Here is a 57,671-nt window from a genome sequence, read left to right on the forward strand (position 1 = left end):
GCCGCAGGCTGCGATCTTTTGACTTTGATTTTCTAAAAAACCGGATCAAAAGATCGCAGCCTGCGGCAGCTCCTGCACAGGAAGATTAAATTCAGGAGTGTTGGTGTGACCGCCAAACCGCAAAGTACCCTGTTATCCCCGCTGCAAACCGCCCGCCAACTGGCCGCCGAGTTTGCCTTGACCGCCGTCGAACGCGACGAGCGCGGTGGCACGCCGAAAGCCGAGCGCGATGCTCTGCGTGACAGCGGCCTGCTGGCCCTGAGCATTCCCGCCCGCTACGGCGGCCTCGGCGCGACGTGGAGTGAAACCCTGCAGATCGTCCGCGAGTTCGCCAAGGTCGACAGCTCTATCGCTCACGTCTTCGGCTTTCATCATCTGATGCTCGCTACCGTGCGCCTGTTCTCGCGACCGGAACAATGGCAGCCGTGGTTCGAACAGACCGCGCGGCAGAACTGGTTCTGGGGCAACGCGCTGAACCCGCTCGACACCCGCACCGTGGTCAAAAACCTTGGTGGCTGGCGTGAGTTTTCCGGGAAGAAAAGCTTCTGCTCCGGCGCCAGCGATTCGCAGATGTTGATTGCTTCGGCAGTCGATGAAAGCGCGGGCGGCAAATTGCTGATCGCGGCGATTCCCAGCGGCCGCAGCGGCATCACTTTGCACAACGACTGGAACAATATCGGCCAGCGTCAGACCGACAGCGGCAGCGCCACATTCGAACGGGTGCGTGTCGAAGAGTCGGAGTTGCTGCTTGATCCGGGCCCGCTGAGCACGCCGTTCGCTTGCTTGCGACCACTGATCGCGCAGCTGACTTTCACGCATATGTTTCTCGGGATTGCCGAAGGTGCATTCGAAGAAGCGCGGCAGTACACCCTCAAGGAAACCCGGCTCTGGCACAAATCCTCGGCGCGCGAAGTCAGTGAAGACCCATATGTGCTCGCGCATTTCGGCGAGTTCTGGGTGGCCCTCGAAGGCATTCGTTTATTGGTCGAACGCGCGGCGGCGTTGCTGGATGAAGCGTGGGCGAAAGGCGCAAACCTCAGCGCCGAAGAACGCGGGCATGTCGCCACGGCGATTGCCACCGCCAAAGTCGCGGCCAGCCGTCAGGGTCTGGAGATTTGCAGCCGTCTGTTCGAAGTCACCGGCGCGCGCTCGACCCACGCCTCGCTGCGTCTCGACCGGCACTGGCGCAACTTGCGCACGCAAACCCTGCACGATCCGCTGGATTACAAACTCCATGAACTGGGCGACTGGGCGCTGAACCAGTCGCTGCCGGTGCCGACTTTCTATTCCTGACCTGTCTGCATTTGAACTAAAAAGAAGGACGAGCCCATGCAACTGCTGACCTTACCGCCCTCACCCGCGCTGGCCACGTCGATCCGTGCCACCGCGCAGGTGTTCGAAGATCCGAAGTCCCAAGCCCTGCTCGCGCATTTGCAACAGGTTGCACCGAGCGAGGCCAGCGTGCTGATCATCGGCGAGACCGGTACCGGCAAGGAGTTGGTGGCGCGGCATATTCATAACCTGAGCAACCGTCGCCATCGGCCGTTTATCGCGGTCAATTGTGGCGCGTTTTCCGAGTCGCTGGTCGAGGCCGAATTGTTTGGTCATGAAAAAGGCGCGTTCACCGGCGCCTTGAGCGCCAAGGCTGGCTGGTTCGAAGAGGCGGACGGCGGCACCTTGTTTCTCGATGAGATCGGCGATCTGCCGATGGCGATTCAGGTCAAGTTGTTGCGCGTGTTGCAGGAACGCGAAGTGGTGCGGCTCGGTTCGCGTAAAAGCATTCCGATCGATGTGCGGGTTTTGGCCGCGACCAACGTGCAACTGGAAAAAGCCATCAATGCCGGCAATTTCCGTGAGGATCTGTATTACCGCCTCAACGTGGTCAATCTGGAACTGAGTCCGTTGCGTGATCGCCCCGGCGACATCCTGCCGCTGACCCGGCATTTCATTGAGGCCTACAGTCAGCGTCTCGGTTACGGGCGAGTCAGCATCAGCCCCGGCGCCGAGCACAAACTGCGCGGCTACAGTTGGCCGGGCAACATCCGCGAACTGGAAAACGTCATCCATCACACCTTGTTGATCTGCCGTAACGGCGTAATTGAACGCGATGATTTGCGCCTGTCCAATCTGCGCATCGAACGCCCGGACGATCATCACAACAGCGCTGACGACTCACCGGAAGCGTTGCTGGAGCAGGCCTTCCAAAAACTCTTCGCGCAACAGGCCGGCGCCCTCCACGAAAAAGTCGAAGACGCGTTGCTGCGCGCGGCTTACCGCTTCTGCCACTACAACCAAGTGCACACCGCCGCCCTGCTCGGCCTGAGCCGCAACGTCACGCGCACACGGTTGATCAAGATCGGTGAGTTAGCAGTGAACAAGCGCCGTGCGCCGACCAATCTGCACGGCGAACGCCTGCTTCAACTGTCGATCTAGCCGACCAGATTGCAGTGCAGCGCATCGTCGTGACTGCGGGCGATGCTGCTTAGCACCTGAAAGGAATTGAAGGTGATGGTTTTCGCTTGATGCGTGTGGATCAACTGCCAGAAATCCTGCTCGCCGCTCTCGAAACTGCGTAACGCCGCCTCCCCCGCCTCGCGGGTCTGCCATTGCAGAAAACTCAATACGCGCCGGCCATCGTCGCTTGCCTGCACGCTGGCACTGACAAATCCCGCGTAGCGCTGGGCCAGACGTTCAGTCTGTACCGACAGCGCATTGACCAATGCCGGCTGCTGGCGTGGCTCGATCTCGAATTCGATCAACTGGGTGAAACTGCGATTTTTCGCTGTTGCTTGCATGAAAGTCCCCACTTGGCTGTAAGGCGAATCTTGCGACTCGAAGGCCTGCAGGGTAAAACCTCTAGTTAAGTCAAGGTCAAGAGCTGTTTTCAATGATCAGCAAAGAACAGGTGCACAAGCAGCTAACGGTTGGCGAAGTCGCGGCGCGCAGTGGCGTGGCGGTGACGGCGCTGCACTTCTATGAATCGAAGGGACTGATCAAGAGCCAGCGGAATGCCGGCAATCAGCGGCGCTATCCGCGTGGGGTGCTGCGGCGGGTGGCGTTGATCAAGGTTGCGCAACGGCTGGGGATTCCGTTGGCGGAAATTGGCGAAGCGCTGAAGATTTTGCCGGATGACCGCGCACCGACGGCGGCGGATTGGCGGGTGTTGTCCGAGCAGTGGCGGCGGGAACTGGATGAACGGATCGAGCAGTTGATGCTGCTGCGGGATCGGTTGAATGGCTGTATTGGTTGTGGTTGCCTTTCAATGGAGGCCTGCCCGCTGCGCAATCAGGGCGATGTGCTGGGTGAACAGGGCCCTGGCCCGCACTTCCCTAAAGACTGATGGAAAACCCTGTGGCGAGGGGATTTATCCCCGTTGGGCTGCGAAGCAGCCCCAAAACCTGCATCCCTATTCCCTCAGACATACCTCATTGACTGACTTAGGGTCTGCTTCGCAGCCCAACGGGGATAAATCCCCTCGCCACAAAGGCTGGTTTCCATCGCTCAATTTTGGTGCTGCTCGTCGGGCAAAAGTCTGGTGTGCGCGGACAGTTCTATAGTGATTCTTCACCTCGCAAAACAACAATCAGGGAGAAGGTCATGAGCGTCAAACCCATTCCCGAGGGGTATCACAGCATCACCCCCTACCTCGGCATTCACAAAGCCGCCGAGGCCATCGAGTTCTACAAAAAAGCGTTTGGTGCCACCGAAGTCATGCGCCTGTCCATGCCCGACGGCGGCATCGGCCACGCCGAACTGCGCATTGGTGACAGCGCGATCATGCTCGGTTCGCCGTGTGATCAAGGGCCGTTGAGCAGTCCGGATAACGCGGTGTCAGTCGGTTTGCATCTTTATGTGACGGATGTCGACAAGTCATTTCAGCGAGCGCTGGATGCCGGGGCGACATCGGTGTCGGAGGTCAAGGATCAGTTTTACGGCGATCGCAGCGGGACGTTGAAGGATCCGTATGGGCATCTGTGGTTTCTGGCCTCGCGCAAGGAGGATTTAACTGAGGAGCAGATCAGGCAAAGAGCGATGGAGATGTTTAGCCAGGGTTAGGTTTTGCAGTGTTTGCATAGGCGCTATCGCGAGCAGGCTCACTCCTACAGGGGGACTGCATTCCAATTGTAGGAGTGAGCCTGCTCGCGATGGGGCCGGTACTGACAAACAAATCACACTTCATGAACCCGCCCATCACGCTTTGCGCCTTGCCCCAAACCCCGGACGCTTTCAGGATGCAGGCCACAAGAACCCTGAAACAAGGATCAGCCCGATGTTTGCCGGATTCCTCAAAGACCAGCGCCACGTCAATGGCGTCGACATTGCCTACCGCGTCGGCGGCAGCGGGCCGGGCCTGTTGCTGTTGCACGGCCATCCGCAGACCCATGTGATCTGGCACAAGATTGCCGAACAACTCGCCGAACATTTCACCGTGGTCGCCGCCGACCTGCGCGGTTACGGCGACAGCAGTCGCCCCGACGCTGACGAGTTGCACCTCAGCTACTCGAAACGCGAAATGGCCCGCGACAACGTCGACTTAATGAAAGCGCTGGGCTTCGAGCAATTCTCGATCCTCGCCCACGACCGTGGCGCGCGCGTCGCTCATCGCCTCGCCCTCGACCACCCCGCCGCCGTGCAACGCATGATGCTGCTGGACATCGCCCCGACCCTGTCGATGTACACCCAAACCAACGAAGCCTTCGCCCGCGCCTACTGGCACTGGTTCTTCCTGATTCGCCCGGCGCCACTGCCGGAAACGCTGATCGAAGCCAACCCGGAAGGTTATCTGCGCAGCGTGATGGGCAGTCGCAGCGCCGGCCTCAAACCGTTCACCGACGAAGCCTTCAGCGAATACCGCCGCTGCCTGCAACAACCCGGCAGCGCACGCGGCATCTGCGAAGATTACCGCGCCAGCGCCGGCATCGATCTGGAACACGACCGCGCCGACATCGCCGCCCATCATCATTTGGGTTTGCCGCTGCGGGTGCTGTGGGGCGCCGAAGGCACCGTCGGCCGCTGTTTCGATCCGCTCAAGGAATGGCAGCAAGTGGCGACGAACGTCACCGGCCAGGCCCTGCCCGCCGGCCATTACATCGCCGAAGAAGTCCCCGGACTGTTGCTTGCAGAAGCGCTGGCCTTCCTGCGCTGAACAGAGCCTGTAAATCGCGGTGCTATGCTGGCGGCTTCTGCCGCCAGCGTGCGTTTTGACATGTCCCAGAAGAAAGACTCCGTGCCCCTGCCCGAAGACCTGCGTGTGCTGCTCACCGTGATCCGCAAAAACGGCTTTGCCGCCGCGGCCGATGAGTTGGGCCTGTCGCCCGCCTACGTCAGCAAACGCATCCAGATTCTCGAAACCACCCTTGGCACGCGCCTGCTGCATCGCACCAGTCGGCGCGTCTCGCTGACCGAGGATGGCGAGCGTGTGCAGCGCTGGGCGTTGCGCATTCTTGATGACTTCCAGCAACTGCACGACGAACTTTCCGACGCCCACGACAGCCCGCGTGGGCGTTTGCACATCTGCAGCAGTTTCGGTTTCGGTCGCAATCACGTGGCGCCAGCGGTGTCGTTGCTGGCCGAGCGCTACCCGGAACTGCAGATTCGTCTCGACCTGTTTGATCGGGTGGTGGACATCATCAACGAAGGTTTCGACCTGGAGATCCGCGTCGGCGACGACATTCCCGGGCAGCACATCGGTCGACGTCTGGTGAGCAATCGGCGCGTGCTGTGTGCAGCGCCGAATTATCTGCAACGACGTGGCACGCCGCTGACGCTGGAGGACTTGCAGCAATACGACTGTCTGGTGATCAAGGAACGCGACAACGCCTTCGGCATCTGGAATCTGGATCGCGAGGGCGGGCAGGAAAGTGTGCGGGTCAGCGGGCCGTTGTCGTCGAACAATGGCGAGATCGTTCTGCAATGGGCGCTGGATGGGCGTGGGGTGTTGCTGCGTTCACTGTGGGATGTGAAACCGTTGCTGGAGCAAGGGTTGCTGGTGCAGGTGCTGGAGGATTACGGGCAGAGCGCGAATGTCTGGGCGGTGTACCCGACGCGGTTGGCGAATTCTGGGAAGTTGAGGGCGTGTGTGGAATTCTTGCAAGAACACTTCAAAGAGTTGTCTGTTTAGAAGATCAAAAGATCGCAGCCTGCGGCAGCTCCTACAGGGCAATGTGTTCCATGTAGGAGCTGCCGCAGGCTGCGATCTTTTTGGTCAGGACAACCATGGATTACTGGCCAGGTGCTGGCGTTCGAACTCGTGGATCTGTTCGCGGCGTTGCAAGGTGCTGCCGATCGCATCCAGCCCCAGCAACAGCGAGGTTTTGCGCAGGGTATCGATCTGGAAATCGATCACACTGCCATCCGCCAAACCAATCTGCTGCGCTTGCAGATCAATGCTGATCCGCGCCGTTTCAGGCTGACCGACAAGCGCTCCGATCCGCTGCACCTGCGCCTCTTCCAGGGTGATCAACAACACCCCGTTACGCTGGCAGTTGTCATAAAAGATCCCGGCAAAACTGCTGCCGATCAACGCGCGAACGCCCAACTGCTGTAACCCCCACACCGCATGCTCACGGCTGGAACCGCAGCCAAAATTCGGCCCGACCACCAGAAAATTCGCGCCCTGCCACGCCGTTTGGTTGAGCACAAAATCAGGATTGGGCCTGCCATCGGCCAAAAACCGCAGATCGAAAAACACCCCGCGATCCAGCCCTTGGCGATCGATGCCCTTGAGAAACTGTTTCGGCATGATTACGTCGGTGTCGACGTTGGCCGCCAGAAACGGCGCGGCCTGACCGCTGACTTGAGTGAAGGGTTGCAGGCTCATGGGCGTTCTCCAAAGTGGCGGATGTCGGTGAGTCGACCGCTGATCGCAGCAGCGGCGACCATTGCCGGACTCATCAAATGCGTGCGTGCGCCGGCGCCCTGGCGGCCTTCGAAATTGCGGTTGGTGCTGGAGGCGCAGCGGTCGCCGGGGGCGAGCACGTCGTCGTTCATCGCCAGGCACATCGAGCAGCCGGACTGACGCCATTCAAAACCGGCGTCGAGAAAAATCTGCGCCAGCCCTTCCGCTTCGGCTTGCGCACGCACTTCGCTGGAGCCGGGCACGATCATCGCGCGTACGTGCTCGGAGACGCGTTGCCCGCGCACGACGCTGGCGGCATCCCGCAAATCTTCGATCCGCGCGTTGGTGCATGAACCGATGAAAGCGTGGCTGATGACGATGTCGCTGAGCGCCATGCCCGCTTCGAGGCCCATATAGTTGAGGGCGCGGCGCATGTCCTGACGCAGGATCGGATCGCTGATCGTTTGCGGATCCGGCACCCGCGCGCCGATGACTGCGGCCTGGTCCGGGCTGGTGCCCCAAGTGACCATCGGCTCCAGCCCACTGGCGTCGAGGTGTATTTCGCGATCGAACACCGCGTCGGGATCGCTGCGCAATTCGCGCCATTTTTCCACGCCGCGATCCCACAGCTCACCTTGGGGCGCGCGCGGTTTGCCTTTCAAGTAGCTGAAGACTTTCTCGTCCGGCGCCATAAAGGCCCCGCGCGCACCGGCCTCGACGGCCATGTTGCAAATGGTCATGCGCGCTTCGACGCTCAAGGCATCGATGGTCGAACCGCAGAATTCGATGGCGTAACCGGTGGCCCCGGACGCGCCGATCTGGCCAATCAGCGCCATGATCACATCCTTCGAGGTCAGGCCCGGCGCCAACTCGCCATCCACCGTCACGCGCAGGCTTTTCAGGCGTTTGTAGACCAGTGTCTGCGAGGCCAGCAGGTGCTCGATCTCGGAGGTGCCGATGCCGAATCCGAACGCGCCAAGTGCGCCATAAGTCGTGGTGTGGCTGTCGCCGGCTGCGATGACCATGCCCGGCAGGATGAAGCCTTGCTCGGGGGCGATTACGTGTTCGATGCCTTGGCGCTTGTCGAGGATATCCAGCAGTTCGATGCCGAAGTCCCGGCAGTTCTCCGCCAGATACGACACTTGCCGCGCACCGCCGGCATCGGGCATCGCGGCGATGCGCACCGGCGTGGTCGGGTTGACGTGATCGACCACCGCCAGCGCCGTGCCCGGCCGCCACACTTCGCGCCCAGCCGCGCGCAAGCCACTGAACGCTTGCGGGCTGGTGTATTCGTTGATCACCTGACGGTCGATATACAGCAGCACATGCCCCTGATCGTCGAGACGGCAGACCGTGTGGGAATCGATGTGTTTGTCGTAAAGGGCTCTGGGGCTCATCAGGGCATTCACTCAAGCAATCCAAGTGATTGCCATCATAGGCAGGCGCTGCCGCCCATCAATTGCCAGACAGTGATGGCGCAGATCATGAAACGTGTTCAATCCCCCCGCCCTACGCTTTTGTAGGAGTGAGCCTGCTCGCGATAGCGATATAACAGCCAATAAATTAATCGACTGACGCGACGCCATCGCGAGCAGGCTCACTCCTACAAGGGGCCGTGATAATTCGGCGGATTGCGAAACATTTGCTTTCATATCGCCTTTCGGGATTTGCGTCGCTCATTCGTCTTATAGAGATGCAGGCCGTTCGCGTAGGCAAAAGCCACGACCGGTCGTTCGGGGACTGCTGTGCTGCGAAGCCCGTGGTACCGCGCCCTTCCATCGAAATCAAGACGCGCAATCATGTCGAAGAAATCCCGCTCCAAACTGTGGTTCCTCGTTCATAGCTGGCTGGCGTTGCCGATCTGGTTCTTTGTGCTGATCGTCTGTGTCACCGGCACGCTGGCGGTGGTCAGCCAGGAAATCGTCTGGCTGGCCAACCCGCAAATGCGCGCCAGCCAACCGACCGACGACGCGCCGCTGCTCAGCTACGACCAGGTACTCGCGGCGATCAAAAAAGCCGAACCACGCACCGTGGTCGAGAGCATCAGCCGCCCGGATGAGTCGCATTTTGCCCTGGACGTGCAGGTCAGCTACCCGGACGGCCGCGAGCAGACCGTTTACGTCAACCCGTATACCGGGGTGATTCAGGGAGTCGCGCCCGACTTCAACTTCCAGGCCTTTACCCGCGCGCTGCATGGCTGGTGGCTGGTGCCGTTCACCAACGGTTTCAGTTGGGGCTGGTACCTGGTGTCGTTCCTCGGTCTGCCGTTGCTGGCTTCGCTGGTCACCGGGCTGGTGGTTTATAAACGCTTCTGGAAAGGATTCTTTAGTCCGACCCTGCGCTTTCGCCACGGCGCGCGAATCTTCTGGGGCGATTTCCACCGCCTTAGTGGCATCTGGTCGATCTGGTTTATCGCCGTGATCTCGATCACCGGCACCTGGTTCCTGATTCAGGCACTGCTGTTCGACAACCACATTTCCATCTCCAGCGAACCGATCATTCCGGCGATGTCCCGTGAAGGGGTGCCGATCTCGGCCGACGGCAGCCCGCCGCCGCGCATCAGTCTGGATCGCGCCATTGAAATCGCCCAAGAGAAAATCCCCGGCCTCGAAGTCAGCTTCGTCAGCCTGCCGGCCAACGCCTATACCCACCTCAACGTCGGCGGTCGCGGCTGGTATCCGTTGATGTTCCAGACCGCGACGCTCGATCCTTACAGCGGTGAGTTGGCCACTTCACGTTTGTTGAGCGACCGCACGTCGCTGGAATTCGTTACCGAATCCATGCGCCCGCTGCACACCGGCGACTTTGGCGGGCTGTGGATCAAGTTGATCTGGTTCTTCTTCGGCCTGCTGCTGAGCATGATGGTGCTCAGCGGTTTGTTGATCTGGACCAAACGCACGGCGCTGGCCACGGCCAATGCACTCAAGCGTGAATCGAAGAAAAACCGCGTGCAGGCGCAACCGGCGATGCGCCGGGAAACGTCGGAGGTCAACCCATGAGCAAGTCCGCAGCTTTGCCGCAACCGTCGCGCTTGAGCGTGTTCTGGCACAAATGGCGTTTCCACATCAACGTGCTGTTGCTGCTGATCCCGCTGGGTTTCATGCCGAAATACTTCGCCGATGTCGCGCTGTTTCGCGGCGATGCCGGCCTCGGTGAACGCGAAGTCGGCGAAATCGCAGTCGGCCCGTGGAGCCTGCGTCTCGCCGAATTGCGCAACGAGGCGCCACGTCTGGAGGGCCCGGCCGGCTACATGAAAGGCTTCAACGCCGCGCTTTGTGATGCTTGCATCGACAAGGTCAAAGCCACTTATCTGCGCATCGGCAAACCGCGCAGCCTGCGCGCCGCCGGGGTGATTTTCTTCGGCGCGCCGTATCGCATGGGCGCGCAGTTGCCGGTGCCGGAGAAAACCAAAGCCGACGCCGAACTGTGGATCACCATGGAAGGCTGGGACGGCAGCATGCATCAGGCCTCGATTCCCCTGAGCCAGGCCTCCCCCGCCACCATCGCCTGGCTGACTCAACAAGGAGCCAAACCATGACCCGCTCGCAACGCCCTTCCCGCCTGCGGCTGAGCGCCGCGTTGCTGGTGCTTTGCGCCGGTTTCACTGGCAGCGCTCTGGCGCATAACCCGATGTGCGAATGCAAAGCCATCGACGCCGACCAGATCAAATGCACCGGTGGTTTTTCCGACGGCAGCGGCGCCCCCGGCGTGACCCTCGACGTGATCGGTTACGACGAAACGATTCTTGTGCCGGGCAAGCTTGGCAGCGATTCGACGCTGACCTTCAAAAAGCCCGGCGCCGAATTCTACGTGCTGTTCGACGCGGGCCCCGGCCACGTCGTCGAAATCGACCAAGCGGATATTGAGGCCCCATGAGTACGCCCACCACGCAAGTCGTCCGCCCGGCCGGTGCCGGCCATGAAACCCTCAATGTGTTGCTGTTGTGCCTGCTGATTCTGGCGGTCGCCGGTTCGGTGGTGGCGTGGCGCGGGGTGTCGCATGAGCCAGAACCGGTCGCCAGCCATCAGTTCGATGCGCGCCGCGATCTCAGTGCTTCCGAGCAGGGCATCTACGCCGATCTGCGAGTGACCCTCGACGAAATCCGTCTGCTGCGCGAAGAACAGCAAACCTTGCCGACCCCAAAAAATCTGGCTGACGAAGGTTTCGCGCCGTTTGCTCAGGATGCGAGTTCGGTCAGTCGCGGCGGTCATGCCTGGCAATTGCTGGCCGACACTGCCTATTTCGGCCACAGCCAGGCACCCGCCGTCGCCGGTTCGTTCGTGATGCTGTTGAGCACCGATAACAGCGCTGCACCGGACATCTGGCTCAACCGCGATGCCGATCTCAAAGTGCCGACCGAACTGACCGACGCCGCCCTGTCCGCGTCGGGCTGGAAACAGATCGTCGCGCAATACGATGCCGGGGTTACCCGCGAACATCGCCATTGATTCCTCGCCCTCACCCGAGAGAAGACCGTTTGCCCATGTCTATTTCATCGTCCCGCCGTCCGTTGTTGCGTCTGTTTTTAGCCGGTCTCTGTGCCTGCCTGCTGAGCCCGTTGGCCAGCGCCGATCCCGCCAAACGCCTGCGCATCGGCATCACCCTGCACCCGTATTACAGCTATGTGGCGAACATCGTCGGCGACAAAGCCGAAGTGGTGCCGTTGATTCCGGCCGGTTTCAACCCGCACGCCTACGAGCCGCGCGCCGAGGACATCAAGCGCATCAGCGGACTGGACGTGATCGTGCTCAACGGTGTCGGCCATGATGATTTTGCCGACCGGATGATCGCCGCCAGCGAAACGCCGAACGTCAAAACCATCGAAGCCAACGAAAACGTGCCGCTCTTGGCCGCCACCGGGGTCGCCGCGCGCGGGGCCGGCAAAGTGGTCAACCCGCACACGTTCTTGTCGATCAGCGCCTCGATCGCCCAGGTCAACAACATCGCCCGCGAACTGGGCAAACTCGACCCGGACAACGCCAAAACCTACACGCAGAACGCCCGCGCCTACGGCAAACGCCTGCGGCAGATGCGCGCCGATGCGTTGGCCAAGCTGACCGAGGCGCCGAACGCCGAGTTGCGCGTGGCTACGGTGCACGCGGCTTACGACTACCTGCTGCGTGAATTCGGTCTGGAAGTGACAGCAGTGGTTGAGCCGGCGCACGGCATCGAGCCGAGCCCGAGCCAGTTGAAGAAGACCATCGATCAACTGCGCGAACTGGACGTGAAAGTGATCTTCTCGGAGATGGATTTCCCGTCGAGTTACGTCGATACCATTCAGCGTGAATCCGGGGTGAAGCTGTACCCGCTGTCGCATATTTCCTACGGCGAATACACCGCCGACAAGTACGAAAAGGAAATGACCGGCAACCTCAACACCGTGGTGCGGGCGATTCAGGAGTCGGGGGCATGACTTCAAAAGAAACCCTCTCTCCCGAAAACACCGAATCCCCTGTAGGAGTGAGCCTGCTCGCGATGGGGCCAGATCAGCCAGCATCATTGTTGGATGACACTCCGCTATCGCGAGCAGGCTCACTCCTACAGGTTTCGGGGCCGACGCTGGATTTTGCGGAGGTTTGTCTGACGCTGGGGCGGACGACGATCCTCGACAAGGTCACTTTTCAGGTGCAGCCCGGCAACGTACACGCATTGGTCGGCCCGAACGGTGGCGGCAAGAGTTCGTTGATCAAAACCCTGCTCGGGCAGATGCCGCATCAAGGCCAGCTCAGCCTGCAATGGCCCGGCGAGCCCGGCACCGTCGGTTATGTGCCGCAGGCGCTGGAATTCGATCGCGGCCTGCCGATGACTGTCGACGATTTCATGGCCGCGATGTGCCAGCGTCGTCCGGCGTTCCTCGGTTTGAGCAAACACTACGCCGGCGCCATCGGCGATGCGCTGGAACGCGTCGGCATGCAGGACAAGCGCAAGCGGCGCATGGGCGCGCTGTCCGGCGGTGAGCGGCAGCGGGTTTTGCTCGCACAGGGTTTGATTCCGGCGCCGCAATTGCTGGTGCTTGATGAGCCGATGTCGGCCCTCGACGAAGCCGGGATTCAGGTGTTCGAACGCCTGCTCGGCGATTGGCGCGCGGCCGGCATCACCGTGTTGTGGATCGAACATGATCTGGAAGCCGTCGGCCGTCTGGCCGATCGCGTCACCGGCCTCAATCGTCGCGTGCTGTTCGACGCCACACCTCGCGAGGCGTTGACCCCGGAGCGTCTGCTGACACTGTTTTCGACCCATCCACGGAGCGCGAGCTGATGAGTTACGAAGCCTTTCGTTTGATGGTTCAAGGCTGGGCCTCGTCCGGTTATCTGCCGGAAGCGCTGGCCTACGGTTTTGTCGTCAATGCGCTGCTCGCCGGCCTGTTGATCGGCCCGGTGCTCGGCGGCCTCGGCACGCTGGTGGTGGTCAAGCGCTTCGCGTTTTTCTCCGAAGCAGTCGGTCACGCCGCGCTGACCGGCGTGGCCATTGGCATTCTGCTTGGCGAACCCTACACCGGGCCGTACGGCAGTCTGTTCGGTTACTGCCTGTTGTTCGGCATCCTGCTCAATTACCTGCGCAACCGCACCGGTCTGGCGCCGGATACCTTGATCGGCGTATTCCTCTCGGTGTCGCTGGCCTTGGGTGCGAGCCTGCTGCTGATTCTCGCCGGCAAGATCAACGTGCACATTCTGGAGAACGTGCTGTTCGGTTCGGTGTTGACCGTCAACGGCAATGACCTGGCGGTGCTGGCCATCGTCGGCTCGCTGGTCATGGCGTTGGCACTGCCGCTGTACAACCGCATCATGCTCGCCAGTTTCAACCCGCAACTGGCGGCGGTGCGCGGCGTCGCGGTGAAGACCCTGGATTATCTGTTCGTGATTCTGGTGACCTTGATCACTGTAGCGGCGGTAAAAGTCATCGGTGCGATTCTGGTCGGTGCGCTGTTGGTGATTCCGGCCGCTGCGGCACGCTTGCTCAGCCAGTCGCTCAAGGGCTTTTTCTGGTGTTCAGTGTCGATCGCTACTGTGAGCACCTTGTGCGGGATTCTCGCGCCAATCGTTTTCGATCTGCCGATTCCGTCCGGCGCCGCGATCATTCTGGTTGCCGGCATCGCCTTCGCCCTCGCCGCCATCGCGCGCGGCGTCGTCCCGAGTCTGAAAGGGAATCTTGGATAAATGACTTTTTCAATGCGCAAACTGACCTTGGCCATGGCCCTGTGTGGCGCGGTCAGCACTCCGTTGTTCGCCGCCGAAAGCACCAAGCCGCTGCACGTGCTGGCCTCGTTGCCGATCACTTACGGCTTGGGCGAAGTGTTGCTCAAAGGCACTGATGTCAAGCTCGAACGCGCGGCGCCGGCGAATCTGCCGGGCAGTCGCCAGACCGCTTATTTCACCGGACGCGGCGCGCCGGCGCTGAGCAAACAGGCGACCGACGCCGACGCGGTGATCGGCGTGCGCTCGCTGTGGGCCGATGATCCGCTGTACCCGATTTCTCGGCGCAGCAATATCCGTATCATTGAAGTCGACGCCGCGCGCCCGGTGGACGGCGCCCTGCCCGGCATCGCTGTGCAGCCGGATCTGAAGGTGGACGGTTTGAACAGTCAGCCGTGGCTGGCGAGCAACAACATGGGGCGCATGGCCGACGTGATGGCGGCGGATCTGGTGCGTCTGGCACCGAGCGCCAAGCCGAAAATAGAGGCGAATCTGGCGGCGTTGAAACAGCGTTTGCTCAAACTCAGTGCCGACAGCGAGGCGAAGTTGGCCAGCGCGGATAATCTGAGTGTGATGAGTTTGAGTGATCACTTTGGCTATTTGATTGGCAGCCTCAATCTGGAGTTGGTCAGCCAGGATCCACGGCCGGATGCGGAATGGACGGCTGAGGATCTGCAGAAACTGACGGCGACACTCAGGGACAATGACGTCGCGGTGGTGCTGCATCATCGTCAGCCTTCCGATGCGGTGAAAGCGGCGGTGGCGGCCTCGGGAAGTCGGTTGGTGGTGTTGAGTACCGATGCGGCGGATCCGGTGGCGGAGCTGGAGGGGAATGTTGATTTGGTGCTTAAAGGATTGAAGGGCTGAAGATCAAAAGATCGCAGCCTTCGGCAGTTCCTACAGGATTTACGCTTACCAATGTAGGAGCTGCCGAAGGCTGCGATCTTTTAAGGACATAAAAAAACCCGCTAACCGTCACCGGTTCAGCGGGTTTGTTTTTGCCTGATGACTTACTGCGCCGCGACCTGCGCTTCCATCTTCTGACGCAAGCTCAGCGGACGCATGTCGGTCCAGACTTCTTCGATGTAGGCCAGGCATTCCTTTTTCAGGCCGCTCTTGCCCACGGTGCGCCAGCCTTCCGGCACGGCCTTGTAGTCCGGCCAGATCGAGTACTGCTCTTCGTGGTTGACCACGACCTGAAAGAGGATGTCCTCGCGGTCGAATACTGACGTCATGCTGGTTCTCCATCGTTGTAAGGGTGGGCTGCACAACGGGTGCAGCCGGGTATAAAGAAAGAACGTTCGGCGCGGCGAAAAATTTACACAGCGGTGGTGGCAGCGGCCAACGCGCGGCCGAAGATCTCGGCGACACGGTCGATCTCCGCCGCAGTAATCACCAGCGGCGGCAGAAAACGCACCACGGCGCCATGCCGACCACCGAGCTCCAGAATCAGCCCGCGCTTGAGGCATTCACGCTGTACCAGCGGCGCCAGACGGGCGAAGGCCGGCGGATGGCCGAGCGCATCCGCCGCACCGTTCGGGTCGACCAGTTCAACCCCGAGCATCAGACCGCGACCGCGAATATCGCCGAGTTGCGGGAAGTCGCGCTGCAGAATCCGCAAGTGCTCGCTCAAGCGTTCGCCCATGGCGGCGGCATGTTCGCAAACCTTGTGTTCGACCAGATAACGCATCACCGCCGACCCGGCAGCCATCGCCATCTGGTTGCCACGGAAGGTGCCGGCGTGCGCGCCCGGCTGCCAGGTGTCGAGCCAGTCGCGATAGACCACCACCGCCAGCGGCAGGCTGCCGCCGATGGCTTTGGACAGCACCACCACGTCTGGCACGATGCCAGCGTGTTCGAAGGCAAACATCTTGCCGGTGCGGGCGAATCCGCTTTGAATCTCGTCGACGATCAATGCGACGCCGGCCTTCTCGGTGATCCGGCGTAAACCGCGCAACCACTCGATATCGGCCGGAATCACACCGCCCTCGCCCTGCACTGCTTCGACGATCACCGCTGCGGGCAGTTGCACGCCGGCTTCGGGGTCGTTGAGCAGGTTGTCCAGATAGCTCAGGTTGGCCTTCACACCCGCCGCGCCACCGAGACCGAACGGGCAACGGTAGTCGTACGGGAACGGCATGAACTGCACGCCGTTGCTGAGTAACGCGCTCAACGGTTTCTTTGGCCCCAGACTGCCCATCAGGCTCAACGCGCCCTGGCTCATGCCGTGATAACCGCCGGAGAACGACAGCACGGTGCTGCGTCCGGTGGCCGTGCGCACCAGTTTCAAAGCCGCTTCCACGGCATCAGTACCGGTTGGGCCGCAGAACTGGATTTTCGCTTCTGCTGCCAAAGCCGCTGGCAGCAAAGCAAACAGATCCTGAACAAATTGATCCTTGACCGGCGTGGTCAGATCCAGCGTGTGCAGCGGCAATTCATCGGCCAGCACTTGCTGGATCGCTTCGATCACCACCGGGTGGTTATGCCCCAACGCCAGCGTGCCGGCACCGGCCAGGCAATCGATGAACGTGCGCCCTTCAACGTCTTCAACGTACAGACCTTTGGCGCGCTTGAGCGCCAGCGGAATGCGCCGCGGATAGCTGCGGGCATTGGATTCCTGTTGCGCCTGACGCGCGAGCAGCGGCGACTCGTTGAACTGGTACAGCGTTTCCGCCGGCACCGAGGTGACCCGGGCCGACGACTCTTCAATAAGGCTGGTGGCGACTGACATCTCTCGACCCTCAATACGCTATGGATAGTGACCAAAACAGCACACCGGGCAGGTGCGCGTTCCGGTCGCGGGGCGCACTTGCAGGTTTTCCTGTTCTGGAAACGCTTCAGCGTGTCGAGGATTTAGACCCTTGATCGAGTTGTCAGCTGGAGTCTGCCAACGGCTTGCTCATGGGCTGTGTCTGCAGGCCTTTGTCGTTAAGGGCTGGCGCGGATTCGCGGTAGCCCAGATGGTGATAAAACGGCTCACCGGTGCGGGTGCTGTTGAGTTGAAAATGGATCGCCCCGCGAATGCGCAGCCAGCCTTCAAGATCTGCCATCAGCGCTCTGCCTGCACCGCGTCGAAAACACTCCGGCTGTACGTAACAGAACGTGATATCGCCATTCGCTGTGGCCATGCCGACGCCGACCGGTTTGTCGTCGAGCAGGGCGATGTTGAGGTAGAGCTGCGGGTTGGCGAACCAGGCGCTGATGTCTTCAGCTGACTGTCGGGAAATCCATTCGCTGACCCGTCGGGGGTCGTTGCGATGATCAAGTGCGCAGCCGATGCGGATAGAACGTTCGATGATGCGGCTGATGATGCCGGCGTCAGCCAGAGTGGCGGGACGAATGCAGATGGGGGCTTCCATGGCGCAGTTTCCTCAATCCATTGAGATAAAGCTGGGGCTGACCTTAACCCTCACACCAACGGATAGCGACCGCCAAGAAGTTACATTTAATGAGTAACCCCTGTAGGAGCTGCCGAAGGCTGCGATCTTTTGATCTTGAAGAGCAAAATCAACAGATCGCAGCCTTCGGCAGCTCCTACAGTAGGGAGTGGTATCAGAGGGGTTGCAGCGGCATGCTCAGTTCGACGCGCAACCCATCCGCGCGGCTGTCGAAATGCAGGGCGCAATCACAACGCTGAACGATCGCCTGAACAATCGCCAGACCGAGGCCGCAACCAGTGCTCTGACCATTGCGCCAGAAACGCTGGGTCAGGTGCTGCAAATCGTCCGGCGCAATGCCCGGGCCATGGTCGCGCACGACAAAACGCACGCGGTTGCCGGTAGTCTCCATGCTCACTTCCACCGCGCAATCTTCCGGTGTATGGCGCAGCGCGTTGTCGAGCAGATTGCGCAACGCGGCAATCGCTAACACCGCCGGCATTTGCAACGGCGCCTCCGACAGTTGGGCAGGCAGTTGCAGTTTGATCCGCAGCCGCTCGCCGCCGGTGGCATCCTGAATCGCCAAACGCGCGACTTGCTCGGCACTGCATTGCGAGCCGTCGTCGAACGACAAACTGCCCTCAACCCGCGCCAGCAACAGCAATTGCTCTAGGGTTCGATGCAAGCGGTCAGCACCCTCCTCGGCCCGCGCCAGCGACTGATCGCGGGCGCTGCCTTCGGTCATGCGCGCGACCTGCAGGTGAGTCTTGATTGCCGTCAGCGGACTGCGCAGTTCATGGGCGGCGTCACCGGTCAGACGGCGTTCGCGCTCGATGGTTTTACCAATGCGCTGGAACAACTGATTCTGCGTATCCAGCAGAGGTTTCAATTCGCTGGGAAATGACTGCAACTGCAACGGTTCCAGCGAGTCGGCATTACGCCGCATCAACGCTTCGCGCAGTCGATTGAGCGGTGCCAATCCTTGACCGATGCCCAGCCACAGCAGACACAAGCAGCCAAGCAACGCCACGCCCACCGGTACCGAAGCGGCGAGCAGAATCGACATGTTCAGCGCCTCACGCTCGATCTGCCGATCCGCCGTGGTGATGCGCACGTCGCCGCGCGCGAGGGTGAAACTGCGCCACGGCGCGCCGTCGATCATCTGATCGTGGAAACCCATTTTCTCGGCTTCCAGCGCTTGTTCAGGATTGTTGTGACTGCGGGCGAGAATTTCCCCGCGTAACGAACTGACCTGACACGCCATGCCGCCGGGAATGTTCAGTTGCTCCGCGCTGAAGTGAGTGCCCTCGCCTTTGCTCGGCAGAGCCGGCAACTGCTCCAACAAACCGGCGACCATGCGCGCCGACGCCACCAGGCGCTGGTCGAGGGAAAACATCATCTGGTTACGCAGGTCGCTGAGCATCCAGGCCGCGGCCAGCGCCCAGATCAGCGCGAACGCGGCGCCGAGGGTCAGGCTTAGGCGCAGTCGCAGACTCATCACTTGCCTTGATCTCCGCCATCCGCCGGGCCCAGGCGATAGCCCAGACCGCGCACGGTTTCGACGATGCCTTTGCCGAGTTTGCTGCGCAGGTGGTGGATGTGCACGTTGAGTGCGTTGCTTTCCAGCTCATCGTTGAAGCCGTAGACGCTGTCTTTCAACTGCTCGGTGGAAAGCACCCGGCCGCGATTGTGCAGCAGGGCTTGCAGGAGCGATTGCTCGCGTCGCGACAGGTCGACCGGTTGCCCGGCGAGCATGGTTTCGCGGCTGCTCGGGTCGTAGGTCAATGCGCCGTGCTCGATCAGATTGACGCTGCGACCGGCGACGCGGCGCAACAGGGTTTGCAGACGCGCGAACAGTTCGCGCAGATCGAAGGGCTTTAGCAGGTAATCGTCGGCGCCGGCCTGCAAGCCGTCGACGCGGTCTGTGACCGAATCGCGCGCGGTCAGAATCAGCACCGGAATCTCCAGGCCGCTTTGCCGCAATTGTTGCAGCAACTTGAGACCGTCTTCGTCGGGCAGGCCGAGATCGAGCACCATCACGTCAAATTCCGCGACCTTGAGCATCGCCCGCGCTTTCGACGCGGTGTTGACGTGCTCCACGGTCAGCCCTTGAGCCGTGAGACCGGCAACGATCCCGCTGGCGATCAGCTCATCGTCTTCGCAAACCAGTACGTGCATGGGAGCTCCGTGAGCAAAAAAGGCGATTCGAACAGACAAAGATTAAGTGGCAATTATGGCAAGTGATTTCGCTGACGAGAAGAGCAGAAGCAACGGTGGCTCGGCGAGCCCTGTTAAACAGCCTCTGTTAAATATCCAACTTATCGAGGCCACATTTTAATATTAAAGTATAGAAATAAACAGAACAACATGCCCACCTCACTTTTAACCGTTATTAGATTACTGTCTACACCACAGGATCAATCCTGCTAATAACTTAAATACGGAACAATTATGCCTAAACTAAAGAACTTCGTTGCCGTCGACTGGCGCGCAGGAAAAGACAAAATCTACTTCTTCTTTAAAGACCCCGAGACCTACTCTCGATTCGATATTGAGGATAACCGCGTCATTGACGGCCACCCCACTACCGTCGGATACCAAAACTGGCATGACTTCCATATCCACGTTGAAAATTTGCGTTTCGGTTTCACCACCACAGGTTTCAAAAACGCAGAATATCTGGCGTTTGACTCCGATATCTTGTGGTTATTCTACTATGACCGCGAGCAACCCATGGTCTGCAAATACGATCAGGATCTCGACAAAGTTAATAGCTTCATGCCCCTCTCCAAATCTCCCTGGTCTAAATTGGAACCCTTCTTCGATCGAATTGTTGCTGGTACTTGGCGAGAACGAGCACAGCAGCCTCGGGAGTTTGAGTTCTTGCTCAATGATGGTACCTGCCTGCTTCTGAATCTCACGAATGACGTAAACACACTACGCCTCTTCCCTATCGACGCTCTCTACCCCGCGCTGACCCACTTTAAAGACAGGATCGTAACCGCCGTGCAAAACGACCGGTCACTGGCAGAGAGTCATTACTATGTTTTTCTGACGGGAAACCAGTACCTCAGGTTCAACCTTTGGACGCGTGAATTGCTCGCAGGACCGACTGACGTCAATGATGGAAACTGGCCAGGACTATTACGCGATTGAACCGATTCATCGAGGCGCCTGTCGGGCAGGCGAGTTTCCGGTGAGGTTAATCATCCGCCACGCTGTGCCCAAACAAGTTAAACCCGCAACACACCCCCATTACTTTTAATAACATCTTCAATGTGAGTTTTAACATGAGCAAAAACTTTGTAGCGGTTGATTGGCGCTCCGGCCCCGACCGTATTTACTTCTTTTTCAAAGACTATAACTGCTATAAGCGCTTCAACCTTGGAGACAATAAAGTTCCCCCCGGCTATCCCGCCATTGTTACCGATCATTGGCATGGTTTCGACAAGGCTGCCGAATATTTGTACTTTGGCTTCACCACCACTGCCCCCAGCTGGGACGGGGGTAACGATACCCTCTGGCTATTCTATGAGGAAGACGATGCACCTTACGTCTGCGAGTTCAACCAGAAAACCGACAAAGCCCGCTCAAAAAAACCTATCGAACAGTCCATATGGGCAGTGTTACAACCTTACTTCTACAACATAGTGGGCGTCATGTGGGCCGAAAGTTCGGCCGACAAGGAAGTTTATTGGTTTTTAATGAATGACGGCAACTATTTAGTCTATGACCTTTATTCTAAAGCATTCGAAATACGCCCCCTGAAAAACTCTCCTTGGGCAGAATTGGAACAATACAAATACCGTATGATGACTGCAGTAACAAACGACTACCCGACCTTCGATAGATATTTTTACGTCTTCCTGGACGACAATCAGTATCTGAAATATGAACAAAGCTCGAAAAAAATAACCGGGCCCCATGCTGTTTCCGACGTCTCTTGGCCCGGGCTGATAAAGGACTGAACTCTCCTGTAAGCTTCTGTGCGCTGGCGTCGGACTCCCCATCCGTAATCAATGGGGATGGCGGTTAATCATCGGTTAATCGCCACCGCCCATTGTTCACCCCACTTGCACAGGGACAAGGCTCCTCCATGCGTCATTTTTTTCTTTTTTTTGCACTGCTGATTTCGAGTCTGGCCCAGGCCGGGAATAATCCTTTCGAATCAAAACCGGAATTTTTGCCGGTCGACAAGGCGTTCGTGCTCACCTCCGAACGCCTGGAATCCGGTGAAACCCAGCTGTTCTGGCAAATCACCGACGGCTACTACCTGTATCAGAAACGCCTGAAATTCGATGGTCTGACCGCTGAACAACAGCCAGCGCTGCCGACAGGTGAATCCCACAGCGATGAGTTTTTCGGTGAGCAACCGGTTTACCGCCAAGGCTTGGAAGTGAAAATCCCGGCCTCGGCCAGCGGCCAGATCAAAGTCAGCTATCAGGGCTGTGCCGATGCTGGCCTGTGCTACCCGCCGCAAACCCGCGTGATTGATCTGGGGGGCAAAGCCGCCGTCGCCGCCAGTACCGAAGCACCGGATCAAGCGTTGGCCAGCAGCCTGCAACAGCGCGCGCTGGGCTGGAGCTTGCTGGTGTTCTTCGGCCTTGGTCTGTTGCTGGCCTTCACCCCTTGCACGTTGCCGATGCTGCCGATTCTGGCGGGCATGGTCGTCGGCAGCGGCGCCACTCCGCGTCGAGGTTTTGCGCTGGCCGGCAGTTATGTGATTTGCATGGCGCTGGTGTATGCCGCGATGGGCGTGATTGCCGCGCTGCTCGGTGCCAACCTGCAAGCGTGGCTGCAAAACCCTTGGCTGCTCGGCACCTTTGCCGCGATCTTCGTGGTGCTGGCGTTGCCGATGTTCGGCTTCTTTGAACTGCAACTGCCGGTGGCGCTGCGTGATCGTCTTGAACACGCCTCACGCAGTCGCAGTGGTGGCAGCCTGATTGGCGCCGGTGTTTTGGGCGCGTTGTCCGGTCTGCTGGTCGGCCCGTGCATGACCGCGCCGCTGGCCGGAGCATTGCTGTATATCGCGCAGAGTGGCAATGCGCTGCACGGCGGTTTGATTCTGTTCTCGCTGGGTATTGGTATTGGCGTACCGCTGTTGCTGCTGGTGACTGTCGGCAATCGCTTCCTGCCAAAACCGGGCGCGTGGATGAACCTGCTTAAAGGCGTGTTCGGTTTCCTCTTTCTTGCTACCGCGTTGCTGATGCTGCGTCCGGTGCTGGATCCGTCGTTGTGGCTGGGCCTGTGCGGTGCGCTGCTGTTGATCGCTGCTTACAGCGCCTGGAAACAATCCGAAGGCTTTGGCCGGGTTGCGCAGATGTTCGGCGCCACTGCACTGCTGCTGGGTTTGTGGGGCAGTTTGCTGGTGATCGGCGCGGCGGGCGGCAGTGATGATCCGTACCAACCACTGCAGGTTTACAGTGCCGGTCGCACCGCAAGCGCCGCACCGAATGGCCACGAAGCGTTCACCACCATCAAGGATCCTGCCGCTTTGCAAAGCGAACTGGATGCTGCGAAAGCCAAGGGCCAGTGGGTGCTGCTCGATTACTACGCCGACTGGTGCGTGTCGTGCAAAGTCATGGAGAAACAGGTGTTCGGCAAGGATAAGGTCATGCAGGCGCTGAGCGATGTGCGTCTGCTCAGGCTCGATGTCACCGCCGACAACGCTGCCAGCCGCGAACTGCTCAGCCGTTACAAAGTGCCGGGGCCACCGAGTTTCGTCTGGATCGGCACTGACGGCGAAGAACGCCGCAGCCAGCGCATCACCGGCGAAGTCGATGCCGACGCCTTCCTGCAACGCTGGGCCACCACCCGGGACGCCAATTAATGCTGACTTTCACCCTCGGCACTTTTGCCATCGCGCTTAACCACCTGCTGCTGATCAGTGCTTTGGCGCTGGCGACGTTTGTCGGCTGGCGGGTGGCCAAGCGCGGCGGTGATAACCCCGAGTCGGCGCTGTTCAGTCTGTTTCTGCTGGGCATGTTGGCCGCGCGCATCGCGTTTGTGCTGATGTACTGGTCGCACTACCGCAATGACCCGTGGCAAATCATCGACCTGCGCGATGGTGGTTTTCTGGCCTGGCCGGGGGTGATCGTTTTGCTGTTGGCAGCGCTGTATCGCGGCTGGCGTCGTCCGGGCTTGCGTCGACCGTTGGGTTTTGGCGTAGCCAGTGGCGTGGTGTTCTGGCTGCTGGCGACGCTGTCACTGAACATTTACGAACAGGGCACGCGCCTGCCGGACATTGCCCTGCGCAATGCCGCCGGGGAGACGGTCAAACTCAGCGATTATCAGGGTGGCCCGCTGGTGATCAACCTCTGGGCGACCTGGTGCCCGCCGTGCCGACGGGAAATGCCGGTGCTGGAAAACGCTCAGCAACAACGTCCCGACCTGACCTTCCTGTTCGTCAATCAGGCCGAAAGCATGCAAAGTGTCGCGACGTTTCTCGAAACCCAAGGCCTGAGTTTGAACAACGTGTTGTTCGATCGCGGCGGCCGACTCGGTCAAGCCGTGGGTTCCATGGCTTTGCCGACTACGCTGTTCTATAGCCCTGATGGCCGCCTGCTGGGCAGCCACTTGGGCGAGTTGTCCAATGCCAGCCTGGCGCGCGCGCTGGAAAACTTCGACACCGCGCCTTCAAGTCCCAATCCGGCCGCAGCGACGGTCAACTCTGCAAGGAAACTGCCATGCCCCGCCTCCGCCACCTGCTGACGCTGACTCTGGGCACTGCCCTGTTGCACCTGCCGTCCGTGCAGGCCGCTGAAGAACTGCCGGCCGCGATCAAACAGATCGAAGCCAAAGGCGCGAAAATCGTCGGCCAGTTCGATGCTCCCGACGGTTTGCGCGGCTATGCGGCGCAATACCAGAATCGCGGCATGGCGCTGTACCTGACCGCGGATGGCAAACACGTGATTCTCGGCAATATGTACGATGCCGACGGCAAGGACTTGAGCAGCGAACCGTTGCAGAAACTGGTCTACGCGCCAATGGCCAAGGAAGTCTGGGCCAAGTTCGAGGCGAGCAACTGGATTCAGGACGGCAACAAAGATGCACCGCGTACCGTGTATCTGTTCAGCGACCCGAACTGCCCGTACTGCAACATGTTCTGGGAACAGGCGCGGCCCTGGGTGAAATCCGGCAAGGTGCAATTGCGCCACATCATGGTCGGCATCATCCGCGAAGACAGCCCGGGCAAATCCGCTGCACTGCTGGCCGCAAAAGACCCGGCCAAAGCTCTGGAAGATCACGAGAAGGCTGGCAAGGGCAGCTCGCTCAAGGCCTTGAAAGATATTCCCGCAGCCGTGCAAACCAAACTGGCGGCGAACATGCAGTTGATGGAAGACCTGGATTTGCAGGCCACCCCGGCGATTTTCTACATGGATGCCAAGGGCGAACTGCAACAGCAGCAAGGCGCGCCTTCACCGGACAAATTGGCGCAGATTCTTGGGCCTAAGTAATGAGAAAAGCCCGCTCTAAGTAGCGGGCTTTTTTTGGCTTAAAGGATCAACCACACATTGTGAAAAAGTCCAGAAAGCTATAGTCCTGCGCCACAACTTGCATGCTCTTGATTCGAGATTGGTCAGGGGCGACGAAATCGATCAATTGATGCAGATCGCCTCCTTCGTTTATCCCGTGATATTCACGCGTTCCCAAAATATCACCATTGATATCGAAATACGTTACGACACCCTTATGGTGCAGATGGGCCCACGTGAACGAAATCCGCTCGTAATCCGCCTGAAAATCAAACTGAATGCGTTGGGGTGGCGTGGTCATGCTCGAGTTAATGCACATGCCAAAAGAAAGTTGTTCAATGAACCCGACGGTGGTGTAGCCATAACGCATGATGCCTGCCGGTTCTGCGCCCTCAACCAACTTGATCGACATGGTGGGTAAATTGAATGTGTAATCGTCAGCGACACTGACAAGTTTCACCTCCTGATCATCAAAATTTTCTACATGAACATAGCGCTGCTTCTGCACTGTCACTCGAGTAATCGGTGAAGGTCGCTCGATGTCATCGCGCTCGACCATGTAGCTCACTTCGACCGTATTACCCTCATTGGCGGCCACTGCCGATGCGCTTACGGCAACTTCAACAGTCCCTTCAGCATTACCATGAACAGTTGCCAGCTCAGGCGAACCGTCTCCCGGAGTGCCACGCCAAAACGGCTTGATCTTGTCAGTCAAGCGCATGCCGTCGTACTTGATAACGATGGTCACTTTTTCCGAGACCAGTTCCGGGTTCAGCACACCGTTCAACGTCTGTTCGACGGTAGGTGCCGGTAAATCGGTATCTGACTTCAGCAAAATATTGGTCCAGCGTGGCAATTCATGCGCGGTCTCAATATTCGAGCCTTTGTCGTACGTAACAAACGTCTTCAGCGTCAAAGCCGATTTATCGTCGAGTCCACTCAACCAGCTTCGATCAATGGTCAATTCCAGACCGTTGCTGACCTCCTCGGAGGTCACTTGCCGCGCCGTGACCAATTCCAGCGTTTCATGGGTAGGATAATTGCGTTGCCCGACTACGCTGATCCACATGTGCTGCCCCAGTTCGATGAGCCACCAAGGGGCAAGCTGCACACGCGCGTTACCTGAGAACCTGCGCATGTCCAGAAATACAGTACCTTCGATCATGACGACATCGGGTAACCGCGGCTCCGGCAAATCGGCGGGGGGAATGTGTTCTACGGTCAGATCGAGTTTGTGAGAAAGCATCACGTCCCCGCCCGAACTTGCCTCATACCAAACCTGCACGGTTTTACCGACAGATAGACCAACGAGCGACGCTGAAATAAACACCTCTGCGGGAAGTGAAGCGCCCTTTGACTGGGTGGTAAATTCCTCGATATGGCCGGGCCGTGCCCAAAAGAGCCGGACAGTATGTGCGGTACTGAGCCCCGGAAAATCAATTCGTACAGTTGTACCGCTCAACGCCTTGCCAGGGGACAAAGTCGAGTTGTACGACGCATCTACTACCAATGGAACCGGAAGTTCAGGATCATTTGCTGATTGATTTGACATGACGACTCTCCTGTCGGCGATCACACGATTCAGCCCACACCGGGCGAAGCCATTTGATGCCTGTTCGAGAGAGCCGCGCTACTGTCAGAGTTGACAGTAGCGCGGGATGCAGAAAGGTGGTTCAGGCGATGGAACGCTTCTGTTCAGACAAAAAGGCAATCAACACCTCCGTCACAAACTGCGCATTCTCCAGATTGGAGATATGCCCCGCTTCCGGCACCAGCGCCCACGGGCAACCAATCAACGCGGCCATTTCCTTGGCCTCTGACAGTGGGCGCGGTTTGTCCTGATCGCCGCACAGCACCAGCGTGCTGGCAGCGTTCAATTCGCCCAGACGCGGCAACAAATCTTCGCGGCCAAAGGTGATGCGCCCCATCGGCACGATGCTTTCGCGCAGGCGATCTGCGCTGTACGCCGCCAGTTTCGCGCGGAATGCCTGATACAGCGGCGACTGCGGATCGATGCCCGGGCGGAAGAAGATCGGTACGACGATGTCGAGCAGTTGCTCGGAGATTTCGCCGGTGTCTTCGATTTGCTTGAACAGCGAGAAATAGTACTGGCGGGTAGGTTCCGGTTCGACGCCGAGGTAGGTGTCCATCAGCACCAGCCCGTTGATCCGCTGCGGTGCCGCCAGCGCGAGACGTGCGCCCCACATTCCGCCGACCGACAATCCGACGAGAGTGACCTGATCAATCTGTAGATGATCGAGCAAGGCCTGCGCCTGCCCGGCGATGTCGTCCAGGGAGGCGGTGCCTTCCGGTAGCCGGCCTGACTCGCCGTGGCCCCACAGATCGAGGGCGATCACCCGGTAGTGTGGCGATAGCGCGGCGATCTGCGGCGCCCACATGGCCTGATCCCACAGATAGCTGCCGGCGAGCAGTACCGCCGGGCCGGTGCCTTGATCAATGTAATGCAGCGCTTGTCCGTCAACCGTAAAGAAGGGCATCGATTCACCTGCGCGGTAAAAAACAGAACCGGCAGACTGAGCTGCCGGTTGGTTGTCGTCAATCGGGGAAATGATGCGGTTTGTGTTGAAGTCGCTGACGCCTGAAAGCAAAAAGATCGCAGCCTGCGGCAGCTCCTACAAGGAAACGCGATGTTCTCTGTAGGAGCTGCCGCAGGCTGCGATCTTTTGATCTTTACAGTCCTTCCAGCTCCGCCATCAGATCATTCAACCGATCCACCTTCTCCTCGGTAATGTCACTCGCCGCCAGCCCATCAATGTACTCGGCCAACTCCTCCACCGTGCTGCACTCGAACATCGCCCGCAGCGGCACATCTCGTTGCAAGGATTTCTGCACACGCGAAGCGATCTGCGTGGCCAGCAACGAATGCCCGCCCAGTTCGAAGAAGTTATCGCGCACACCGACCTGCTCGACCTTCAACACCTCGGCCCAAATGTCCGCCAGCGTCTGCTCCAGCTCATTGCGCGGCGCCAGGTAATCCTGACTCTGCAGTTGACCGATCTCCAGCGCCGGCAAGGCTTTGCGATCAAGTTTGCCGTTGGCATTCAGCGGCAGTTGATCGAGCCACAACCAGTGCAACGGCACCATGTATTCCGGCAGTTCGGCGCGCAGACGCTGCTTGATCCGCTCAAGGCGTTCGCTCGAATTCAACGCGGAGTCTGCTGCGACGAGATAACCAACCAAGTGCTTGCCGTTGACGCCCTCCTGCACACCGACTGCGCCATCGCGCACTTCCGGCTGTTCATGCAGACGCGCTTCGATCTCACCCAGCTCAATCCGGTAACCACGAATTTTCACCTGATGGTCGACGCGGCCAACGTACTCCAACACACCATCGCTACGCCGCCGCGCCAGGTCACCGGTGCGATACAGACGCTCGCCCGGCGCGCCGAACGGGTTCGGTACAAACACTGGCGCGGTGCGTAGCGGATCGCTGACATAACCGCGACCGACGCCCGTGCCCGCCACACACAACTCACCCACCGCACCCAACGGCACCAGTTCCAGCGCGCCATCGAGCAGATAGAGCAAGTTATTGTCGGTCGGTGTGCCGATCGGCAAATAACTGCCGCGCGTCGAGGCCATGTCGACATGGAAGAACGCCACGTCATCGGAACATTCTGCCGGGCCATACGCGTTGACCAGACCAATCTGCGGATAACGCAGCAACCACTGATGCGCCAGCTCCGGCGGCATCGCCTCACCGGTCGGCAACATCCAGCGCAAGCCATCGAGACTCAGGCGATCCGAAGCGAGCATGCCCTGAATCAGCGACGGCACGCTCTCCAGCACGGTGATGCCTTGCGCTTGCACATGCTTCAGCAGACCTTGCGGATCGTGGGCAATCGTATTCGGCACAATGTCCACTCGCGCGCCGAACAGCGGCGCGGCAAGGAACTGCCAGACCGAAATATCGAAGCTCTGCGAAGCGGTCTGCGCGATCACATCGGCGTCACTCAAATTCAGGTACGGCACCTTGCTCAACTGGTTATTGAGCATGCCGCGCTGTTCGACCATCACGCCTTTCGGCAGGCCGGTGGAGCCCGAGGTGTAGATCACGTAAGCGAGGTTGTCCGGGCCGCAGTAAATGCCAGGATTCGTCGCCGACAACGCCAAAGCCTGCACTTCTTCCCAAACCAGAAGCCGTGGACGATTGGCGCAACTGAATTCATCCAGCAAGGTCTGCGCCTGTTCGCGACACGCCTCGCTGCACACCAGCACCGGCGTGCGGCTCAGCTCGATGATGCGTTGCAAACGCTGACTCGGCAGACCCGGATCCAGCGGCAGATAACCCGCGCCCGCCTTGAAGCTGCCGATGATCATGCCGAGCAGGTCGAGATTGCGTTCGGCGAGCAACGCCACCGGTTGATCCGTCTGCACACCCGCCGCGACCAGTGCATGGCCGAGACGGTTGGCGTTGTGGTTCAGCTCGGCATAGCTCTGTTGCTGATCAAGGCACGTCGCGGCGATGCGTTGCGGATGCGCGGTAACCTGCGTTTCGAACAGCGCCACATAGCTCTGCTCCAGCGGATAATCGTGGGCACTCTGGTTGCAACCGTGCAGCAGGAAATCCTGCTCCTCAGCGCCCAGCAGCGGCAGATCAGCCATGTCGCCATGGAAGCCCTCGACCAGCGCCAGCAGCAGACGCTTGAACTCGCCGAGCATGCGCTCGATGGTCGATTCGTCGAAATAACGCTGGTCATACGACAGGTGCAGACCAAGGTCATCGCCCGGGTAGCACACCGCCGTCAACGGGAAGTTAGTGTGGGTTCGTCCGGAGTCCGAGGTCGCGTTCAGGCTCTGCGCGCGATCCAGTACCGAGACTTCCACCGGGGCATTTTCGAAGACGAACAGGCTGTCGAACAGCGGCTGGCCTTTCGGCAATTCGCTTTGTTCCTGGATGTTCACCAGCGGCAGGTATTCGTACTCGCGCAGTTGCATGTTGCTGTCGAGCAAAGCACTGAGCCACTGACGCACGCTGCTGCGTTCATCGTCTGCCGGCATCTGCACCCGCAGCGCGATGCTGTTGATGAACAGACCGACGGTGCGTTGCATCTCCGGCATTTCCACCGGCCGCCCGGCCACGGTGACGCCGAAGAGCACGTCGCGATCACCACTCAGGCGTCGCAGCACCAAGGCCCACGCCGCTTGGGCGAAGGTGTTGATGGTCAACTGATGCGCCTGCGCCAATTCACGCAGACGCGCACCGTCCTCGACTTTGAGGCGGGTGTAGCGGTCGCCGACGATCATGCCGCCGCTTTCACCGGCATGTTCGCGCAGGAACGGACGGTCGCTCGGGATCGGCGTGGTGCGCTCGAACCCTTGCAGGTTCTGCTGCCACCACTGCCGTGCTTCGGCGAGACTCTGGCGTTGCAGCCAGCCGATGTAATCGCGATAACGCGGCGGCACGGCGAGTTGCGCTTTGCGACCTTCACCCAGAGCGGTGTAAATCTCGAAGAAGTCGTTCATCAGCAACGAGCGGCACCAGGCATCGATAAGGATGTGGTGGTTGCTCATCATGAACCAGTAACGCGCCGCGCCGACCTTGATCAGGCGCAGATGGAATGGCGCCTGATTGAGTAGATCGAACCCGGCCTCACGCTCGCTTTTCAGCAAGGCTTGCAGCTTCGGTTCCTGCTCGGTTTCGGCGATGGCGCTCCAGTCCAGATATTCGATTGGTGTGCGACCCGGCGTGTGAATCACTTGCAGCATGTCTTCGCCGACGTTCCAGCAGAACGAGGCGCGCAACGCTTCATGACGGGCGATCACCGCTTGCCACGCCTGGGCAAAACGCTCGGCGTCGAGTTCGCTGTTGATGCGGTAGCGATCCTGCATGTAGTACAGACCGGTGCCCGGTTCGAGCAAGGTGTGCAGCAACATGCCTTCCTGCATCGGCGTCAACGGATAGACGTCTTCGATGTGCGCGGCCGGCACCGGCAAGGCATCAAGTTGCGCCTGAGTCAGTTTGGCCAGCGGGAAGTCCGACGGCGTCAGGCCACCGGCTTCGTCTTGCAGGCAATGGCCGATCAGGCTTTGCAGCTCACCGAGGTACGCATCGGCCAGATCATGGATGGTTTGCGCGTCGTAACGCTCGGCGCTGAACGTCCAGCGCAAGAGCAATTCACCGCCATACACCTGACTGTCGACGCTCAATTCATTCGGCAATGGCGCCTGCGGATCGTGGGCAGCGCCAACCGGCTCATCCAGCGGGCGGAACAGTGCATCGCTGGCGAAGCTCTGGTCGAACTGGCCGAGGTAGTTGAAGGTGACCGGTGCATGCGGCAGCGCCTCCATGCTGCGCTGAGTGAAATCATCGGCCAGATAACGCAGCACGCCATAGCCCAGACCTTTGTGCGGTATCGCGCGCAGTTGCTCTTTGATTGCCTTGATCGAAGCGCCCTGCCCTGCGGCCTCTTCGATGTTGTGCGGGGTCAGGCGCAGCGGGTAAGCACTGGTGAACCAGCCGACGGTGCGAGTCAGGTCGATTTCGTCGAACAGGGTTTCGCGACCGTGGCCTTCCAGTTGAATCAGCGCCGAAGGCTGACCGCTCCAGCGGCACAGCACGCGGGCCAGTGCCGTCAGCAGCAGATCGTTGACCTGCGTGCGATAAGCGGCCGGCGCCTGTTGCAGCAGCTGTTTGGTGTGCTCGGCATCGAGGCGCACGCTGACGGTTTGTGCATGACGATTCTGCTGGCCGCCCTGCGGGTTTTCGCAAGGCAGATCGGCGTTCTGACCGGCCAACTGGGTTTGCCACCAGTTGAGTTCTTCGCGCAGGGATTCGCTACCGGCGTAGGCCTGCAAGCGTGCGGTCCAGTCTTTGAAGGCACTGGTTTTTGCTGGCAGTTTCACCGCTTGCTCGGCGTCGAGTTGGCGGTACACGGTTTGCAAATCGTCGAGCATCACGCGCCACGACACGCCATCGACCACCAAGTGATGAATCGCGATAAACAGGCGTTGCTGAGCTTCCGGGCCGTCGACCAGCACGGCACGCAGCAGCGGGCCTTGCGCAAGGTCGAGGCTGCGCTGCGCATCGGCGAACAGCGCTTCACACTTTTCCATCGACGGCACGCGCACTTGCCACAACACCGCCGCATCCGACACCGGTTGGTGCGTCGCTTGCCACTGGCCGTTGGACTCGGTGAAGCGCAGACGCAGGGCATCATGCTGCTCGATCACCGCCAGCAGCGCTTGCTCCAGACGATGCGGTTGCAGCGCCACGGTTGGCTCCAGCAACAGCGCCTGATTCCAGTGCTGACGCTCCGGAATTTCCGTGTCGAAGAACCAATGCTGAATCGGCGTCAGACGCGATTCACCGGTCACCAAGCCTTGCTCCGCTGTCACTTGTTCGCTGCGGCTGGCTACTGCGGCGAGGGTCTGCACAGTCTGATGCTGGAACAGATCACGCGGGCTGAAATGAATGCCTTGCTGACGCGCGCGGCTGACCACTTGAATCGACAGAATCGAGTCGCCACCGAGTTCGAAGAAATTGTCGTTGAGGCCGACCTGTTCGACATTGAGCACCGCGCACCAGATCTGCGCCAGGGTCTGTTCCAATTCGTTGCTCGGCGCCACGTAATCCTGGCGATTGAGCTCCGGATCCGGCGCCGGCAAAGCACGACGATCGAGTTTGCCGTTGGCGGTCAGCGGCATGCTCGCCAGCAGAATCAGGTGCGTCGGCACCATGTAATCCGGCAGTTGTGTCTTGAGGTGTGACTTGAGGGCTTCGCGCAGTTCAGCCTGTCTGGCTTCGCTTTGCTCGGCGACTTCAGTCACCAGATAGCCCACCAGTTGTTTGCCGCTTGGCGCATCAAGGGCGAGCACCACGGCTTCGCGGATCGAAGCGTGATCAAGCAGACGGGTTTCGATTTCGCCCAACTCGATGCGGAAACCACGAATTTTCACTTGATGGTCGATCCGGCCCAGGTATTCAACCAAGCCATCGCCACGCTGGCGTACCAGGTCGCCAGTGCGGTACATGCGTCCGCCGTCAGCGGCAAACGGATCCGCGACAAAACGCTCAGCAGTGATGCCCGGACGATCGTGATACGCCTGCGCCAGACCCGCGCCGCCGACGAACAATTCACCGGTCGCGCCCTGTGGCACCAGCGCCAGATCGGCGTCAAGAATGTACGCAACACGCGCGCCAATCACGCTGCCGATCGGCACACTGCCCGCACCCTCTTCCAGCACCTCCGGCGCCAGACTGGCCAGCGGCATGACCACGGTTTCCGTCGGGCCGTAAGCGTTGAAAAACATCGCCGGTTTGAACGCTGCACGAATGCGTTGCAGGTGCTCTCCGGTCAGCGCTTCACCGCCGGTGATGATCATCCGCACCGGCAGGATCTCGTTTTGCGTAGAGAGGAACTGCGCCAACTGGCTGCCGTAGCTCGGGGTGAAACCGAGCACGTTGATTTTATGCTTGCGGATCAAACCACAGATTTCTTCCGCGTCCCACTGACCTTGCGCACGCAGCACCACTTGCGCGCCGCTGAGCAGCGGCACCAACAAACGCTCAGTCGCCGCATCGAAGTTGATCGAATAGAAGTGCAGTTCGCAGTCGTCCGGGCGCATGCCAAACCGCTGGATCACGGCCTGACAGTGCATGGCGACTTCGCCGTGGGAAACCACCACGCCTTTCGGCTTACCGGTCGAACCCGAGGTGTAAATCAGGTAGGCCTGATGCTGCGGCAGGCTGATAAACGGCAGCTCAGTGGCCGGGTAATCGGCGAGCGCCGCGCTGTCGTCTTCCAGGCACCAACGCGCCACGCTCGGAGGCAGATCGCCGAGCGCTTTAAACATCGCGCGATCACTGAGCAGCAGCCCAATGCGGCTGTCTTCAATCATGTAATGCAGACGGTCGAGCGGGTATTCCGGATCCAGCGGCACATAAGCGCCGCCGGCCTTGAGAATCGCCAGCAGGCCGATGACCATTTCCAGCGAACGCTCCAGTGCCAGGCCTACGCGCACTTGCGGGCCGACGCCACGCGCCCGCAACGCCCAGGCCAGACGATTGGCACGCGCGTCGAGTTCGGCGTAGCTCAAAGTCTGCCCGGCGAAAGTCAGGGCCGCTGCGTCTTTGCGCGCCAGTGCCTGTTCGGCGAAGAGGTGATGAATGCACTGGTCGAGACGATGCTCGCCCGGCTCGATGCCGAGGCTGTCGAGCAGTTGCTGTTGCTCGGGCGCGTCAAGCAGCGGCAATTCACTGAGGCGCTGTTGCGGATCGGCGATCAACGCTTCGAGCAAGTTGCGCCAATGTCTGGCCATGCGCGCGATGGTCGGCTCATCGAACAAATCGGTGCTGTACGTCAGGCAGCAACCGAGACGATGGTCGAGGTCGGTGACTTCCAGGTTGAGGTCGAACTTGGTCGCCCGCGCATCGTTGGCCAGATATTCGACGGTCATCCCGGCGAGCATGCGGCTTTGCTGAAATTCCCAGCGCTGCACATTGCACATCACCTGGAACAGCGGGTTGTACGCGGCACTGCGCGGCGGCTGCAAGGCTTCAACCAGATGATCGAACGGCAGATCCTGGTGCGATTGCCCTTCGATCACCGTGTGGCGAACCTGCTCGAACAATTCGCCGACCGACATCATGCCGTCGAGCTGGCAACGCAGCACTTGGGTGTTGAGGAACGCACCGATCAGCCCTTCGCTTTCCGGCCGAATACGGTTGGCCACCGGCGCGCCGATGCGCAGATCGGTCTGCCCGCTGTAGCGGTAAAGCAGCGTGGCGAGCGCGGCGGTCATGGTCATGAACAAGGTCAGACCGTTTCGCGCGTTGAACGCACGAACCCGCGTCGCGAGGTCGTCGCTCAGGTCGAAACGGAACAGCTCGCCCTGGTGGCTTTGCACCGGCGGACGCGGGCGGTCGCCGGGCAATTCCAGCAACGGATGTTCGCGACCGAGTTGCGCCGTCCAGTAATCGAGTTGGCGCTGTCGCTCGCCGGATTCCAGCCAGTTGCGCTGCCAGACGCTGTAGTCGAGGTACTGCACCGGCAGCGGTTGCAGCGGCGAATCGCGGTCGTCGACAAACGCTTCGTACAGTGCGCTGAGTTCGCGGGCGAAGATATCCATCGCCCAGCCTTCGGTGACGATGTGGTGCAGGGTCAGCACGAAGTAATGCTCGTGCTCGGCGGTCTTCACCAGACAGGCGCGCAGCAGCGGGCCAGTTTCCAGATCGAACGGCAGATGCGCTTCTTCATCGGCGAATTGCTGAACCTGTTGCTCGCGCTGATCGGCGGCAATTTTCGAGAAATCCTTCCAGCCCATGCGCACGCCGGTCTCGGCATGCACCTGTTGACGGGCGATGCCATCGACGCTCGGGAACGTCGTGCGCAGGGTTTCGTGGCGCAGCATCAGCGCTTGCAACGCAGCCTCGAAACGCTCGACGTGCAACACGCCACGCAGGCGCGCCATGCCACCGACGTTGTACGCCGGGCTGTCCGGTTCCATCTGCCAGAGGAACCACATGCGCTGTTGCGAGTACGACAGCGGCACTGGTTTACTGCGGTCGACTTTGGCGATTGGCGGCTGCTTGTTGGTGCGGCCACTGACCTGAATCAAGCGAATCTGTTCGGCGAAATCACCGAGTTCGCTGTGCTCGAACAACGCGCGCAGCGGCAGCTCGACGTCGCAGGCCTGACGGGTGCGCGAGATGATTTGCGTGGCCAGCAGCGAGTGGCCGCCGAGGGCGAAGAAGTCGTCGCGCTGACCGACCAGGCTCAGGCCAAGGACTTCGCGCCAGATCGCGGCGATTTGCTGTTCCAGCTCAGTCACTGGTTCGACGTGTTCACGCACTTGCCATTGCGGCTCGGGCAAGGCACGGCGGTCGAGTTTGCCGCTGGGGCTGAGCGGCATAGCGTCGAGGCGCATCAGTTGCGCCGGCACCATGTATTCCGGCAGTTCGGTGGCGAGTGCGGTTTTCAGACGAGCGATTTGTTCGTCGTGATGTTCACTGGCATCGGTCGCGGTGAAGTAGCCGATCAGTTGCGCGCCGGCAGCGGTTTCGCGCACCAGCACCACGGCTTGGGCGACGCCGTCCTGAGCGAGTAACCGCGCTTCGATTTCTTCCGGTTCGACACGGAAACCACGCAGTTTGACCTGCTGATCGAGGCGACCGAGGTATTCGATCACGCCGTCAGACGTCCAGCGCGCGCGGTCGCCAGTGCGGTACAAACGTGCGCCATGCTCGCCCAATGGATCAACGACAAAACGCTCGGCAGTCAACGAAGGACGACCGAGGTAACCGCGAGCCAGACCAATGCCGCTGATGCACAACTCACCCGGCACACCGGCCGGTACAAGATTGAGATCAGCGTCGAGCACGCGGCAAATCACGTTGCCCAGCGGCCGGCCAATCGGCGAACGCTCGCCATCTGCAGTGCTGCAATGCCAGTGGGTGACGTTGATCGCGGTTTCGGTCGGGCCGTAACGGTTGTGCAATTGCACCGCCGGCAGTTGCGCCAACACGCGGTTGCGCAGTTCAGCGGGCAGCGCTTCACCACCGGAAAAAACGCGGCGCAGGCTGGTGCATTCGGCGCTCAGCGGTTCGTCGATGAACAGCGAAAGCAGCGGCGGTACAAAGTGCAGCGTGGTCACGCCGTGTTCTTGCACCAATTGGGCGATGCGATGCGGATCGCGGTGTTCGCCAGGGCCGGCAATCAGCAGGCGCGCGCCAGTGATCAACGGCCAGAAGCATTCCCACACCGAGACGTCGAAACTGATCGGCGCCTTTTGCATCAGCACATCGGTTTCATTCAACGCGTAAGCGCTCTGCATCCATTGCAGACGTTCGGCCAGTGCCGCATGCGTATTGCCGACGCCTTTCGGCTGGCCGGTGGAGCCCGAGGTGTAAATCACGTAGGCGAGGTTGTCGCCATGCAAGTGCAGACCCGGGGCCTGGCTCGGCCAGTTTTCCAGGTGCAGGGCGTCCATGGCGATCACGCTGACGCCGTCGCTGGCCGGTAAACGGCCGAGCAGTTCGGTCTGGGTCAGGAGCAATTCGACGCCGCTGTCGCTGAGCATGTAAGCCAGGCGATCAGCCGGGTATTCCGGATCCAGCGGCACGTAAGCGCCGCCGGCCTTGATGATCGCCAACAGGCCGATCAACAGTTGTGGCGAACGCTCGGCGGCGATGGCCACGCAAACGTCCGGGCCGACACCTTTGTCGCGCAGATAGTGCGCGAGGCGGTTGGCTTGCATGTGCAGTTCGGCAAAATCGAGGCTACCGCCCTCCCACACCAGCGCGGTGCGTTGCGGGGTTTGCCGCGCTTGTTCGGCGAGCAGTTCGGGCAGCCATTGTTGTGCCGGGGCGCACGGCGCGACGCTCCAGTTTTTCTGCTGATCGTGTTCGCCGACGGTGAGCAATTGCAAATCGCCGATGGCTTGTTCTGGACGTTCGCAGACGGCGCGCAGCAGGTTGCTGAAATGCTCGGCCAGTCGCGCGATAGTCGCGGCGTCGAACAGTTCGTTGGCGTAGTCGAAGGACAACGTCAGGCGACCATTACGGTCTTCTTCGCTGTGCAGTTGCAGGTCGAACTTGGCTTCGCGGCTGTGCCACGGCAACTCTTCGGCGAGCAGACCCGGCAGGCGCTTCAGCGCACTGAGGTCGCGTTGCTGGTGATTGAACATGATCTGGAACAGACCTTGTTCGCGGGCCTGCGGGAAAGCTTCGAGCAGTTGTTCGAACGGCAGATCCTGATTCGCCTGTGCGCCGAGTGTGGCCTGGCGGGTTTGCGCCAGCAGCTCAACGAATGGCAGGCGCGAATCGATCTCGGCGCGCAGCACTTGGGTGTTGATGAAGAAGCCGATCAGGCTTTGAGTTTCCAGGCGCGGACGGTTGGCGTTGGGCACGCCGATGCGAATATCACGCTGACCGCTGTAGCGATGCAGCAGGCTCTGGAACGCCGAGAGCAACAGCATGAACGGTGTCGATTGATGCGCTTGCGCTGTGTTGCGAATCGCCTCGCTGAGGCTGACGTCCAGACGCACGGTGTGACGTGCAGCGCTGTGTTTGTGTTGCGCCGAGCGCGGATGATCGGTGGCCAGTTCCAGCACTGGATGCTCGTCGCCCAACTGCGCTTTCCAGTAAGCCAGTTGCCGCTCGCCCTCGCCTTGCGCCAGCCATTGGCGCTGCCAACTGCCGTAGTCAGCGTATTGGGTTGGCAGCGGCGCGAGGTTGGCCGTTGCGCCTTGCGAGGCCGCGGCGTACAGGCGCGAGAACTCGTCGATCAACACGTTCAGCGACCAACCGTCAGCGATGATGTGGTGCATCGTCACCAGCAGTTGATGATCTTCGTCATCGAGACGGATCAGCGTCACCCACAGCAGCGGGCCTTTCTCCAGATCGAACTGAGTGCGGGCTTCGTCGTCGCGGATCTGCTGCGCGCGGCCTTCGCGTTCATCGGCTGGCAGGTCGCTGATGTCGATCAACTGCAGGTTGAAATCGGCTGCCGCATCGACTTGTTGCAGAGCTACGCCGTCACGTTCAAAGAAACGCGTGCGCAGGGATTCGTGGCGCTCGATCAATTGCTGGAAGCTGGCGCGCAGTGCGTCTTCATCGAGTTCGCCACGCAAGCGCAGGCCGCCGGGAATGTTGTAGGCGCTGCTGTGCGGGTCGAGTTGCCAGGTGATCCACAAGCGGTTTTGCGCCAGCGATTGCGGCATCGGCTCGGAACGTGACAGCGCGGTGATTTCACCTTGCGCGCTGCCGCCGTCCTGTTGTTGCTGGGCGACTGCGGCGGCAAACGCGGAGAGGGTCGGCGCTTCGAACAGCAGGCGAAGGCTCAGCTCCAGACTGAGTGCTTCGCGAACACGGGCGATCACTTGCGTGGCAGCGATCGAGTTGCCGCCGAGCAGGAAGAAGTGATCGTCGGCGTTGACCTGTTTGACGTTGAGTTGCTCAGCCCAGATTTTGCCGATCAGCGTTTCAAGTTCGGAGGCGCTGGCTATCGATTCTTGAGTTTCAGAGACGCTCGACGGGAACACCGCGTAGCTGTCGAGGCTGCCATCGGCCAGACGATTGCGACACGCTGAGCGCTGCAATTTGCCGCTGGAGGTTTTCGGCAGTGCGCCGGGATTGAGCAACACGACCACGCTCGGCGCTTCTTGATACGCCTCGGCCACGGCTTGGCGAATGGCTTTGATCAACGCTTCCGGCGGCAGGATTTTCTGCACGCTGCGGCTGATTTCTGCAGCGATGCCAATACCCTCTTCGCCATTCTGATTGATCGCGAATGCAGCGACGCGGCCCTTGCGCACCACTTCAACTTCACGCTCGACGGTTTGCTCGATGTCCTGCGGATAGAGGTTGTGGCCGCGCACGATGAGCATGTCTTTCAGGCGACCGGTGATGAACAGTTCGCCGTTGCGGATAAAACCCAGGTCGCCAGTGCGCAGCCAGGTGCGGCCAGCGTGCTGCACGAAGGTTTTGGCGCTGGCTTCGGGGTTGCGCCAGTAACCGAGGGCAATGCTCGGGCCGGTCGCCCAGACTTCGCCGACGGCATTGTCGGCGAGTTCTACGAGCGTGTTGGGCTCAACGATCAGCACCGCGTGCTCAGGCTGGCTGATACCGCAACTCATGATCGGGGAACCATCGCCCGGCTCGGCACGATTTTGCGCCAACGCTTGATCGTCCACGCGCAGTGCAGGAATGCCGGTGCCGCGTGGGGTGCCGGCGACGAACAGCGTGGCCTCGGCCAGACCGTACGAGGCCATGAAACTGTCATCGCTGAAACCGCTCGCCGCGAACTTGTCGGCGAAGCGTTCAAGGGTGTCGAGGCGGATCGGTTCGGAACCGGAATAGGCCACGCGCCAGCGGCTCAGGTCGAGACGCTCCAGCGCCGATTCGCTGACCCGTTCGCTGCACAAACGGTAAGCGAAATCCGGCCCGCCGCTGATGGTGCCGCCGTATTGGCTAACCGCTTCGAGCCAGCGAAGGGGCCGACCGAGGAAGTACGCCGGCGACATCAGAATGCACGGCACGCCGCTAAAGATCGGTTGCAGCAGACCGCCGATCAACCCCATGTCGTGATACAGCGGCAGCCAACTGACGATCACATCATCCGGGTTCACATCAATGCCGAAACCGTGGCGGATTAACAGTTCGTTGGCGACCAGATTACCGTGGCTGACCTGCACGCCTTTGGGCAACGCGGTCGAGCCGGAGGTGTATTGCAGGAAGGCGATGTGCTCTGGCGGCAGGTTCGGTTCAAGCCATTTTTCGGCCAGCGCATTGTCGAGTGTGTCGACGCACAACAGCGGCGGCGCGCCTTCGATCTGCTGCAAGGCGTCGCGCAGGTCGGCGCTGGTCAGCAGCAGACGCGGTTCGGCGTCGGCGATGATCGACAGCAAACGTTCCTGATGGTGTCGGCGCGCCGATTCCGGCGGATACGCCGGCACTGCGATCACGCCCGCGTACAGGCAACCAAAAAACGCCGCGACGTAATCCGGGCCGCTGGGAAACAACAACACCGCGCGATCACCAAATCCCGCCTCAGCCTGCAATGCGGCAGCAATCGTGCGCGCGCGTTGATCGAGTTCGCGATAGCTGAGCACCACAGCCTGTTCTTCGTTTTCGGCAAGAAAACGCAAGGCCAGTTGATCCGGCGTCAGGGCCGCGCGGCGCTGGAGGGCTTGGACCAGAGTGCTGGGGATGTCGAACGCGTCGGTCATGAGGTTTCCTGCCTGAAGTCGGCTTGCTGAGTGGAATCGGGTTGCTGCGTCACGCCCTCAAGGGCATGCAGGGCGCGGTCTGTGCCGACCGCGCAAGGCTGCGGAATGCTGTCTGGTCGGGGTTCGGTACCCGGAACCATTCACCAATGAGAACGGATGACGTCTTGAAATAATTAGTCGGCAGGCTGGATCGCCAACGGGGCTGGGATGCGGCGGCGTGTCGCAGTTCTCACAACGCACCAATTTGTATCATTAGTTCTCTTTCTCAATTGACAATCATTATCATTCAACATAATTTGTCGCTCGATGTGTAGGACGGCCCCGTCCCCCCGAGGCGTCCCACTAACCTATTTGGCAGCAAGGTGATTTCCATGACGGAACCAGTATCCACAAGCAGGTGCGATTCACCGCTACTTCAGGCATTCGTCGACAATCGACTGATTCTGGTCAAGATTGCAGCCCGCATTACCGGCTGCCGGTCACGTGCCGAAGACGTGGTGCAGGATGCGTTTTTCCGACTGCAATCGGCGCCACCGATCACGTCGTCGATCAAGGCGCAACTGAGTTATCTGTTCCAGATCGTGCGCAACCTGGCCATCGATCACTACCGCAAACAGGCGCTGGAGCAGAAATACTCAGGCCCTGAAGAGGAAGGGCTGAACGTGGTCATTCAAGGTGCTTCGCCGGAAACCTCGCACATCAACTTCTCCACCCTGGAGCACATCGCCGACGCACTGACCGAGCTGCCCAGCCGCACTCGCTACGCGTTCGAGATGTACCGCTTGCACGGTGTGCCGCAAAAGGACATCGCCAAGGAACTCGGTGTTTCGCCGACCCTGGTCAACTTCATGATTCGCGATGCGCTGGTGCACTGCCGCAAAGTGTCGAGCAGTCGTCGGGATGTGGTGATTGCGGGGCGTCGCTGAGACCGGGTCGACAGATAGAAAAAGATCGCAGCCTTCGGCAGCTCCTACAGGGGAACGCATTCCAAATGTAGGAGCTGCCGAAGGCTGCGATCTTTTGCTTTCAGATCACCTCAAGCCAACTTGCACCGATCAAAAAACCGCTCACGCCCCAGAATCATCAGCGCCGCACGCTTGTGCGGGAAGTCGAATTCCTTCTCGCAGTGGAAGCACTGGTTCTGCATGTGGCCAATCATCTTCGCGTTATCGGCACGCGGTTCGGCGACCACGCGCTGGGTGCGCGGATCATCCAGAAACAAGTAATGCACCAGCGCCGATAACCAGCTCGCGACTTTGTGCGGGCCACGGTGATCCTCCTCCCCCACCAGCATGTGAATGCCCCGGTCGTAATCGTCGGCATCGTAGAACGGCGCGATACGATCTTCCTTGGCCCAATAAGCTTCGAAGTAGGCGAACGGCTGATCATCGAAACAGCCGATCAAGGTCAGTGTGTGCGGGTCGGCGTCGAGTTTGCTCAGGTATTCGCGATGCTTCTCGATGCTGCCTTCTTCCTGCCAGAAACTGGCGACACGCGGGCTGTTCTGCCAACGGTTGAAGCGCGGCAGATCCTCTTCGATTTCCACCGTGCGCAGGGAAATCCACGCGCCCAGCCGCGCATCGAAACGCCGATAGACTTCACCGCGCGGTTTCACCGGTCGCAGTGGATGGCGCTTGCCAGCGCTGATGACCATTTGCTGCGGATAGCTGCCGGTCAGCGACGTACCGAGCCACGGTTGCGGCAGTTGCCAGAACAACGTGCGCTCGCAGCGATATTCACCGGCCACCTCGGTGCTCACCAGCAAACCGCTGAGCAAGGCTTCGGTTGGCGGTTGATCGAGTTGCCAGGTCAATTGCTGGCATTCGGGATCGCGGGCGAATAGCCAATAACAGGCTGCCCACAGCGCTTGCCCCGGCGGCAAGGCGAAACGCTCATCGATCTGGATCGGCCCTTTGGCCTCGCGATCGAGGCGCAGGCGAATCAATGGTTGCCCGTCCAGGCTCAGGCTCAGACGGCTTTCGGTGGCATCGGCTACCAGTTGGCTGCCCGAAGGCAAAGACAAGGCAGTCAGGTCATTCAGATTGGACATGGGGCGGGCTCACGATAATCGTCGACAGTTCAACGATGGGACGTGATCCGGCAGGGGAAATTTAGGCTTGGCAGAGAAATCGGTGCCTCAGTGATGCGGCACTGGCACCACAACAATCTTGTACGGATCGAAGATTTTCAGCATCTCGCCGTTGTCGCGCAGGCCTTGCAGCAGCTTGCCGAACGCCTCGCCGGTGATCGGCGCGGCAGGACGCAGAATCGCATAGTGGTGGTAAACCTGATCAATGCGTTGCGATACCAGCAACTCGTCGCGAACCTTCTCGTTGCGCAGCAGGTAATCGCTCAGATAGGAGCGCGTCACCAGAGCAATGTCGGCGCGCCCGCGCAGCACCATCAGCAGGTTGCTGTCGTGGGAATAGGTCAGGGTGGCGTTGAAATTCTGCGCGAGGAATTTCGGGTCGGCGTTGAAGTTGGCGAACTCATAGTGATAGCCGCTGAACAACGCCAGACGCTTGCCTTTAAGGTCAGCGAAATAGTTCTGCTGGCGACCGTCTTCACGTTGCACGACGAAAATCTCGGCGTCTTCAAGGCCCATGTCGACGTCAGTGTGAGGGATTTCCTTCCAGCCCCAATCAGGGTTCTCGAAGATCGCCATGTCGATCCGGCCTTGCTTGAAATCACCGAAACGCCGCGGGATCGAAGTCGGCACGAGGATGAATTGATAGTCTTTTTGCAGGCGGTTCAGCGACTCGACCAATTGTGGCAGCAGACCGGTGTCGGCACCGTTTTCCGGGCGGATGGTGTACGGCGGAAAGTGCGCGGCGCCCACTCGAACCAGTTGCGCTGCTTGCGCAGGCAACAACCAGAATGCCGCCAGCGCTGCGAGCATCACGCCCGACGCCGTCCGAATTGGCGAAGACTTCAAAACACCCCACTCCCCGAAAAATACCGATCAATGCATTCAAGCTAGGCGGTTTCGCCCAGTTAGCCAGTTTCACCGCCTGATAGAAAGCGTCTCAGCGCTCTTCAAGCACCAGAATCAGCGCCTCATCCGCCAGTTGATCGAGGCTCAGACTGCCGCCGGCACGGAACCAGGTGGTCGTCCAGGACAACGCACCGGTGAGAAAACGTCGAGTGATAAACACGTCGCCGCGAATAAACCCGGCCTCTTTGGCTTCGCCGAGCACCTCTAGCCAGAGGTCTTCGTAGACATCGCGCAGCGCTAGCACTTTGGCTTGGCCCTCTTCGGACAACGAACGCCATTCATACACCAGCACCGCCATCGCTTCGCCGCTGCCGCCCATGATCGACTGCAATTCGCAGCGGATCAGCGCCAGCACCCGCTCACGCACATTGTTCGCATCGGCGAGCGCGGCGCGCATCAGTGCCGTGTTGTAACGGATGGTTTCTTCCATCACCGCCCGGAGAATTTCGTCCTTGCTTTTAAAGTGATGAAAAATACTCCCCGACTGAATCCCCACCGCACCGGCCAGATCGCGCACCGTGGTGCGTTCGTAGCCTTTATTACGGAACAGGTGAGCCGCCACTTGCAGCAGTTTGCCGCGCGCGCTGTCCGGGTCGGTCAACTGGCCGTCGTCGACCAATTCGCGCATGACCCTCAGGGCTTTTTGCTCGTCCACCCGTTCTCTCCTACAGTCGATCAGTCTGTTGCCCCCTGAAACCGCAGGGTTGCGCGCAATTTAAGCCGCCAACGGCAACCAAGCAAGCGCTTGGGCAGAAGATAGTGTTTCGCTGTTTACAAACCAAGCGCTTGCTTGGTAGCCTCCAGACACTTCTGTCGCAGGTTGCTGAGTCGGAGATAAAAATGCCCACCACCGTTCGCATCGGATGCGCCAGTGCATTCTGGGGAGACACGTCGACCGCCGCCGCGCAGTTAGTCGACGGCGGCAAACTGGACTATCTGGTCTTCGACTATCTGGCCGAAATCACCATGTCGATCATGGCCGGCGCGCGTATGAAAAACCCGCAGGCCGGGTTCGCCAGCGACTTCATCGAAGTCCTCACGCCGCTGCTGCCACAACTGGCCGAGCAGAATATCCGCGTCATCAGCAACGCCGGCGGGGTCAACCCGCAAGCCTGCGCTGCGGCCCTGCAAGCGGCCTGCGACAAGGCCGGCATCCCACTGAAAATCGCCGTGTTGCTCGGCGATGACCTGCAACCACAATTCAAACAACTCAGCGGCATCACTGAAATGTTCAGCGCCGCCCCGTTGCCGCCGATGTGCGTGTCGACCAATGCCTACCTCGGTGCGCCGGGCATTGTCGAAGCGTTGCGACTGGGCGCCGATATCGTCATCACTGGCCGTGTGGTCGACAGCGCCGTGGTCAGCGCCGCGCTGGTGCACGAATTCGGCTGGTCGTGGCACGACTACGACAAACTCGCCCAAGCCGCACTGGCCGGGCACATCATCGAATGCGGCGCGCAATGCACCGGCGGCAATTTCACCGACTGGCGCGACGTGCCGGATTACGAACACATCGGTTTTCCAATCGTCGAAGTCAGCGCCGACAGCCAATTTATCGTCAGCAAACCGGAAGGCTCTGGTGGACTGGTCACACCGCTGACCGTCGGCGAGCAAATGCTTTACGAAATCGGTGATCCGCAGGCCTATCTATTGCCCGACGTCGTCTGCGATTTCACCGAGGTCAAACTTCAACAGCAAGGCAAAAACGCGGTGCACGTACACGGTGCCAAAGGCCTGCCGCCGACGGATAAATACAAGGTCAGCGCCACCTGGCCGGACGGCTTTCGCTGCACCGCCAGTTGCCTGATCGCCGGTATCGATGCCGTTGAAAAAGCGCAGCGCGTCAGTCAGGCAATCATCGACAAGACCGCGGAAATGTTCAGCCAGCGCGGCTGGGCGCCCTACAGCGAAACCCACATCGAACTGCTCGGCAGCGAAGCCACTTACGGCCCGCACGGGCAACGTCGCGACAGCCGCGAAGTGGTGATCAAACTCGCCGTGCGGCACCCGAGCAAACAGGCGCTGATTCTGTTCTCCCGGGAAATCGCCCAGGCCGCGACCGGCATGGCGCCGGGGCTGACCGGCATCGTCGGCGGACGGCCAACCGTGTATCCGCTGATCCGTTTGTTCTCATTCCTGATCGATAAAAACGCCTGCACCTTGCAGATCGATCTGGCCGGTGAACGCCATTCTTGCGCCCTGCCCTCGTTGGTCGCGCTCGACAGCGAAGACTTGCCGATTGCCCAGCAACCGCCGAAACCTCAGGGCCGCGCCGATGCCAGCGTGGCACTGGTGAAACTGGCCGTGGCGCGCTCCGGTGACAAGGGCAACCACAGCAACATCGGCGTGCTGCCGCGCAAACCCGAATATCTGCCGTGGATCGCCGAAGCGTTGACCCCGGCAGTGATCGTCGACTGGATGAGCCACGTGCTCGACCCGATCCACGGCCGGGTCGAACGCTGGTATCTGCCCGGCACCCACAGCCTCAACTTTCTTTTGGAAAACGCCCTCGGCGGTGGTGGCGTGGCCAGTCTGCGCATCGACCCGCAAGGCAAAGCCTTCGCCCAGCAATTATTGGAAATCCAGATCCCGGTGCCGCAGAGCATCGCCGAACAGCTCGACTAGAGGATGGTGTGCATGGCTTACGCGTCGATTTTCAATGCCGAGCTGTTCAGCGGCCAAACCATCATCGTCACCGGTGGCGGCAGCGGCATCGGCCGATGCACCGCGCATGAACTGGCAGCGCTCGGCGCCAACGTGTTGCTGGTCGGGCGCAAACCGGAAAAACTGGAAAAGGTCGCCGCCGAAATTGCCGAGGACGGCGGCCGCGCGCATTGGCAGGCCTGCGATATTCGTGATGAAGAAGCCGTAAAACAACTGGTCAAGGAACTGATCGCCGAGCACGGGCCGATTCATGGTCTGGTCAACAACGCTGGCGGCCAATACCCGTCGCCGCTGGCTTCGATCAATCAGAAAGGTTTCGAAACCGTGCTGCGCACCAATCTGGTCGGCGGTTTTCTGATGGCGCGGGAAGTGTTCAACCAGTCGATGAGCAAGCACGGCGGCAGCATCGTCAACATGCTCGCCGACATGTGGGGCGGCATGCCCGGCATGGGCCACTCCGGCGCGGCGCGTTCGGGCATGGACAACTTCACTAAAACCGCCGCGTTCGAATGGGGTTATGCCGGGGTGCGGGTCAATGCGGTGGCGCCGGGCTGGATCGCCTCCAGCGGCATGGACACTTACGAAGGCGCGTTCAAAGCGGTGATTCCGACCCTGCGCGAGCATGTGCCGCTCAAGCGCATTGGCACCGAATCGGAAGTCAGCGCAGCGATTGTATTTTTGCTCAGTCCGGCGGCGGCATTTATTAGCGGCAGCACATTGAAAATTGATGGTGCGGCCAGCCTCGGCAGCCGTGCGTGGCCGTTGCACAAAGCGACTCACAGCGAGTCGTTCAATGGCTTCCATCGCGCCTACCTTCCAGACGTGCTGAAGGACAAGGAGTAAACCATGCCGCAGATCCAGTCCCAACTCGATCCGCACAGCGAGGCCTTTGCCCGCAACCGTGCGGCGATGCTCGTGGCCATCGAGCAAGTGCAGCAACTCGAACAAAACCTGCTGAACAAAGCCGCCGAAGCCAAAGCCAAATTCGACAAGCGCGGACAGTTACTGCCGCGCGAACGCCTGAATCTGTTGCTCGATCCCGGCGCACCGTTTCTCGAACTGGCAAGTCTCGCCGGCTACAAGTTGCATGACGACAAGGACGGCAGCTCGGCCGGTGGCGGGCTAATCGCCGGTATCGGTTATGTCTGCGGCATCCGCGCCATGGTCGTGGCCAACAACAGCGCGATCAAGGGCGGCACGATCTCGCCGAGCGGTTTGAAAAAATCCCTGCGCCTGCAACAGATCGCTCAGGAAAACAAACTGCCGGTGATTACCCTCGCCGAAAGCGGCGGCGCCAACCTCAATTACGCGGCGGATATTTTTGTCGAAGGTGCGCGCAGTTTTGCCAACCAGGCGCGGATGTCGGCGATGGGTTTGCCACAGATCACCGTGGTGCACGGCTCAGCCACGGCGGGCGGCGCTTATCAGCCGGGGCTGTCGGATTATGTGGTGGTGGTGCGCGGCAAGGCCAAGCTGTTTTTGGCCGGCCCGCCGTTACTCAAAGCGGCCACGGGGGAAGTCGCCACCGATGAAGAACTCGGCGGCGCCGAGATGCACGCGCAGGTCGCCGGCACGGCTGAATACCTGGCGGAAAACGATGCCGACGGCGTGCGTCAGGTGCGTGAAATTCTGCGAATGCTGCCGTGGAATGAACAACTGCCATGGCTGCCGGAGCCGCAATACAAAGAGCCGCTCTACCCCATCGAAGAACTGCTCGGCTTGATTCCCGACGATCCGAAAAAACCTTACGACGTGCGGGAAATCATCGCGCGCATCGCCGACGAATCCTGCTTTCTGGAATTCAAGGGCGAGTTCGATCAGCAAACCCTTTGCGGGCAATTGAAGATTCAGGGTCGCGCCTGCGGTTTCATCGGCAACAACGGTCCGATCACGCCGAACGGGGCGAGCAAAGCGGCGCAGTTCATTCAGCTGTGCGATCAGAGCCAGACGCCGTTGCTGTTTTTCCACAACACCACCGGTTTCATGGTCGGCACCGAATCGGAACAGCAAGGCGTGATCAAACACGGCTCGAAACTGATTCAAGCGGTGGCCAACGCGCGGGTGCCTAAACTGACCATCGTCGTCGGCGGCTCCTACGGTGCCGGGAACTATGCGATGTGCGGACGCGGTCTCGATCCGCGCTTTATCTTTGCCTGGCCGAACAGCCGCACCGCTGTAATGGGCGGCGCGCAGGCCGGTAAAGTTCTGCGCATCGTTACCGAAGCCAAACAGCTCAAGGACGGTTTGACGCCGGATCCGAAAATGCTCGACATGCTTGAACAGGTCACCGCGCAGAAACTCGACAGCCAGTCCACCGCGCTCTATGGCAGCGCCAATCTGTGGGACGACGGGCTGATCGATCCACGCGATACGCGCACCCTGCTCGGCTATTTGCTGGACATCTGCCACGAAGCCGACATTCGCACGCTGCAACCCAACAGCTTCGGCGTCAGCCGGTTCTGATCGCCACGGATCTTACGGAGAACAATAAAAAATGATCTTCACCCCGGAACACGAAGCCCTGCGCCGTACCGTCCGCCAGTTCGTCGAGCACGAGATCAATCCGCACGTCGATGAATGGGAAAAGGCCGGACGCTTTCCCATCCACGAGATCTTCCGCAAGGCCGGCGACCTCGGTTTTCTCGGTATTTCCAAACCGGAAAAATTCGGCGGCATGGGTCTCGATTACAGCTATTCGATTGTCGCCGCTGAAGAGTTCGGCACCATTCATTGCGGCGGCATTCCGATGTCGATCGGCGTGCAGACCGACATGTGTACGCCCGCCCTCGCCCGTTTTGGTTCCGATGACTTGCGCGAAGAGTTTCTGCGTCCGGCGATCACCGGCGAGCAGGTCGGCTGCATCGGCGTTTCCGAGGTCGGCGCTGGCTCCGACGTCGCCGGGCTGAAAACCACCGCGCGCAAGGACGGCGACGACTACGTGATCAACGGCAGCAAGATGTGGATCACCAACTCGCCGAGTGCTGATTTCATTTGCCTGTTGGCCAACACTTCGGACGATAAACCGCACATCAACAAGTCGCTGATCATGGTGCCGATGACCACGCCGGGCATCAGCCTGAGTTCGCACCTCGACAAGCTCGGCATGCGCAGCTCGGAAACCGCCCAGGTGTTTTTCGACAACGTGCGCGTGCCGCAGCGCAATCGCATCGGCCACGAAGGCGCCGGGTTCATGATGCAGATGCTGCAGTTTCAGGAAGAACGCCTGTTCGGCGCGGCGAACATGATCAAGGGCCTTGAGTACTGCGTCGACAGCACCATCGAGTACTGCAAGGAGCGCAAAACCTTCGGCAATGCACTGATCGACAACCAGGTGATCCACTTCCGCCTCGCCGAACTGCAAACCGAAATCGAATGCCTGCGCTCGCTGGTCTATCAAGCCACCGAGCAGTACGTGAAAGGCCAGGACGTCACGCGCCTGGCGTCGATGGCCAAGCTTAAGGCCGGGCGTCTGGGCCGCGAAGTCAGTGACAGCTGCCTGCAATATTGGGGCGGCATGGGCTTCATGTGGGACAACCCGGTGGCCCGCGCCTATCGCGATGTGCGGCTGGTGTCGATTGGCGGCGGCGCCGACGAAATCATGCTGGGGATCATCTGCAAACTGATGGGCATCCTGCCGGGGAAAAAGAAATGAGCAGCCTGCCGGAATGCCAGACGCTGTTGCTGGAACTGCATGGCGGCGTGCTGCACATCACCCTCAATCGCCCGGATAGCCGCAATGCGATGAGCCTGCAAATGGTCAGCGAATTGCGTGCGGTGCTGGCGTCGGTACGCGAGGATCGCAGCGTTCGCGCTCTGGTGCTCAGCGGCGCCGGCGGGCATTTCTGTGCCGGGGGCGACCTCAAGGACATGGCCAATGCCCGTGCTCAGGGTGCGGATGCTTACCGTGAGTTGAATCGTGCGTTCGGGGCTTTGCTGGAAGAAGCGCAGCACGCGCCGCAAGTGCTGATCACGGTGCTGCAAGGCGCGGTGCTCGGCGGTGGTTTTGGGCTGGCGTGTGTCAGCGATATTGCGATTGCCGATCATCAGGCGCAATTCGGTTTGCCGGAAACCAGCCTGGGTCTGCTGCCGGCGCAGATCGCGCCGTTTGTGGTGCAGCGCATTGGCCTGACCGAGGCGCGGCGACTGGCGCTGACCGCCGCACGTTTTGACGGGCAGCAGGCACGCCGTTTGGGGTTGGTGCATTTTGTCGAGCAAGATGCGCAGGCGCTGGCGGAGCGACTGGATGAGGTACTGCAACACGTGCTGTGTTGTGCGCCGGAGGCGAATGCGCTGACCAAGAAATTGTTGTTGGCGAGTGCCGGGCAGCCTTCGAGTGAATTGCTTGATGAGGCGGCGCAGTGGTTTAGCGAAGCGGTGACCGGAGAAGAAGGGATCGAGGGCACCATGGCTTTTGTGCAGAAGCGTAAACCGCGGTGGGCCACCTGAAAGCATCGCGAGCAGGCTCACTCCTACAGTTGGAATGCGTTCCCCTGTAGGAGTGAGCCTGCTCGCGAAGAGGCCATCCAACCCACCGCAAAAACCTCAGGAAACCCACCATGCCCGCCATTCAGAAAATCCTGATCGCCAACCGCGGTGAAATCGCCTGCCGCATCCAGCGCACCGCCCAAGCCCTCGGTTACCGAACCGTCGCCGTTTACAGCGACGCCGACGCCGACGCCCTGCACGTACACATCGCCGATCAAGCCGTGCACATCGGCCCCGCCCCCGTGCAGCAGTCCTACCTGAACATCCCGGCGATCATCGACGCCGCGCGCCGCAGCGGTGCCGACGCCATTCATCCCGGTTACGGCTTTCTCTCGGAAAACGCCGAGTTCGCCCGCGCCTGCGAACAGGCCGGCCTGACGTTCATCGGCCCGAGCGTCGCAGCCATCGAATTGATGGGCAGCAAACGCCGCTCGAAAATCGCCATGCTCGACGCCGGTGTTCCGTGCATCGCCGGCTACCAGGGCGCCGAGCAGGACGACGTGACCCTGCTGCGCGAAGCCGAGCGCATCGGCTATCCATTGATGATCAAGGCCAGCGCCGGTGGCGGCGGTCGCGGCATGCGTCTGCTGCACGATGGCTCTGATTTACCGGCGCAACTGCGTACCGCGCGTTCCGAAGCGTTGAACGGTTTTGGCAGCGACGAACTGATCCTCGAACAGGCCTTGATTGAGCCGCGCCATGTCGAAGTGCAACTGTTCGGCGATCAACACGGCAACCTGATCTACCTCGGCGAGCGCGATTGCTCGGTGCAGCGCCGCCATCAGAAAGTCACCGAAGAAGCGCCCTGCCCGGTGATGACCGCCGAGTTGCGTCAGGCCATGGGTGAAGCGGCTCTCAAGGCTGGACGTGCGGTGAACTATGTCGGCGCTGGCACGGTGGAATTCCTGCTCGATGCACGCGGGCAGTTTTACTTTTTGGAAATGAACACTCGCTTGCAGGTCGAGCATCCGGTGACAGAGCTGATCACCGGGCTGGATCTGGTCGCCTGGCAATTATGGGTCGCCGAAGGTCAGCCGTTACCGCTGACTCAGGATCAGGTGCAACTCAATGGTCATGCGATGGAAGTGCGCCTCTACGCCGAAGACCCTGCGCAGGATTTCTTGCCGCAAACCGGTTGTGTAGAGGCGTGGGAGCCCGCGCTGCAACACGGCGCGCGCATCGATCATGGTCTGCGCGAAAGGCAATTGATCAGCCCGTTCTACGACCCGATGCTCGGCAAACTGATCGCCCACGGGGCTACTCGCGAGGAGGCTCGACGCAAACTCCTGCGCGCAGTGGAGGACTCGGTGTTGCTGGGTGTGCAAAGCAATCAGCGGTTGCTGGTCAGTCTGCTGCAACATCCGCAGTTCATCAGCGGGGAGTTCAGCACGGCATTTATCGCGCAGCACTTCAGCGATCACGCGTGCCTGAACAGCTACGCACCGAGTGCCGAAGACTTGGCCATCGCGGCAGTGTTGTTCTATCAAACCAGCGCCCTCAGTCATCGTGCGCCGCTGTCCGGCTGGCGTAATAACGCCAGTGTGCCGCTGCATTTTCGCCTCGGTCTTGATGAGCAAAACTGGACGCTGCAACTGCTCGCTGAGCCGCAAGGTGCGTTCAAAGTGCAAGTCGCCGAACGCACACTGGCATTGAAACTCATCGATCAAGACGCCCACTCGATAACGCTGGAAGTCGACGGCGTGCGCCAACGCCACGCCTGTCGTCTCGATGGCGAACAACTCTGGCTGTTCACTCACCCCGGCAGCCTGCGCTTGGAGGATCGAACTCACGCGGTGATCGGCAGTCAGACCAGCGTCAGTTCCGGCACCTTGAAAGCGCCCATGGACGGCGCCATTGTTGACGTACTCGTCAGCGAAGGCAGCCCGGTCAGCAAAGGTCAGCTGCTGGTGGTACTGGAGGCAATGAAAATGGAGCACCCGCTCAAGGCCGGCATCGACGGCGTGCTCAAGCGGGTGCAGGTCAAAGTCGGCGATCAGGTAAAAAATCGTCAGGTTCTGTTGCAGGTGGAGTAGTCAGCCGAGCGCAAACGCAGGGTTTGGCTACGCTCTGAATAATCAGAACGTACAAATCAGGAACCCTGCGATGCCCCACTGGCTGGTCATAGATCTGGAAGCCACCACCGATGAGGGTGGCTGGCCGGTCACCGAGATGGAAATTATCGAGATCGGCGCGACGCTGGTCGACCGTGCCGGGCGCGAACAGGATCACTTCCAGCGCTTCGTCAAACCGACTCGACGGCCGTTGCTGACGCCGTTCTGCCGCGAGCTGACGCACATCACCCAGGCCAATATCGATACGGCGCAACCGCTGACTGAGGTCTGGCCGGCGTTCGAACGCTGGCTCGCGCAGCATCAATCACGTCTTGAAGGCTGGGCCAGTTGGGGCGATTACGACCGCAAGCAACTGCTCCAGGAATGGCAGCGCCTGCAGATCGACAGTGGATTGAGCAAAGTGCCGCATATGAACCTCAAACAGCGCTTCGCCAAGGCCCGACGCCTGGAGCGGCCGCTGGGGCTCAACGGCGCGCTGCAACTGGCCGGCATGCAGTTCAGCGGTCAGCAACACCGGGCGCTGGAAGATGCGCGCAACACCGCACGATTGTTGCCGCTGGTTTTGCCACTCTAGGGTCAATTCGAGAACTGGCTGGACAGGCGCCGGGCAGGTGACGGCGCCCAAAGCCTTGTGCATACTGGCCGCCTCCATTTTTTAGCCCTTTTCGAGGAATCGCCCATGTTTAAAGTCAACGAGTACTTCGACGGCACCGTCAAGTCGATCGCCTTTGGCACCGCTGAAGGTCCGGCGACCATTGGCGTCATGGCCCCGGGCGAATACGAATTCGGCACCAGCCAGCGTGAAATCATGCACGTGGTCTCCGGCGCACTAACCGTGAAACTGCCCGACAGCAGCGACTGGGAAACCTTCGCCGCGGGCAGCCAGTTCAACGTTCCGGCGAACAGCAAATTCCAGCTGAAAGTCGCGGTTGATACCGCTTACCTGTGCGAGTACCGCGGCTAAGTCGTCGGTTTTCACAGCGCCAATAAAAATGCCCGAGTCCAAGGACTCGGGCATTTTTCGTTTCAGGGGCGGCTTATTCGAGGATTTCCACCGGCATTCCTACCTCGAGTCGACCATTGCTGTCGTTCACCAGATTCTGCCCGAACATCGCGCCATCGGCTTCGGCGCGGTATTTCTGCAAGGTCGCCAACGGTTCACGATCGGCACTGCGCTCGCCAGTCTGCGGGTCGATGGTGGTAAGGATGCAGCGCGCGCACGGCTTGACCACGCGGAACTCGACGTCACCGACACGAATACGTTTCCAGCCATCCTCGGCGTACGCTTCGCTGCCTTCGATCACCAGATTCGGGCGAAAACGCAGCATCTCTAACGGCCGCCCGACCCGTTGCGACAGATCTTGCAACGACGCCTCGCCAATCAAAAGCAGCGGAAACCCGTCGGCGAACGCGACCTGATCATCATCCTTGCCGACACCTGACGGCGTGGTGCGCGCACGATCCAGCGGCACTTGCACCAGACGTGTCGGCTTGCCGATGAACTCGCTAACCCAACGCGCCGCCTCATCACCGGCATCCGGCACGCGCAGAGTGTCACGCCAGATAGTCACGCCGCGCAGTTCGGCGTCGCTGCCCGGCAAAGCGATTTCGATGGAAGACTGTTGCGGCGCGCTCAGGGTCAGACCGCCCCGGGCATTCCACAGCGCCGACAACTGACTCATTTTTGGTTCAGCACGCTGGGTCAGGAAGCGGCCGCTGGCTTCGTCCACGAGCATCCAGCGTCGGTCGCCATCGAGCCCCAGCTTGTCGAGGTCGACACTTTGCAGCACATCGACTTTGCCGGATTTCAACGGGTAACGATAAAGCGCGCTCAGACGCAGCATGGCCAGCTCCCTGGAGGATAAAAACGCCACCCTATACGAGCTTCATGCACGAATCAAAACATGAATTCGTACCCTGGATTCCAACTGCAACTCAACCTTGTGGCGAGGGGATTTATCCCCGATGGGGCGCGAAGCGGCCCCCCTCGATTTCCCCGAAAAACCGGGGCTGCTGCGCAGCCCATCGGGGATAAATCCCCTCACCACAGGGCTCACTCCTACAAAGGGTGTGTGATCAGGCAGGGACTTCGTCGAGCATCAGGCGCTGGCGCACCACATCGACCAGTTTGTCCGGCTGGAATTTCGAGAGGAAGTTGTCGCAGCCAACCTTCTTCACCATCGAATCGTTGAAGCTGCCCGACAGCGACGTGTGCAGTACCACGTACAGCCCCCGCAAACGCGGGTCGTTGCGGATTTCGGTGGTCAGACGGTAACCGTCCATTTCCGGCATTTCCGCGTCGGTGAAGATCATCAGCAACTTGTCAGTCATGTTCACGCCGGTGTCAGCCCAGGCCTTGAGCATGTTCAACGCCTTCAAACCATCGCTGGCGATGTGCATCTTCACGCCCAACTGGCCGAGGGTGTCACGCAGTTGCGAGAGCGCCACATTGGAATCGTCGACCAGCAGCACTTCGCGACCACGGGCACGTTCGAGCACCGGGTCTTCGAGCTTTTCCCGCGAGACCTTGGCGTTGTACGGGACGATTTCGGCGAGAACTTTCTCGACGTCGATGATTTCCACCAACTGATCGTCGACCTTGCTGATCGCGGTCAGGTAATGCTGACGGCCAGCGCTGGTCGGCGGCGGCAGAATGGCTTCCCAGTTCATGTTGACGATGCGATCCACACCGCCCACAAGGAATGCCTGCACCGAGCGGTTGTATTCAGTGACGATGATGGTGCTGTTCGGGCCCGGCACCAACGGCCGCATGCCGATCGCCTGGGACAGATCGATCACTGGCAAGGTCTGCCCGCGCAGGTTGACCACGCCGCATACGAACGGGTGACGCTGCGGCATCAGAGTCAGCTTCGGCAGTTGCAGGACTTCCTGAACCTTGAACACGTTGATCGCAAACAATTGGCGTCCAGCCAGACGAAACATGAGAATTTCCAGGCGATTCTCACCCACCAGTTGCGTGCGTTGGTCTACCGTGTCGAGAATGCCGGCCATCAATGACTCCTGGGCTTGTTCAGATGAATTCACTAACAGGCTTTATCGGCTGTTAATGACGAATCTTGATTGCTGCGAAATTAGCCATCAAAATGCCACAACCGGGCATTGATGTCACATTAACATCATGCTTTACTGGCCCGGTTGTTTTCATCTGCTACAGTCTTTGCGGCGCGACCTCGGTTTGCACGGCAGGTTCCCGCGCCTAAGGGATTCCCCTAGTATCAATCAGGCCCAACCTGATATTCGCGATATCCAATAGCCATTAATGTGACGCCATTCTCATTGCATGAACGGAGTCAGGCTATTGTGTGCGATCGCAACTCAGTGGCAACCCATCCCCTGGAAATCCTCAGCCTGTGCACCTGCGGCACGTCTGGGCGCGATCTGCCGACGATTCACGATCGTCGCCACACACGGCACTCCCCCATCAGACATGACGCTGTGGAGGTAAGCATGCCGATCGACCGTAAAGACTGGGCGCAACGCTTCCCCGAATTTCTGCTCGAGGCTGAGACGCTGCTGGCCAAGTCGGAAGAATGCCTGAGCCATCTGCAACTGATCAGCAATGACAAGGATGCCATCGCGTGCATGCAGGGCACCTTGCTCAAGCTTGCCGGTAGAGCTGAGGCACTGGCGCTGGAAGCGATTTCCGAGTTTTCCCTGCACATCTACAGCCTGCTCAATCTCACCCAGGATCACGTCGACCTGCACGAACAAGCGCTGGGCGCCTTGAAAGATTGCTTCACGCTGATGGCCTGGCAACTGGAGCTGGTCGATGTGAAGACTGGGCAACTGAGCCTTGATGGCAGCGAACAGGCCTCATTAATCGAAGCGTTCGCCTTTCATGTCGGGCAAAGCCAGTTCCGGATGCCTTTGCCGGGCAAACGTTTGCCACCTCTGTCGTTCTCTGAGCGACAGGCCTGATCTGGCGTCAGGCTTGAGCACTACTCATTTAATGTCGTTATTGAATAGTTCATACCTGCCAGCGACATATCGAACTAAATAAACCCACCTGACACGACGGATAATTTTCAGCCCGCCTCAGGGTTTTCCTGTGTGTTAAGAATCGTGATTTAGTCAATTTGTTTATCTGTCGAATAACATACTTCGACTTTTTTCCATTATGGAACATACGTCCATAACGGCGTCTTTCCTGACTCATTGGACATATAGAGCAGGCGCGACCAACGGTATCTTAAGTGGTACTATGCCGCCCATTAGTTGCTTTCAAATTAATGGCAAAGTGATTTCATTGATCGGCACTCAGAGAAGTTGGCGGTAAACTACCGGTCACTGTAGCCAGTTGAAATCATTCACATAATTGACAGCATTCCCAGACAGAGACCCGTCAGCCACCGACCGGTCTACCCGCAGCGAACATCCATTGGCTCCATCCGTTATGTACGCCAGCATAAAGACCCTCACAACATGGCCACCCTCCCGGGAAAATGCCCGCCGGTTCACACTCATCCTGTGTGTCGCCGCTGCGCTGGGCAGCCTTCTGACCTACGGTTTTTCCAAGCCGTTGGGCCTGGGTCTGTTGTTGCTCGACATCGCAGCCACCGCGTGTGTGTGGGTGCAATATCGCTTGTCACGCAAATCGATCAAGTTTCAGCCACAGGAACTGGCTGACCGCCTGCTGGAAGTCCAGGAAAACGAACGCCATCGCCTCAGCCGCGAGCTTCACGATGACATCGGCCAATTGCTGACCGCCGCCAAATTGCAAAGCGACTGGCTGAAACGCCGTATGCCGGAGGAATTGCAGGAGCAATGCACCGTTCTCTGCGACACCCTCGAAGAAACCCTCAACAAAGTCCGCGACGTATCGGCCATCCTCAACCCACGGCAACTGACCAGCCTTGGCCTT

The 57,671-nt window shown here is 60.0% G+C and carries 46 protein-coding genes (1 of these 46 running past the window's edge); 30 read left to right on the forward strand and 16 right to left on the reverse strand.

Translation table 11 applies throughout. From position 1 onward, the window contains the following. Positions 1 to 105 precede the first annotated feature (105 nt). Together QMX93_RS07480 and QMX93_RS07485 are read left to right on the forward strand one after the other, a co-directional pair. Positions 106 to 1,293, forward strand: a complete 1,188-nt coding sequence (locus QMX93_RS07480; protein WP_282354174.1) for an acyl-CoA dehydrogenase family protein — start codon at positions 106 to 108, stop codon at positions 1,291 to 1,293. 36 nt (positions 1,294 to 1,329) lie between these two features. Further along, positions 1,330 to 2,433, forward strand: coding sequence for a sigma-54 dependent transcriptional regulator (locus tag QMX93_RS07485; protein WP_159815682.1), 1,104 nt, complete (start codon positions 1,330 to 1,332; stop codon positions 2,431 to 2,433). On the opposite strand, the gene QMX93_RS07490 is transcribed toward QMX93_RS07485, so the two are convergent. Next, positions 2,430 to 2,795, reverse strand: coding sequence for an antibiotic biosynthesis monooxygenase (locus QMX93_RS07490; protein WP_212543664.1), 366 nt, complete (start codon positions 2,793 to 2,795; stop codon positions 2,430 to 2,432). The two genes, QMX93_RS07485 and QMX93_RS07490, sit on opposite strands and share 4 nt — an antisense overlap. A 92-nt stretch (positions 2,796 to 2,887) precedes the next feature. Here QMX93_RS07490 and soxR point away from each other — a divergent pair, with 92 nt between their 5' ends. From soxR to QMX93_RS07510, 4 genes are all read left to right on the forward strand, one after another. Continuing rightward, on the forward strand, positions 2,888 to 3,340 hold the full coding sequence (gene soxR / locus QMX93_RS07495; protein ID WP_282354182.1) for a redox-sensitive transcriptional activator SoxR: 453 nt from the start codon (positions 2,888 to 2,890) through the stop codon (positions 3,338 to 3,340). Between the two features lie 257 nt (positions 3,341 to 3,597). Then, positions 3,598 to 4,056 carry a VOC family protein gene (locus QMX93_RS07500; protein ID WP_282354184.1) on the forward strand — a complete coding sequence of 153 codons (459 nt, stop codon included), beginning with the start codon at positions 3,598 to 3,600 and terminating at the stop codon, positions 4,054 to 4,056. 214 nt (positions 4,057 to 4,270) lie between these two features. After that, positions 4,271 to 5,146: an alpha/beta hydrolase gene (locus tag QMX93_RS07505; protein ID WP_282354186.1), complete on the forward strand. Its 876-nt coding sequence runs from the start codon at positions 4,271 to 4,273 to the stop codon at positions 5,144 to 5,146. 24 nt (positions 5,147 to 5,170) lie between these two features. Next, positions 5,171 to 6,121, forward strand: a complete 951-nt coding sequence (locus QMX93_RS07510) for a LysR substrate-binding domain-containing protein (protein WP_282354188.1) — start codon at positions 5,171 to 5,173, stop codon at positions 6,119 to 6,121. An 84-nt stretch (positions 6,122 to 6,205) separates the two neighbouring features. Here the strand turns inward: QMX93_RS07510 and leuD are convergent, their stop codons facing one another. Next, positions 6,206 to 6,820: a 3-isopropylmalate dehydratase small subunit gene (gene leuD / locus QMX93_RS07515; RefSeq protein ID WP_282354191.1), complete on the reverse strand. Its 615-nt coding sequence runs from the start codon at positions 6,818 to 6,820 to the stop codon at positions 6,206 to 6,208. Continuing rightward, positions 6,817 to 8,235, reverse strand: a complete 1,419-nt coding sequence (gene leuC / locus QMX93_RS07520) for a 3-isopropylmalate dehydratase large subunit (protein WP_282354194.1) — start codon at positions 8,233 to 8,235, stop codon at positions 6,817 to 6,819. Before leuC ends, leuD begins: the two co-directional genes overlap by 4 nt. 402 nt (positions 8,236 to 8,637) lie before the next feature. On the opposite strand from leuC, the gene QMX93_RS07525 reads away from it, so the two are divergent. From QMX93_RS07525 to QMX93_RS07560, 8 genes are read left to right on the forward strand one after another with little or no spacing between them, the layout of a single operon-like run. Continuing rightward, entirely contained in the window at positions 8,638 to 9,837 is a 1,200-nt protein-coding gene (locus tag QMX93_RS07525) for a PepSY domain-containing protein (protein WP_282354195.1), read from the forward strand. Next, positions 9,834 to 10,376 carry a hypothetical protein gene (locus tag QMX93_RS07530; RefSeq protein WP_053122195.1) on the forward strand — a complete coding sequence of 181 codons (543 nt, stop codon included), beginning with the start codon at positions 9,834 to 9,836 and terminating at the stop codon, positions 10,374 to 10,376. Before QMX93_RS07525 ends, QMX93_RS07530 begins: the two co-directional genes overlap by 4 nt. Further along, the gene (locus QMX93_RS07535) at positions 10,373 to 10,714 is read left to right on the forward strand and encodes a hypothetical protein (RefSeq protein WP_053122197.1); all 342 of its coding nucleotides are present in this window, start codon (positions 10,373 to 10,375) and stop codon (positions 10,712 to 10,714) included. The genes QMX93_RS07530 and QMX93_RS07535 overlap by 4 nt, the downstream gene beginning before the upstream one ends. Next, the gene (locus tag QMX93_RS07540) at positions 10,711 to 11,286 is read left to right on the forward strand and encodes a DUF6162 family protein (RefSeq protein WP_282354202.1); all 576 of its coding nucleotides are present in this window, start codon (positions 10,711 to 10,713) and stop codon (positions 11,284 to 11,286) included. The genes QMX93_RS07535 and QMX93_RS07540 overlap by 4 nt, the downstream gene beginning before the upstream one ends. Before the next feature lie 35 nt (positions 11,287 to 11,321). Further along, positions 11,322 to 12,251 (forward strand): metal ABC transporter substrate-binding protein, encoded by a 930-nt coding sequence (locus QMX93_RS07545; protein WP_159815145.1) that lies wholly within the window; start codon positions 11,322 to 11,324, stop codon positions 12,249 to 12,251. Next, positions 12,248 to 13,096 (forward strand): metal ABC transporter ATP-binding protein, encoded by an 849-nt coding sequence (locus QMX93_RS07550; protein WP_282354209.1) that lies wholly within the window; start codon positions 12,248 to 12,250, stop codon positions 13,094 to 13,096. The genes QMX93_RS07545 and QMX93_RS07550 overlap by 4 nt, the downstream gene beginning before the upstream one ends. Further along, complete coding sequence (locus tag QMX93_RS07555) at positions 13,096 to 13,995, forward strand: metal ABC transporter permease (RefSeq protein ID WP_159815147.1); 900 nt, start codon at positions 13,096 to 13,098, stop codon at positions 13,993 to 13,995. The genes QMX93_RS07550 and QMX93_RS07555 overlap by 1 nt, the downstream gene beginning before the upstream one ends. Further along, positions 13,996 to 14,898 (forward strand): zinc ABC transporter substrate-binding protein, encoded by a 903-nt coding sequence (locus QMX93_RS07560; RefSeq protein ID WP_282354210.1) that lies wholly within the window; start codon positions 13,996 to 13,998, stop codon positions 14,896 to 14,898. Between the two features lie 143 nt (positions 14,899 to 15,041). Here the strand turns inward: QMX93_RS07560 and QMX93_RS07565 are convergent, their stop codons facing one another. From QMX93_RS07565 to QMX93_RS07585, 5 genes are all read right to left on the reverse strand, one after another. Continuing rightward, positions 15,042 to 15,266: an MbtH family protein gene (locus tag QMX93_RS07565; protein WP_053122206.1), complete on the reverse strand. Its 225-nt coding sequence runs from the start codon at positions 15,264 to 15,266 to the stop codon at positions 15,042 to 15,044. A gap of 83 nt (positions 15,267 to 15,349) precedes the next feature. Then, on the reverse strand, positions 15,350 to 16,762 hold the full coding sequence (locus QMX93_RS07570; RefSeq protein WP_282354212.1) for an aspartate aminotransferase family protein: 1,413 nt from the start codon (positions 16,760 to 16,762) through the stop codon (positions 15,350 to 15,352). Positions 16,763 to 16,904: 142 nt separating this feature from the next. Next, entirely contained in the window at positions 16,905 to 17,390 is a 486-nt protein-coding gene (locus tag QMX93_RS07575; RefSeq protein ID WP_282354214.1) for a GNAT family N-acetyltransferase, read from the reverse strand. Positions 17,391 to 17,583: 193 nt separating this feature from the next. Next, on the reverse strand, positions 17,584 to 18,906 hold the full coding sequence (locus tag QMX93_RS07580; protein ID WP_282354216.1) for an ATP-binding protein: 1,323 nt from the start codon (positions 18,904 to 18,906) through the stop codon (positions 17,584 to 17,586). Beyond that, a complete protein-coding gene (locus QMX93_RS07585; RefSeq protein WP_053122214.1) occupies positions 18,906 to 19,586 on the reverse strand; it encodes a response regulator in 681 nt (226 codons plus the stop codon). Before QMX93_RS07585 ends, QMX93_RS07580 begins: the two co-directional genes overlap by 1 nt. A 273-nt stretch (positions 19,587 to 19,859) precedes the next feature. Between QMX93_RS07585 and QMX93_RS07590 the strand changes: the two genes are divergently transcribed. The 5 genes from QMX93_RS07590 to dsbG all read left to right on the forward strand — a co-directional run bounded on the left by QMX93_RS07590 (position 19,860) and on the right by dsbG (position 24,865). Continuing rightward, positions 19,860 to 20,564, forward strand: coding sequence for a hypothetical protein (locus tag QMX93_RS07590; RefSeq protein ID WP_282354218.1), 705 nt, complete (start codon positions 19,860 to 19,862; stop codon positions 20,562 to 20,564). A 134-nt stretch (positions 20,565 to 20,698) separates the two neighbouring features. Continuing rightward, a complete protein-coding gene (locus QMX93_RS07595) occupies positions 20,699 to 21,376 on the forward strand; it encodes a hypothetical protein (protein WP_282354219.1) in 678 nt (225 codons plus the stop codon). Between the two features lie 128 nt (positions 21,377 to 21,504). After that, entirely contained in the window at positions 21,505 to 23,238 is a 1,734-nt protein-coding gene (gene dsbD, locus QMX93_RS07600) for a protein-disulfide reductase DsbD (protein WP_282354221.1), read from the forward strand. Further along, positions 23,238 to 24,119, forward strand: coding sequence for a TlpA disulfide reductase family protein (locus QMX93_RS07605; protein WP_053122220.1), 882 nt, complete (start codon positions 23,238 to 23,240; stop codon positions 24,117 to 24,119). The genes dsbD and QMX93_RS07605 overlap by 1 nt, the downstream gene beginning before the upstream one ends. Further along, complete coding sequence (dsbG, locus tag QMX93_RS07610; protein WP_053122222.1) at positions 24,095 to 24,865, forward strand: thiol:disulfide interchange protein DsbG; 771 nt, start codon at positions 24,095 to 24,097, stop codon at positions 24,863 to 24,865. The genes QMX93_RS07605 and dsbG overlap by 25 nt, the downstream gene beginning before the upstream one ends. A gap of 46 nt (positions 24,866 to 24,911) precedes the next feature. Here dsbG and QMX93_RS07615 read toward each other — a convergent pair whose 3' ends face one another. The 3 genes from QMX93_RS07615 to QMX93_RS07625 all read right to left on the reverse strand — a co-directional run bounded on the left by QMX93_RS07615 (position 24,912) and on the right by QMX93_RS07625 (position 40,573). Then, complete coding sequence (locus QMX93_RS07615; protein ID WP_282354225.1) at positions 24,912 to 26,435, reverse strand: hypothetical protein; 1,524 nt, start codon at positions 26,433 to 26,435, stop codon at positions 24,912 to 24,914. 121 nt (positions 26,436 to 26,556) lie between these two features. Then, a complete protein-coding gene (locus QMX93_RS07620) occupies positions 26,557 to 27,381 on the reverse strand; it encodes an alpha/beta fold hydrolase (protein ID WP_282354227.1) in 825 nt (274 codons plus the stop codon). A gap of 193 nt (positions 27,382 to 27,574) precedes the next feature. After that, positions 27,575 to 40,573 carry a non-ribosomal peptide synthetase gene (locus tag QMX93_RS07625; protein ID WP_282354230.1) on the reverse strand — a complete coding sequence of 4,333 codons (12,999 nt, stop codon included), beginning with the start codon at positions 40,571 to 40,573 and terminating at the stop codon, positions 27,575 to 27,577. 371 nt (positions 40,574 to 40,944) lie between these two features. On the opposite strand from QMX93_RS07625, the gene QMX93_RS07630 reads away from it, so the two are divergent. Beyond that, complete coding sequence (locus QMX93_RS07630; protein ID WP_053122228.1) at positions 40,945 to 41,499, forward strand: RNA polymerase factor sigma-70; 555 nt, start codon at positions 40,945 to 40,947, stop codon at positions 41,497 to 41,499. A gap of 110 nt (positions 41,500 to 41,609) precedes the next feature. Here QMX93_RS07630 and QMX93_RS07635 read toward each other — a convergent pair whose 3' ends face one another. The 3 genes from QMX93_RS07635 to QMX93_RS07645 form a co-directional block, all read right to left on the reverse strand. Further along, positions 41,610 to 42,623, reverse strand: a complete 1,014-nt coding sequence (locus tag QMX93_RS07635) for a GNAT family N-acetyltransferase (protein ID WP_282354232.1) — start codon at positions 42,621 to 42,623, stop codon at positions 41,610 to 41,612. An 87-nt stretch (positions 42,624 to 42,710) separates the two neighbouring features. Further along, positions 42,711 to 43,508, reverse strand: a complete 798-nt coding sequence (locus QMX93_RS07640; RefSeq protein ID WP_282354233.1) for a transporter substrate-binding domain-containing protein — start codon at positions 43,506 to 43,508, stop codon at positions 42,711 to 42,713. A 91-nt stretch (positions 43,509 to 43,599) separates the two neighbouring features. After that, a complete protein-coding gene (locus tag QMX93_RS07645) occupies positions 43,600 to 44,223 on the reverse strand; it encodes a TetR/AcrR family transcriptional regulator (protein WP_282354236.1) in 624 nt (207 codons plus the stop codon). A gap of 185 nt (positions 44,224 to 44,408) precedes the next feature. On the opposite strand from QMX93_RS07645, the gene QMX93_RS07650 reads away from it, so the two are divergent. The 8 genes from QMX93_RS07650 to QMX93_RS07685 all read left to right on the forward strand — a co-directional run bounded on the left by QMX93_RS07650 (position 44,409) and on the right by QMX93_RS07685 (position 53,753). Then, positions 44,409 to 46,193 (forward strand): acyclic terpene utilization AtuA family protein, encoded by a 1,785-nt coding sequence (locus tag QMX93_RS07650; protein ID WP_282354239.1) that lies wholly within the window; start codon positions 44,409 to 44,411, stop codon positions 46,191 to 46,193. A 12-nt stretch (positions 46,194 to 46,205) separates the two neighbouring features. Beyond that, positions 46,206 to 47,075, forward strand: coding sequence for an SDR family oxidoreductase (locus QMX93_RS07655; protein ID WP_053122238.1), 870 nt, complete (start codon positions 46,206 to 46,208; stop codon positions 47,073 to 47,075). Positions 47,076 to 47,078: 3 nt separating this feature from the next. Next, positions 47,079 to 48,695 carry a geranyl-CoA carboxylase subunit beta gene (atuC, locus tag QMX93_RS07660; protein ID WP_053122241.1) on the forward strand — a complete coding sequence of 539 codons (1,617 nt, stop codon included), beginning with the start codon at positions 47,079 to 47,081 and terminating at the stop codon, positions 48,693 to 48,695. A 31-nt stretch (positions 48,696 to 48,726) separates the two neighbouring features. After that, positions 48,727 to 49,884 carry a citronellyl-CoA dehydrogenase gene (gene atuD, locus QMX93_RS07665; protein ID WP_282354242.1) on the forward strand — a complete coding sequence of 386 codons (1,158 nt, stop codon included), beginning with the start codon at positions 48,727 to 48,729 and terminating at the stop codon, positions 49,882 to 49,884. Then, a complete protein-coding gene (locus QMX93_RS07670; protein WP_282354244.1) occupies positions 49,881 to 50,678 on the forward strand; it encodes an enoyl-CoA hydratase-related protein in 798 nt (265 codons plus the stop codon). Before atuD ends, QMX93_RS07670 begins: the two co-directional genes overlap by 4 nt. Positions 50,679 to 50,788: 110 nt before the next feature. Next, positions 50,789 to 52,750, forward strand: coding sequence for an acetyl/propionyl/methylcrotonyl-CoA carboxylase subunit alpha (locus QMX93_RS07675; RefSeq protein ID WP_282354246.1), 1,962 nt, complete (start codon positions 50,789 to 50,791; stop codon positions 52,748 to 52,750). Positions 52,751 to 52,820: 70 nt separating this feature from the next. Further along, the gene (locus QMX93_RS07680) at positions 52,821 to 53,363 is read left to right on the forward strand and encodes an exonuclease domain-containing protein (RefSeq protein WP_127929212.1); all 543 of its coding nucleotides are present in this window, start codon (positions 52,821 to 52,823) and stop codon (positions 53,361 to 53,363) included. Positions 53,364 to 53,468: 105 nt separating this feature from the next. Then, entirely contained in the window at positions 53,469 to 53,753 is a 285-nt protein-coding gene (locus QMX93_RS07685; RefSeq protein ID WP_007940055.1) for a pyrimidine/purine nucleoside phosphorylase, read from the forward strand. 73 nt (positions 53,754 to 53,826) lie between these two features. On the opposite strand, the gene QMX93_RS07690 is transcribed toward QMX93_RS07685, so the two are convergent. Further along, positions 53,827 to 54,633 (reverse strand): MOSC domain-containing protein, encoded by an 807-nt coding sequence (locus QMX93_RS07690; protein WP_282354260.1) that lies wholly within the window; start codon positions 54,631 to 54,633, stop codon positions 53,827 to 53,829. Between the two features lie 232 nt (positions 54,634 to 54,865). Next, positions 54,866 to 55,801: a chemotaxis protein CheV gene (locus tag QMX93_RS07695; RefSeq protein ID WP_007908676.1), complete on the reverse strand. Its 936-nt coding sequence runs from the start codon at positions 55,799 to 55,801 to the stop codon at positions 54,866 to 54,868. Between the two features lie 456 nt (positions 55,802 to 56,257). Between QMX93_RS07695 and QMX93_RS07700 the strand changes: the two genes are divergently transcribed. Together QMX93_RS07700 and QMX93_RS07705 are read left to right on the forward strand one after the other, a co-directional pair. After that, positions 56,258 to 56,728, forward strand: a complete 471-nt coding sequence (locus QMX93_RS07700) for a hypothetical protein (protein WP_282354263.1) — start codon at positions 56,258 to 56,260, stop codon at positions 56,726 to 56,728. Positions 56,729 to 57,203: 475 nt separating this feature from the next. Continuing rightward, positions 57,204 to 57,671: the 5' portion of a sensor histidine kinase gene (locus QMX93_RS07705; protein WP_053122255.1), read on the forward strand. 426 nt of this gene lie beyond the right edge of the window; only the first 468 of its 894 coding nucleotides appear in the window; it begins with the start codon at positions 57,204 to 57,206; the stop codon falls past the right edge of the window.

It is taken from the genome of Pseudomonas sp. PS01303, from assembly GCF_029959385.1.
In the GTDB taxonomy this organism is placed as follows: Bacteria; Pseudomonadota; Gammaproteobacteria; order Pseudomonadales; family Pseudomonadaceae; genus Aquipseudomonas; species Aquipseudomonas rustica.

Excerpts from the sequence above, each read along its gene's own strand:
- QMX93_RS07485 (WP_159815682.1), top strand. The coding sequence starts at position 1,330 with ATGCAACTGCTGACCTTACCGCCCTCACCCGCGCTGGCCACGTCGATC.
- QMX93_RS07490 (WP_212543664.1), bottom strand. The coding sequence starts at position 2,795 with ATGCAAGCAACAGCGAAAAATCGCAGTTTCACCCAGTTGATCGAATTC.
- soxR (WP_282354182.1), top strand. The coding sequence starts at position 2,888 with ATGATCAGCAAAGAACAGGTGCACAAGCAGCTAACGGTTGGCGAAGTC.
- QMX93_RS07500 (WP_282354184.1), top strand. The coding sequence starts at position 3,598 with ATGAGCGTCAAACCCATTCCCGAGGGGTATCACAGCATCACCCCCTAC.
- QMX93_RS07505 (WP_282354186.1), top strand. The coding sequence starts at position 4,271 with ATGTTTGCCGGATTCCTCAAAGACCAGCGCCACGTCAATGGCGTCGAC.
- QMX93_RS07510 (WP_282354188.1), top strand. The coding sequence starts at position 5,171 with ATGCTGGCGGCTTCTGCCGCCAGCGTGCGTTTTGACATGTCCCAGAAG.
- leuD (WP_282354191.1), bottom strand. The coding sequence starts at position 6,820 with ATGAGCCTGCAACCCTTCACTCAAGTCAGCGGTCAGGCCGCGCCGTTT.
- leuC (WP_282354194.1), bottom strand. The coding sequence starts at position 8,235 with ATGAGCCCCAGAGCCCTTTACGACAAACACATCGATTCCCACACGGTC.
- QMX93_RS07525 (WP_282354195.1), top strand. The coding sequence starts at position 8,638 with ATGTCGAAGAAATCCCGCTCCAAACTGTGGTTCCTCGTTCATAGCTGG.
- QMX93_RS07530 (WP_053122195.1), top strand. The coding sequence starts at position 9,834 with ATGAGCAAGTCCGCAGCTTTGCCGCAACCGTCGCGCTTGAGCGTGTTC.
- QMX93_RS07535 (WP_053122197.1), top strand. The coding sequence starts at position 10,373 with ATGACCCGCTCGCAACGCCCTTCCCGCCTGCGGCTGAGCGCCGCGTTG.
- QMX93_RS07540 (WP_282354202.1), top strand. The coding sequence starts at position 10,711 with ATGAGTACGCCCACCACGCAAGTCGTCCGCCCGGCCGGTGCCGGCCAT.
- QMX93_RS07545 (WP_159815145.1), top strand. The coding sequence starts at position 11,322 with ATGTCTATTTCATCGTCCCGCCGTCCGTTGTTGCGTCTGTTTTTAGCC.
- QMX93_RS07550 (WP_282354209.1), top strand. The coding sequence starts at position 12,248 with ATGACTTCAAAAGAAACCCTCTCTCCCGAAAACACCGAATCCCCTGTA.
- QMX93_RS07555 (WP_159815147.1), top strand. The coding sequence starts at position 13,096 with ATGAGTTACGAAGCCTTTCGTTTGATGGTTCAAGGCTGGGCCTCGTCC.
- QMX93_RS07560 (WP_282354210.1), top strand. The coding sequence starts at position 13,996 with ATGACTTTTTCAATGCGCAAACTGACCTTGGCCATGGCCCTGTGTGGC.
- QMX93_RS07565 (WP_053122206.1), bottom strand. The coding sequence starts at position 15,266 with ATGACGTCAGTATTCGACCGCGAGGACATCCTCTTTCAGGTCGTGGTC.
- QMX93_RS07570 (WP_282354212.1), bottom strand. The coding sequence starts at position 16,762 with ATGTCAGTCGCCACCAGCCTTATTGAAGAGTCGTCGGCCCGGGTCACC.
- QMX93_RS07575 (WP_282354214.1), bottom strand. The coding sequence starts at position 17,390 with ATGGAAGCCCCCATCTGCATTCGTCCCGCCACTCTGGCTGACGCCGGC.
- QMX93_RS07580 (WP_282354216.1), bottom strand. The coding sequence starts at position 18,906 with ATGAGTCTGCGACTGCGCCTAAGCCTGACCCTCGGCGCCGCGTTCGCG.
- QMX93_RS07585 (WP_053122214.1), bottom strand. The coding sequence starts at position 19,586 with ATGCACGTACTGGTTTGCGAAGACGATGAGCTGATCGCCAGCGGGATC.
- QMX93_RS07590 (WP_282354218.1), top strand. The coding sequence starts at position 19,860 with ATGCCTAAACTAAAGAACTTCGTTGCCGTCGACTGGCGCGCAGGAAAA.
- QMX93_RS07595 (WP_282354219.1), top strand. The coding sequence starts at position 20,699 with ATGAGCAAAAACTTTGTAGCGGTTGATTGGCGCTCCGGCCCCGACCGT.
- dsbD (WP_282354221.1), top strand. The coding sequence starts at position 21,505 with ATGCGTCATTTTTTTCTTTTTTTTGCACTGCTGATTTCGAGTCTGGCC.
- QMX93_RS07605 (WP_053122220.1), top strand. The coding sequence starts at position 23,238 with ATGCTGACTTTCACCCTCGGCACTTTTGCCATCGCGCTTAACCACCTG.
- dsbG (WP_053122222.1), top strand. The coding sequence starts at position 24,095 with ATGCCCCGCCTCCGCCACCTGCTGACGCTGACTCTGGGCACTGCCCTG.
- QMX93_RS07615 (WP_282354225.1), bottom strand. The coding sequence starts at position 26,435 with ATGTCAAATCAATCAGCAAATGATCCTGAACTTCCGGTTCCATTGGTA.
- QMX93_RS07620 (WP_282354227.1), bottom strand. The coding sequence starts at position 27,381 with ATGCCCTTCTTTACGGTTGACGGACAAGCGCTGCATTACATTGATCAA.
- QMX93_RS07625 (WP_282354230.1), bottom strand. The coding sequence starts at position 40,573 with ATGACCGACGCGTTCGACATCCCCAGCACTCTGGTCCAAGCCCTCCAG.
- QMX93_RS07630 (WP_053122228.1), top strand. The coding sequence starts at position 40,945 with ATGACGGAACCAGTATCCACAAGCAGGTGCGATTCACCGCTACTTCAG.
- QMX93_RS07635 (WP_282354232.1), bottom strand. The coding sequence starts at position 42,623 with ATGTCCAATCTGAATGACCTGACTGCCTTGTCTTTGCCTTCGGGCAGC.
- QMX93_RS07650 (WP_282354239.1), top strand. The coding sequence starts at position 44,409 with ATGCCCACCACCGTTCGCATCGGATGCGCCAGTGCATTCTGGGGAGAC.
- QMX93_RS07655 (WP_053122238.1), top strand. The coding sequence starts at position 46,206 with ATGGCTTACGCGTCGATTTTCAATGCCGAGCTGTTCAGCGGCCAAACC.
- atuC (WP_053122241.1), top strand. The coding sequence starts at position 47,079 with ATGCCGCAGATCCAGTCCCAACTCGATCCGCACAGCGAGGCCTTTGCC.
- atuD (WP_282354242.1), top strand. The coding sequence starts at position 48,727 with ATGATCTTCACCCCGGAACACGAAGCCCTGCGCCGTACCGTCCGCCAG.
- QMX93_RS07670 (WP_282354244.1), top strand. The coding sequence starts at position 49,881 with ATGAGCAGCCTGCCGGAATGCCAGACGCTGTTGCTGGAACTGCATGGC.
- QMX93_RS07675 (WP_282354246.1), top strand. The coding sequence starts at position 50,789 with ATGCCCGCCATTCAGAAAATCCTGATCGCCAACCGCGGTGAAATCGCC.
- QMX93_RS07680 (WP_127929212.1), top strand. The coding sequence starts at position 52,821 with ATGCCCCACTGGCTGGTCATAGATCTGGAAGCCACCACCGATGAGGGT.
- QMX93_RS07685 (WP_007940055.1), top strand. The coding sequence starts at position 53,469 with ATGTTTAAAGTCAACGAGTACTTCGACGGCACCGTCAAGTCGATCGCC.
- QMX93_RS07690 (WP_282354260.1), bottom strand. The coding sequence starts at position 54,633 with ATGCTGCGTCTGAGCGCGCTTTATCGTTACCCGTTGAAATCCGGCAAA.
- QMX93_RS07695 (WP_007908676.1), bottom strand. The coding sequence starts at position 55,801 with ATGGCCGGCATTCTCGACACGGTAGACCAACGCACGCAACTGGTGGGT.
- QMX93_RS07700 (WP_282354263.1), top strand. The coding sequence starts at position 56,258 with ATGCCGATCGACCGTAAAGACTGGGCGCAACGCTTCCCCGAATTTCTG.